This window comes from Pseudomonas sp. GW821-FHT01E05 (assembly GCF_059422425.1).
On sequence record NZ_JBWKWW010000014.1, the window covers coordinates 54,939 to 109,901 of the forward strand.

The 54,963-nt window shown below is 60.0% G+C and carries 58 protein-coding genes and 2 pseudogenes (1 of these 60 cut by a window edge); 34 read left to right on the forward strand and 26 right to left on the reverse strand.

Translation table 11 applies throughout. From position 1 onward, the window contains the following. Both AC07W5_RS25725 and AC07W5_RS25730 read right to left on the reverse strand, forming a co-directional pair. Nucleotides 1-157, reverse strand: partial view of an ABC transporter ATP-binding protein gene (locus tag AC07W5_RS25725; protein ID WP_495024542.1) — the 5' portion only. It extends 554 nt beyond the left edge of the window; 157 of the gene's 711 nt are visible here — the first part of the coding sequence; its start codon is at nucleotides 155-157; the stop codon falls past the left edge of the window. Nucleotides 158-289: 132 nt separating this feature from the next. After that, a complete protein-coding gene (locus tag AC07W5_RS25730; protein WP_494994986.1) occupies nucleotides 290-901 on the reverse strand; it encodes a DUF2796 domain-containing protein in 612 nt (203 codons plus the stop codon). 133 nt (nucleotides 902-1,034) lie between these two features. Here AC07W5_RS25730 and AC07W5_RS25735 point away from each other — a divergent pair, with 133 nt between their 5' ends. Further along, entirely contained in the window at nucleotides 1,035-1,382 is a 348-nt protein-coding gene (locus tag AC07W5_RS25735; RefSeq protein WP_495012474.1) for a hypothetical protein, read from the forward strand. Between the two features lie 61 nt (nucleotides 1,383-1,443). On the opposite strand, the gene trxA is transcribed toward AC07W5_RS25735, so the two are convergent. The 3 genes from trxA to AC07W5_RS25750 all read right to left on the reverse strand — a co-directional run bounded on the left by trxA (nucleotide 1,444) and on the right by AC07W5_RS25750 (nucleotide 3,533). Then, nucleotides 1,444-2,316 carry a thioredoxin gene (trxA, locus tag AC07W5_RS25740; protein ID WP_495012475.1) on the reverse strand — a complete coding sequence of 291 codons (873 nt, stop codon included), beginning with the start codon at nucleotides 2,314-2,316 and terminating at the stop codon, nucleotides 1,444-1,446. A gap of 102 nt (nucleotides 2,317-2,418) precedes the next feature. Continuing rightward, nucleotides 2,419-3,075, reverse strand: coding sequence for a class I SAM-dependent methyltransferase (locus AC07W5_RS25745; RefSeq protein WP_494994989.1), 657 nt, complete (start codon nucleotides 3,073-3,075; stop codon nucleotides 2,419-2,421). Next, the gene (locus AC07W5_RS25750) at nucleotides 3,072-3,533 is read right to left on the reverse strand and encodes a hypothetical protein (protein ID WP_494994990.1); all 462 of its coding nucleotides are present in this window, start codon (nucleotides 3,531-3,533) and stop codon (nucleotides 3,072-3,074) included. Before AC07W5_RS25750 ends, AC07W5_RS25745 begins: the two co-directional genes overlap by 4 nt. Before the next feature lie 128 nt (nucleotides 3,534-3,661). Here AC07W5_RS25750 and nrdR point away from each other — a divergent pair, with 128 nt between their 5' ends. From nrdR to AC07W5_RS25810, 12 genes are all read left to right on the forward strand, one after another. Next, entirely contained in the window at nucleotides 3,662-4,126 is a 465-nt protein-coding gene (gene nrdR, locus AC07W5_RS25755; protein WP_489375050.1) for a transcriptional regulator NrdR, read from the forward strand. Then, nucleotides 4,123-5,256 carry a bifunctional diaminohydroxyphosphoribosylaminopyrimidine deaminase/5-amino-6-(5-phosphoribosylamino)uracil reductase RibD gene (gene ribD / locus AC07W5_RS25760; protein WP_494994991.1) on the forward strand — a complete coding sequence of 378 codons (1,134 nt, stop codon included), beginning with the start codon at nucleotides 4,123-4,125 and terminating at the stop codon, nucleotides 5,254-5,256. The genes nrdR and ribD overlap by 4 nt, the downstream gene beginning before the upstream one ends. 46 nt (nucleotides 5,257-5,302) lie before the next feature. Further along, nucleotides 5,303-5,965: a riboflavin synthase gene (locus tag AC07W5_RS25765; protein WP_494994992.1), complete on the forward strand. Its 663-nt coding sequence runs from the start codon at nucleotides 5,303-5,305 to the stop codon at nucleotides 5,963-5,965. A gap of 16 nt (nucleotides 5,966-5,981) precedes the next feature. Beyond that, the gene (gene ribBA, locus AC07W5_RS25770) at nucleotides 5,982-7,073 is read left to right on the forward strand and encodes a bifunctional 3,4-dihydroxy-2-butanone-4-phosphate synthase/GTP cyclohydrolase II (protein WP_494994993.1); all 1,092 of its coding nucleotides are present in this window, start codon (nucleotides 5,982-5,984) and stop codon (nucleotides 7,071-7,073) included. 90 nt (nucleotides 7,074-7,163) lie between these two features. Beyond that, a complete protein-coding gene (ribH, locus tag AC07W5_RS25775) occupies nucleotides 7,164-7,640 on the forward strand; it encodes a 6,7-dimethyl-8-ribityllumazine synthase (protein ID WP_028944446.1) in 477 nt (158 codons plus the stop codon). Then, nucleotides 7,637-8,137: a transcription antitermination factor NusB gene (gene nusB / locus AC07W5_RS25780; protein WP_489073749.1), complete on the forward strand. Its 501-nt coding sequence runs from the start codon at nucleotides 7,637-7,639 to the stop codon at nucleotides 8,135-8,137. Before ribH ends, nusB begins: the two co-directional genes overlap by 4 nt. 175 nt (nucleotides 8,138-8,312) lie before the next feature. Further along, nucleotides 8,313-9,278 carry a thiamine-phosphate kinase gene (gene thiL / locus AC07W5_RS25785; RefSeq protein WP_495024543.1) on the forward strand — a complete coding sequence of 322 codons (966 nt, stop codon included), beginning with the start codon at nucleotides 8,313-8,315 and terminating at the stop codon, nucleotides 9,276-9,278. Next, nucleotides 9,275-9,778, forward strand: coding sequence for a phosphatidylglycerophosphatase A family protein (locus AC07W5_RS25790; protein ID WP_494994995.1), 504 nt, complete (start codon nucleotides 9,275-9,277; stop codon nucleotides 9,776-9,778). Before thiL ends, AC07W5_RS25790 begins: the two co-directional genes overlap by 4 nt. A gap of 10 nt (nucleotides 9,779-9,788) precedes the next feature. Continuing rightward, entirely contained in the window at nucleotides 9,789-10,526 is a 738-nt protein-coding gene (locus AC07W5_RS25795; protein WP_495024544.1) for a substrate-binding periplasmic protein, read from the forward strand. Between the two features lie 146 nt (nucleotides 10,527-10,672). Beyond that, on the forward strand, nucleotides 10,673-11,290 hold the full coding sequence (gene ribA / locus AC07W5_RS25800; RefSeq protein WP_494994997.1) for a GTP cyclohydrolase II: 618 nt from the start codon (nucleotides 10,673-10,675) through the stop codon (nucleotides 11,288-11,290). Beyond that, the gene (locus AC07W5_RS25805; protein WP_495024545.1) at nucleotides 11,287-11,706 is read left to right on the forward strand and encodes an MFS transporter; all 420 of its coding nucleotides are present in this window, start codon (nucleotides 11,287-11,289) and stop codon (nucleotides 11,704-11,706) included. Before ribA ends, AC07W5_RS25805 begins: the two co-directional genes overlap by 4 nt. Beyond that, nucleotides 11,706-12,503: a cobalamin-binding protein gene (locus AC07W5_RS25810; protein WP_495024546.1), complete on the forward strand. Its 798-nt coding sequence runs from the start codon at nucleotides 11,706-11,708 to the stop codon at nucleotides 12,501-12,503. Before AC07W5_RS25805 ends, AC07W5_RS25810 begins: the two co-directional genes overlap by 1 nt. Before the next feature lie 71 nt (nucleotides 12,504-12,574). On the opposite strand, the gene AC07W5_RS25815 is transcribed toward AC07W5_RS25810, so the two are convergent. The 5 genes and pseudogenes from AC07W5_RS25815 to AC07W5_RS25835 all read right to left on the reverse strand — a co-directional run. Continuing rightward, nucleotides 12,575-14,458, reverse strand: coding sequence for a TonB-dependent receptor domain-containing protein (locus AC07W5_RS25815; protein WP_495024547.1), 1,884 nt, complete (start codon nucleotides 14,456-14,458; stop codon nucleotides 12,575-12,577). A gap of 170 nt (nucleotides 14,459-14,628) precedes the next feature. Beyond that, nucleotides 14,629-16,527, reverse strand: coding sequence for a 1-deoxy-D-xylulose-5-phosphate synthase (gene dxs, locus AC07W5_RS25820; protein ID WP_495024548.1), 1,899 nt, complete (start codon nucleotides 16,525-16,527; stop codon nucleotides 14,629-14,631). Between the two features lie 111 nt (nucleotides 16,528-16,638). Next, the gene (ispA, locus tag AC07W5_RS25825; protein WP_494995002.1) at nucleotides 16,639-17,526 is read right to left on the reverse strand and encodes a (2E,6E)-farnesyl diphosphate synthase; all 888 of its coding nucleotides are present in this window, start codon (nucleotides 17,524-17,526) and stop codon (nucleotides 16,639-16,641) included. Next, nucleotides 17,523-17,765 carry an exodeoxyribonuclease VII small subunit gene (locus AC07W5_RS25830; protein WP_419116615.1) on the reverse strand — a complete coding sequence of 81 codons (243 nt, stop codon included), beginning with the start codon at nucleotides 17,763-17,765 and terminating at the stop codon, nucleotides 17,523-17,525. Before AC07W5_RS25830 ends, ispA begins: the two co-directional genes overlap by 4 nt. Nucleotides 17,766-17,850: 85 nt before the next feature. Beyond that, nucleotides 17,851-18,168 (reverse strand): annotated as a pseudogene (locus AC07W5_RS25835) (DUF4172 domain-containing protein); the annotation flags it as partial. A 230-nt stretch (nucleotides 18,169-18,398) separates the two neighbouring features. On the opposite strand from AC07W5_RS25835, the pseudogene AC07W5_RS25840 reads away from it, so the two are divergent. Further along, nucleotides 18,399-18,769: pseudogene (locus AC07W5_RS25840) on the forward strand (MFS transporter); the annotation flags it as partial. 56 nt (nucleotides 18,770-18,825) lie between these two features. Here AC07W5_RS25840 and AC07W5_RS25845 read toward each other — a convergent pair. From AC07W5_RS25845 to exaC, 10 genes are all read right to left on the reverse strand, one after another. After that, nucleotides 18,826-19,041: a hypothetical protein gene (locus tag AC07W5_RS25845; RefSeq protein WP_495024549.1), complete on the reverse strand. Its 216-nt coding sequence runs from the start codon at nucleotides 19,039-19,041 to the stop codon at nucleotides 18,826-18,828. Nucleotides 19,042-19,085: 44 nt separating this feature from the next. Next, nucleotides 19,086-19,832, reverse strand: coding sequence for a S24 family peptidase (locus AC07W5_RS25850; protein ID WP_494995082.1), 747 nt, complete (start codon nucleotides 19,830-19,832; stop codon nucleotides 19,086-19,088). Nucleotides 19,833-20,058: 226 nt separating this feature from the next. Beyond that, on the reverse strand, nucleotides 20,059-20,586 hold the full coding sequence (gene ppa / locus AC07W5_RS25855; protein WP_123423475.1) for an inorganic diphosphatase: 528 nt from the start codon (nucleotides 20,584-20,586) through the stop codon (nucleotides 20,059-20,061). Between the two features lie 111 nt (nucleotides 20,587-20,697). After that, nucleotides 20,698-21,510 (reverse strand): M90 family metallopeptidase, encoded by an 813-nt coding sequence (locus AC07W5_RS25860; RefSeq protein ID WP_495024550.1) that lies wholly within the window; start codon nucleotides 21,508-21,510, stop codon nucleotides 20,698-20,700. A 6-nt stretch (nucleotides 21,511-21,516) separates the two neighbouring features. Beyond that, entirely contained in the window at nucleotides 21,517-22,173 is a 657-nt protein-coding gene (locus AC07W5_RS25865; RefSeq protein WP_494995005.1) for a DedA family protein, read from the reverse strand. A 365-nt stretch (nucleotides 22,174-22,538) separates the two neighbouring features. After that, entirely contained in the window at nucleotides 22,539-22,997 is a 459-nt protein-coding gene (locus tag AC07W5_RS25870) for a GNAT family N-acetyltransferase (protein WP_494995006.1), read from the reverse strand. A gap of 107 nt (nucleotides 22,998-23,104) precedes the next feature. Then, nucleotides 23,105-23,926: an ethanolamine ammonia-lyase subunit EutC gene (gene eutC / locus AC07W5_RS25875; RefSeq protein ID WP_495024551.1), complete on the reverse strand. Its 822-nt coding sequence runs from the start codon at nucleotides 23,924-23,926 to the stop codon at nucleotides 23,105-23,107. Nucleotides 23,927-23,937: 11 nt separating this feature from the next. Further along, the gene (locus AC07W5_RS25880; protein WP_494995007.1) at nucleotides 23,938-25,332 is read right to left on the reverse strand and encodes an ethanolamine ammonia-lyase subunit EutB; all 1,395 of its coding nucleotides are present in this window, start codon (nucleotides 25,330-25,332) and stop codon (nucleotides 23,938-23,940) included. 164 nt (nucleotides 25,333-25,496) lie between these two features. After that, the gene (gene eat, locus AC07W5_RS25885; RefSeq protein WP_494995008.1) at nucleotides 25,497-26,867 is read right to left on the reverse strand and encodes an ethanolamine permease; all 1,371 of its coding nucleotides are present in this window, start codon (nucleotides 26,865-26,867) and stop codon (nucleotides 25,497-25,499) included. 247 nt (nucleotides 26,868-27,114) lie between these two features. Then, nucleotides 27,115-28,635, reverse strand: a complete 1,521-nt coding sequence (gene exaC, locus AC07W5_RS25890; RefSeq protein WP_494995009.1) for an acetaldehyde dehydrogenase ExaC — start codon at nucleotides 28,633-28,635, stop codon at nucleotides 27,115-27,117. A 346-nt stretch (nucleotides 28,636-28,981) separates the two neighbouring features. On the opposite strand from exaC, the gene AC07W5_RS25895 reads away from it, so the two are divergent. The 4 genes from AC07W5_RS25895 to AC07W5_RS25910 all read left to right on the forward strand — a co-directional run bounded on the left by AC07W5_RS25895 (nucleotide 28,982) and on the right by AC07W5_RS25910 (nucleotide 33,368). Continuing rightward, nucleotides 28,982-30,898: a sigma-54-dependent Fis family transcriptional regulator gene (locus AC07W5_RS25895; RefSeq protein WP_495012484.1), complete on the forward strand. Its 1,917-nt coding sequence runs from the start codon at nucleotides 28,982-28,984 to the stop codon at nucleotides 30,896-30,898. A gap of 214 nt (nucleotides 30,899-31,112) precedes the next feature. Further along, nucleotides 31,113-32,462, forward strand: coding sequence for a UDP-N-acetylmuramate:L-alanyl-gamma-D-glutamyl-meso-diaminopimelate ligase (gene mpl / locus AC07W5_RS25900; protein WP_494995011.1), 1,350 nt, complete (start codon nucleotides 31,113-31,115; stop codon nucleotides 32,460-32,462). Continuing rightward, a complete protein-coding gene (gene ubiX / locus AC07W5_RS25905; protein ID WP_494995012.1) occupies nucleotides 32,459-33,091 on the forward strand; it encodes a flavin prenyltransferase UbiX in 633 nt (210 codons plus the stop codon). Before mpl ends, ubiX begins: the two co-directional genes overlap by 4 nt. Then, nucleotides 33,084-33,368 carry a YceK/YidQ family lipoprotein gene (locus tag AC07W5_RS25910; protein WP_494995013.1) on the forward strand — a complete coding sequence of 95 codons (285 nt, stop codon included), beginning with the start codon at nucleotides 33,084-33,086 and terminating at the stop codon, nucleotides 33,366-33,368. Before ubiX ends, AC07W5_RS25910 begins: the two co-directional genes overlap by 8 nt. A gap of 166 nt (nucleotides 33,369-33,534) precedes the next feature. Here AC07W5_RS25910 and AC07W5_RS25915 read toward each other — a convergent pair whose 3' ends face one another. From AC07W5_RS25915 to AC07W5_RS25925, 3 genes are all read right to left on the reverse strand, one after another. Next, nucleotides 33,535-34,176: an oxidoreductase gene (locus AC07W5_RS25915; RefSeq protein WP_494995014.1), complete on the reverse strand. Its 642-nt coding sequence runs from the start codon at nucleotides 34,174-34,176 to the stop codon at nucleotides 33,535-33,537. Nucleotides 34,177-34,204: 28 nt separating this feature from the next. Continuing rightward, the gene (locus AC07W5_RS25920) at nucleotides 34,205-35,923 is read right to left on the reverse strand and encodes a C13 family peptidase (protein WP_495012486.1); all 1,719 of its coding nucleotides are present in this window, start codon (nucleotides 35,921-35,923) and stop codon (nucleotides 34,205-34,207) included. A gap of 103 nt (nucleotides 35,924-36,026) precedes the next feature. Next, entirely contained in the window at nucleotides 36,027-36,482 is a 456-nt protein-coding gene (locus AC07W5_RS25925) for a MaoC family dehydratase (RefSeq protein ID WP_495012487.1), read from the reverse strand. A gap of 182 nt (nucleotides 36,483-36,664) precedes the next feature. On the opposite strand from AC07W5_RS25925, the gene AC07W5_RS25930 reads away from it, so the two are divergent. Genes AC07W5_RS25930 through AC07W5_RS25940 form a run of 3 tightly spaced genes read left to right on the forward strand, consistent with a single transcriptional unit; the run spans nucleotide 36,665 to nucleotide 38,341 of the window. After that, nucleotides 36,665-37,027 (forward strand): CidA/LrgA family protein, encoded by a 363-nt coding sequence (locus AC07W5_RS25930; protein ID WP_494995017.1) that lies wholly within the window; start codon nucleotides 36,665-36,667, stop codon nucleotides 37,025-37,027. Then, entirely contained in the window at nucleotides 37,024-37,740 is a 717-nt protein-coding gene (locus AC07W5_RS25935) for an LrgB family protein (protein ID WP_494995018.1), read from the forward strand. Before AC07W5_RS25930 ends, AC07W5_RS25935 begins: the two co-directional genes overlap by 4 nt. A 10-nt stretch (nucleotides 37,741-37,750) precedes the next feature. Then, nucleotides 37,751-38,341, forward strand: coding sequence for an LON peptidase substrate-binding domain-containing protein (locus AC07W5_RS25940; protein ID WP_494995019.1), 591 nt, complete (start codon nucleotides 37,751-37,753; stop codon nucleotides 38,339-38,341). Between the two features lie 350 nt (nucleotides 38,342-38,691). On the opposite strand, the gene AC07W5_RS25945 is transcribed toward AC07W5_RS25940, so the two are convergent. Beyond that, nucleotides 38,692-40,008, reverse strand: coding sequence for a bifunctional DedA family/phosphatase PAP2 family protein (locus AC07W5_RS25945; protein WP_495024552.1), 1,317 nt, complete (start codon nucleotides 40,006-40,008; stop codon nucleotides 38,692-38,694). A 116-nt stretch (nucleotides 40,009-40,124) separates the two neighbouring features. Continuing rightward, entirely contained in the window at nucleotides 40,125-40,808 is a 684-nt protein-coding gene (locus tag AC07W5_RS25950) for a DNA-3-methyladenine glycosylase (RefSeq protein ID WP_494995021.1), read from the reverse strand. A 175-nt stretch (nucleotides 40,809-40,983) separates the two neighbouring features. Between AC07W5_RS25950 and AC07W5_RS25955 the strand changes: the two genes are divergently transcribed. From AC07W5_RS25955 to AC07W5_RS26015, 13 genes are all read left to right on the forward strand, one after another. After that, nucleotides 40,984-42,255, forward strand: coding sequence for a glutamate-5-semialdehyde dehydrogenase (locus AC07W5_RS25955; protein ID WP_494995022.1), 1,272 nt, complete (start codon nucleotides 40,984-40,986; stop codon nucleotides 42,253-42,255). Between the two features lie 46 nt (nucleotides 42,256-42,301). Then, nucleotides 42,302-42,946, forward strand: coding sequence for a nicotinate-nucleotide adenylyltransferase (gene nadD / locus AC07W5_RS25960; protein WP_494995084.1), 645 nt, complete (start codon nucleotides 42,302-42,304; stop codon nucleotides 42,944-42,946). 70 nt (nucleotides 42,947-43,016) lie between these two features. Next, on the forward strand, nucleotides 43,017-43,442 hold the full coding sequence (rsfS, locus tag AC07W5_RS25965) for a ribosome silencing factor (RefSeq protein WP_494995023.1): 426 nt from the start codon (nucleotides 43,017-43,019) through the stop codon (nucleotides 43,440-43,442). A gap of 9 nt (nucleotides 43,443-43,451) precedes the next feature. Further along, nucleotides 43,452-43,919 carry a 23S rRNA (pseudouridine(1915)-N(3))-methyltransferase RlmH gene (rlmH, locus tag AC07W5_RS25970; protein ID WP_007937439.1) on the forward strand — a complete coding sequence of 156 codons (468 nt, stop codon included), beginning with the start codon at nucleotides 43,452-43,454 and terminating at the stop codon, nucleotides 43,917-43,919. Nucleotides 43,920-43,931: 12 nt separating this feature from the next. Continuing rightward, on the forward strand, nucleotides 43,932-45,827 hold the full coding sequence (mrdA, locus tag AC07W5_RS25975) for a penicillin-binding protein 2 (protein WP_494995024.1): 1,896 nt from the start codon (nucleotides 43,932-43,934) through the stop codon (nucleotides 45,825-45,827). Nucleotides 45,828-45,858: 31 nt separating this feature from the next. Beyond that, nucleotides 45,859-46,962, forward strand: coding sequence for a rod shape-determining protein RodA (gene rodA / locus AC07W5_RS25980; RefSeq protein WP_494995085.1), 1,104 nt, complete (start codon nucleotides 45,859-45,861; stop codon nucleotides 46,960-46,962). Between the two features lie 17 nt (nucleotides 46,963-46,979). After that, entirely contained in the window at nucleotides 46,980-47,990 is a 1,011-nt protein-coding gene (mltB, locus tag AC07W5_RS25985; protein WP_495024553.1) for a lytic murein transglycosylase B, read from the forward strand. Then, a complete protein-coding gene (locus AC07W5_RS25990) occupies nucleotides 47,990-49,000 on the forward strand; it encodes a septal ring lytic transglycosylase RlpA family protein (protein ID WP_495024554.1) in 1,011 nt (336 codons plus the stop codon). Before mltB ends, AC07W5_RS25990 begins: the two co-directional genes overlap by 1 nt. Before the next feature lie 179 nt (nucleotides 49,001-49,179). Continuing rightward, nucleotides 49,180-50,337, forward strand: a complete 1,158-nt coding sequence (locus tag AC07W5_RS25995) for a D-alanyl-D-alanine carboxypeptidase family protein (protein WP_495012492.1) — start codon at nucleotides 49,180-49,182, stop codon at nucleotides 50,335-50,337. 79 nt (nucleotides 50,338-50,416) lie between these two features. Continuing rightward, on the forward strand, nucleotides 50,417-50,692 hold the full coding sequence (locus AC07W5_RS26000; protein ID WP_003215438.1) for a DUF493 domain-containing protein: 276 nt from the start codon (nucleotides 50,417-50,419) through the stop codon (nucleotides 50,690-50,692). Further along, nucleotides 50,692-51,339 carry a lipoyl(octanoyl) transferase LipB gene (gene lipB / locus AC07W5_RS26005; protein WP_054594204.1) on the forward strand — a complete coding sequence of 216 codons (648 nt, stop codon included), beginning with the start codon at nucleotides 50,692-50,694 and terminating at the stop codon, nucleotides 51,337-51,339. The genes AC07W5_RS26000 and lipB overlap by 1 nt, the downstream gene beginning before the upstream one ends. 31 nt (nucleotides 51,340-51,370) lie before the next feature. Beyond that, the gene (gene lipA, locus AC07W5_RS26010) at nucleotides 51,371-52,369 is read left to right on the forward strand and encodes a lipoyl synthase (protein WP_494995086.1); all 999 of its coding nucleotides are present in this window, start codon (nucleotides 51,371-51,373) and stop codon (nucleotides 52,367-52,369) included. Between the two features lie 173 nt (nucleotides 52,370-52,542). Then, nucleotides 52,543-53,493 carry a S66 peptidase family protein gene (locus AC07W5_RS26015; RefSeq protein WP_495012493.1) on the forward strand — a complete coding sequence of 317 codons (951 nt, stop codon included), beginning with the start codon at nucleotides 52,543-52,545 and terminating at the stop codon, nucleotides 53,491-53,493. A gap of 125 nt (nucleotides 53,494-53,618) precedes the next feature. On the opposite strand, the gene AC07W5_RS26020 is transcribed toward AC07W5_RS26015, so the two are convergent. After that, nucleotides 53,619-54,941 (reverse strand): lytic murein transglycosylase, encoded by a 1,323-nt coding sequence (locus tag AC07W5_RS26020; protein WP_495024555.1) that lies wholly within the window; start codon nucleotides 54,939-54,941, stop codon nucleotides 53,619-53,621. Nucleotides 54,942-54,963 lie beyond the last annotated feature (22 nt).

Sequence of the window (54,963 nt, forward strand, 5' to 3'; positions counted from 1 at the left end):
CGAGCAAGCCCAGCAGGGTGGTCTTGCCACTGCCGCTGGGGCCTTTGAGGAACAGCGTTTCGCCGGGCTCGAGGCGGAACGCCGGGATGTCCAGCAACTGCGGATGACCGGGCCAACTGAAGCCCAGGTCGGACAGTTCGATAAGTGCTTGGGTCATTGAGCCGATTTCATGTGTGTTGAGTACTTGTAGGAGCGAGGCTTGCCCGCGATTCAGGCGCTGCAGTCAATCAGACAAGCCGCGTCATCGTTCATCGCGGGCAAGCCTCGCTCCTACGAGGTCGGTGTGAATTCAAAACTTCAGGATTGCAGCCTTCGCTGTTGCTTCAACACCTTGCTGGCCACTTGGGCTGATGAGTTGTACCTGAATTTTCTGGGTGGCGGGGAAGGTCTTGAAGATTTGTGTCAGCTCCAGACTCTTCAGCGCGGTCGGCGTGGCGCAGGTGAATTGGTAGTGGGCGTGGATCTCGCTGTGTTCATGGTGATGCTCATGACCGTCGGCGTCTTTGGCGTCTGCATCATGGTCTTCATCTTCATCGTGATCATCGGCATCCGGCTTGTCGCCGAACAGCGGGCTTTCCAGTTCCTGCTTGGCAACCACGCAGCCGGCGGCTTTTGGCAGGCTGAACAGTACCAATGGTTTCTCAAGCTGGGCACGCACAGCGGTGACTTTGGCTTTGTCCTCATCAGTGCTGGCGACGTGTTCGAAACCCACTAGGTTCATCGCCGGACTTTCCAGTTCCAGCTCCAGACTCTGACCGTCCAGCGCCGCGTTCAAGCGCCCGACGCCATGTTCGTGGGCGCCGAGGCTGCCGTGTTCATGCTCATGATCATGGACCTCGGCGGCATGAGCGATGGCCAGCGGCAGCAGGGTAAACGGCAAGGCGAGAAGCAGACGGCGCATAGCAAGTCTCCGGGAAAGAAGATGAATGTTTTGTTATGTGATCTTATAACAATAGTGGCGGGAGTTTGACCGTCTGCTTGGCGTTGCGCAAGACGCGTGGGAGCATGTTCGTCAGAAACTTGAGGGAAAACCTATGGTGCGGATACGTGGAAGCATCGGCGACTGGCCGGTGGACTTGACCCTGGAGCTGGACGAGGGCGATTGGGCGCAGTTAGGGGCGCAGTTGCAGGTGACCAGGCCCGAGAGCAATACCCCGCAGGCCAAACCAGTGAATCAGGACGATGCACTGTGGCAGATCGCCAAGGATCTGCTGCGCAAGGCAGGGCAGATGAGCGGGCCGGATTTGCTGGAGCAACTGGAAGGACTGACAGGAAGCGCGGCGTCGGGCAAACGCCTGTTGGTGCGCTTGCGCCATTGCGCGGATGTGAAAGTGGTGAGCGGCGGGGATACGCCGCTCTATAGCTGGGTTGACCCCGCGTAGGAGCACAGCTTGCTCGCGATGGCGATCTCAAGAATACCATCGCCGGCAGCCGTGCTCCTGCTTAATACAACGCAGCAAACATCTTGCGGCGGTACGTGGTCACCAGCGGGTGATCGTTGCCCAGCAATTCGAACACCTGCAGCAAAGTCTTGTGCGGCAGGCCTTCGCTGTAGCTGCGGTTGCGGATGAACAACTTCAGCAACGAATCCAGCGCCGCGTCGTATTGCTGGCGAGCCAGTTGCTGAATCGCCAGTTGATAGACCGCTTCATCGTCCTGCGGGTTTTTCGCCAGGCGCGCCTTCAGGTCTGCCGCATCCGGCAAATCCTTGGCCTGGCCCAGGAACTGGATCTGCGCCTTGGCGCCGGCCAGGGCGGCCTTGTGCTCATCGGTCTTGACCGCGTCGAGCACGGTTTGCGCTTCACCCAGCTCGCCACGTTCGGTGAGGCAGCGGGCATAGAGGATCAGCGCTTTCGCATTGGTGTTGTCTTCGCCCAGCAGCACTTTGAGGATGGCTTCGGCGTCGGCAAAACGGCCTTCATCGAACAACGCCTGAGCCTGCTCGAACGGATCGGCAGCGGCCGGTGGTGGCATCTGTACATGGGGCTCAAGCAACGCGCGGACCGCAGATTCCGGTTGCGCACCGGCAAAACCGTCCACCGGTTGACCGTCCTTGAACAGCACCACGGTCGGCAGGCTGCGGATACCGAAGCGCGAAACGATGTCCGGTTCGGCGTCGCAATTGACCTTGGCCAGCAACAGCTCGCCCTGATAGCTCTCGGTAATCTGCTGGAGCATCGGCATCAGCGCCTTGCACGGCGCACACCATTCGGCCCAGAAATCCACCAGCACCGGTTTGTGGAAAGAGTTCTCGATCACCGACTGGTCGAAATCGACAGTGCTGGCGTCGAAGATATACGGCGTGTCCTGACTCATGGGGCATCTCTTGAAAGCGTGAATGGGCTAACTATAAGGGCTTGAAGGCGCTTTGCGTAGCCGTTGCCTAAGGCTGCGTCCGGCAACGGCTACAGGTGGCTTCTACCGTCTTTGCGCGTGGTACAGGCTCACATGACGAAACTCTTCAGGCTCGGCCAGATCCGGCAAAGTGAAGGCTTCCAGCATTTCCAGCCGTTGATACGCCGGATGCTGGAAATTGCGCACTCTGGAGTCCGCCACCAGGGCTTCCCGGCCACGACTCAAAAACTCATCGAGCAGCGGCAGGTTGCCGCGGTCGTACAGCACATCGGCCACCAGGATCAGATCAAAGCGATCGGCTTCGGCGAAAAAGTCCGTCGAGTAGCTGAGCTGTACATCATTGAGTTCAGCATTCGCCCGGCAGGCCGCAATCGCCAGCGGATCAAGATCGCAGGCCACCACTTCCAGCGCACCGGCCCTGGCCGCCGCAATACCGGCAACCCCGGAACCTGCTCCGAAATCCAGCACCCGTTTGCCTTCGACCCATTGCGGGCGTTCGGCGAGATAGCGCGCCAACGCCAGGCCGCTGGCCCAGCAGAAACTCCAGTAAGGCGGTTCATGCAGGATTCGCCGGGTTTCTTCCGGGGTGAAGGCGCGGTCCATGTTTTCGGCGTCGATCAACCAGAGCTTGAGCTCGGTCTCCGGCAATGTACAGGAGACAAGCTTTGCGTCACCGAGCAGCTCTCCCAGAGCCTCTTGCAAGTCGAGCGGTACGGTCATGGCGCTTTGAAAAACTGCAATTGACCCAGTGCCTGGGTGATCGGTTGATCAATGCGTCGCGAAGGCAAATGCAGAATCAGTTGTCCGGACTGGCTGGCGCGGCCGCGCAATTCGACGCGAGCCCCGACCGGAAAGGCTTCCGGATTGAAGCGCAGACGGAACGGCAGCACCTGGTTGTTGCCGATCAGGCTAGAGCTGGCCAGCAATTGTTGCGGCCGGCCGCGCTCGTCGATCACCAGCAGTGCCAGTTCGACTTCAGCGCCGGCCGGCACGCCTAGCAGACTACCGCTCAATTCGCGCTGAAAGGCCGGCAGCGGGCCGAGGTTGGCGGACTCCTGAGCTTTCTTCTGTGCCTGCTGTGGCGCAGGCCCTGGCACCGGTGGCGCGGGTTTGGGCGCACTGCTGCAAGCGACCAGCAAGCTGACGAGGCTGAGCAATACGAGCGGTCGTAGCGACATGTGAAGCTCCAGCAAGACTAAATTCGGTGTGTATAAATAGTAGCCGGTCTATATACCGTAAAGCCTATGGCTTGTCTTGCCAGTGGGATGCGCTACCATGGCCCTCCCTTTTTTTGTTGCCTGCCACCATGCACTGTCCCTTCTGCGGTGCCAACGACACCAAGGTCATCGACTCGCGTCTGGTCGCCGAGGGCGAGCAGGTGCGCCGCCGGCGTGAATGCCTGGCCTGCGGTGAGCGTTTCACCACCTTCGAAACCGCCGAACTGGTGTTGCCGCGCCTGATCAAAACCGACGGCAGCCGTCAGCCGTTCGACGAAGAAAAACTTCGTGCCGGTATGCAGCGCGCCCTGGAAAAACGTCCGGTGAGCGTCGAGCGCCTGGAAGCTGCGCTGGCGCACATCAAGCACAAACTGCGGGCGACCGGTGAACGAGAGGTCAAGTCACTGGTGGTCGGTGAGTTGGTGATGGCCGAGCTGCAAAAGCTCGATGAAGTCGCCTACATTCGTTTCGCCTCGGTGTATCGACGTTTTCAGGATCTCAACGAGTTCCGCGAAGAAATCGATCGCCTGGCCCGTGAGCCAGCCAAAGAATGACTATGTCCTCTGAACAAGCCGTCCTCGACGCCCACTACATGGCTCGGGCCCTGGAGCTGGCGCGCAAAGGCCTTTACACCACCCATCCCAATCCTCGAGTCGGTTGTGTGATTGTGCGTGACGGGCAGATTGTCGGTGAAGGCTGGCATGTGCGCGCCGGCGAGCCCCATGCCGAAGTCCATGCGTTGCGTGCCGCCGGTGAGAGCGCCCGGGGCGCTACCGCCTACGTGACCCTCGAACCGTGCAGTCATCATGGGCGCACGCCGCCGTGCGCCGATGCGTTGGTGAGTGCCGGTGTGGCGCGGGTCGTTGCCGCCATGCAGGACCCGAATCCAGAGGTCGCTGGCCGTGGCATGCAGCGTCTGGCGCAGGCGGGCATCGCAATCCATAGCGGCGTGCTTGAAGGTGAAGCGCGAGCCATCAATCAAGGCTTCCTCAAACGCATGGAACAGGGTCTGCCGTTCGTGCGGGTCAAACTGGCCATGAGTCTGGACGGTCGCACCGCCATGGCCAGTGGCGAAAGCCAATGGATCACCGGCCCGGACGCACGTTGCGCGGTGCAGCGCCTGCGCGCCCAGGCCAGCGTGGTGCTGACCGGCGCCGACACGGTATTGGCTGACGGCGCCCGGCTGACAGTGCGCGCTGACGAACTGGGGCTGGATGCCGAGCAGACTGCGCTGGCGCTTTCCCGACCACCCTTGCGCGTGCTGATCGATGGTCGTCTGCGGGTGCCTCTCGACGCACCGTTCTTCAAGGCCGGCCCGGCGCTGGTCGCCACCTGTGTCGCGGTGGAAGAACAGTATGCCAGTGGCCCGGAATGCCTGATCGTGCCCGGCTCCGATGGTCAGGTTGATCTGCGCAAGCTGCTGATCGAACTGGCTGCCCGTGGTGTCAACGAGGTGCTGGTGGAAGCCGGTCCGCGTCTGGCGGGGGCTTTCGCTCAGCAAGGCCTGGTGGACGAATATCAAATCTTCGTCGCGGGCAAGTTTCTCGGCTCGTCGGCGCGGCCATTGCTGGACTGGCCGCTGGAGCTGATGAGTGAGGCGCCGTTGCTGAAAATCATTGAAATGCGCGCCGTGGGCGATGACTGGCGAGTCACTGCCATTCCTCTGCCACCAGCGAGCGTATAATTCTCGGCTTTCGCTAAGCGTCGGCCCTGTTCTCGAGGAGGACTCCATGTTTACCGGCATCATCGAATCTATCGGCAGTATCCGCGCGTTGACCCCAAAAGGCGGCGACGTGCGGGTTTATGTAGAGACTGGCAAGCTTGATCTGGCTGACGTCAAACTCGGCGACAGCATCGCGGTCAACGGCGTTTGCCTGACTGCGGTGGAGCTTCCGGGCGACGGTTTCTGGGCGGACGTCAGCCGCGAAACCCTCGACTGCACGGCGTTCAACGAGCTGAAAAGCGGCAGCCGGGTCAACCTGGAAAAGGCCCTGACTCCGACCACTCGTTTGGGCGGGCATCTGGTCAGCGGTCACGTCGACGGTGTCGGCGAAGTGATTGCCCGGGAAGAAAATGCCCGGGCCATCCAGTTCCGCATCCGTGCGCCAAAAGATCTGGCCAGGTACATCGCCCACAAAGGCTCGATCACCGTCGACGGCACCAGCCTGACGGTGAACGCGGTCAATGGTGCCGAATTCGAACTGACCATTGTCCCGCACACGCTGGCTGAAACCATCATGGCCGACTACCGGCCGGGTCGGCAGGTCAACCTTGAAGTCGACTTGCTGGCACGTTATCTGGAACGCCTGTTGCTCGGCGACAAGGCTGCAGAGCCTAGCGCTGGCAACATTACCGAAAGCTTTCTGGCCGCCAACGGCTATCTCAAATCCTGACTCAAGGGGGTGCCGCGTGGCGCTCAATAGCATCGAAGAACTGGTCGAAGACATCCGCCTAGGCAAGATGGTCATCCTGATGGATGACGAAGATCGCGAGAATGAAGGCGACCTGATCATGGCCGCCGAGTGCTGCCTGCCTGAGCACATCAACTTCATGGCCAAGCATGCCCGCGGCCTGATCTGCATGCCGATGAGCCGCGAGCGCTGCGAACTGCTCAAACTGCCGTTGATGGCGCCGCGCAACGGTTCCGGTTTTGGCACCAAGTTCACCGTCTCGATTGAAGCTGCTGAAGGCGTCACCACCGGTATTTCCGCTGCTGACCGTGCGCGCACCGTTCAAGCCGCCGCCGCCAAAGACGCCAAGGCCGAAGATATCGTCAGTCCGGGTCACATCTTCCCGCTGATGGCCCAGGCTGGCGGTACGCTGGCACGCGCCGGCCACACCGAAGCCGCCTGCGATCTGGCACGGATGGCCGGTTTTGAGCCGAGCGGAGTGATCTGCGAAGTGATGAACGACGACGGCACCATGTCCCGTCGTGCCGAGCTGGAAGCTTTTGCTGTCGAACACAACATCAAGATCGGTACCATCGCCGACCTGATTCACTACCGGATGATCCACGAACGTACCGTTCAGCGGATTGCCGAGCAGCCATTGGACAGCGAACTGGGCCAGTTCAATCTGGTGACCTATCGTGATTCGGTGGAGGGCGATGTGCACATGGCGCTGACCCTGGGCACCATTTGCGCAGAAGAACCGACCCTGGTTCGCGTCCATAACATGGACCCGCTGCGCGACCTGCTGATGGTCAAGCAACCTGGCCGCTGGAGCCTGCGCGCGGCCATGGCCGCGGTGGCCGAGGCGGGCAGCGGTGTGGTGCTGTTGCTCGGTCACCCGCTCGATGGTGATGTATTGCTGGCGCACATCCGCGAAACCGCCGACCACACTGCGGTGAAGAAACCGACCACCTACAGTATCGTCGGTGCCGGTTCGCAGATCCTGCGTGACCTCGGTGTGCGCAAAATGCGCCTGATGAGTGCGCCGATGAAATTTAATGCGATATCCGGTTTCGATCTGGAAGTTGTAGAATACGTGCCCTCCGAATAAAGACCGGCTGTTCCGGCCTTTGATTCGCGGTTCAAATATCACTAAAGAGCGCGTACCGAACGCGCTCTGGCTCTTTAAGAGATTTGTCGAATGACCCTGAAGACCATCGAAGGTACCTTCATCGCCCCCAAAGGCCGCTATGCCCTGGTGGTCGGCCGCTTCAACAGCTTCGTCGTCGAAAGCCTGGTGAGCGGTGCTGTTGATGCCCTGGTTCGCCATGGCGTGAGCGAAAGCGACATCACCATCATCCGTGCTCCTGGCGCATTCGAAATTCCGCTGGTTGCGCAGAAAGTCGCTCAACAAAGCGAGTACGCGGCGATCATCGCCCTGGGCGCGGTCATTCGTGGCGGCACTCCGCACTTCGAATACGTGGCTGGCGAATGCACCAAGGGCCTGGCCCAGGTGTCCATGGAGTTCGGCGTGCCGGTTGCCTTTGGCGTGCTGACCGTCGACTCGATCGAGCAAGCCATTGAGCGTTCCGGCACCAAAGCCGGCAACAAAGGTGCCGAAGCTGCCTTGTCCGCTCTGGAAATGGTCAGCCTGCTGGCGCAGTTGGAGGCCAAGTGATTAGCGACGAAAGCGATCGTTTCAACCCGCGCGATCCGAAACCTGCGGACGCTGGCAAGCCATCCAAGAGCGTCAAGCGTCGCGAAGCCCGTCAGCTCGCGACTCAGGCGCTATACCAATGGCACATGGCCAAAACTTCGCTGAACGAGATCGAAGCGCAGTTCCGGGTCGATAACGATTTCAGTGATGTCGATGCCGCCTACTTCCACGACATCCTGCATGGCGTGCCGGCGCACAAGACCGAGATCGATTCTGCCCTCGCTCCGTGCCTGGACATCACTATCGATGAGCTCGATCCGGTTGAACTGGCGGTCCTGCGCCTGTCCACCTGGGAGCTGCTCAAGCGCGTCGACGTTCCGTACCGCGTTGTGATCAACGAAGGGATCGAACTGGCCAAGGTCTACGGTTCCACCGACGGTCACAAGTTCGTCAACGGCGTACTCGACAAGCTGGCCCCGCGTCTGCGTGAAGCTGAAGTGAAGGCGTTCAAGCGCTGATTCGCGCTTGCAGTGTCCTGTCTTGCCAATACGTTCCTTTTTGGCGCGTGGCTGTTGTTGCCAGACAAGGCGCCGCGACAAGTCATAGCCCGCTATGGCGAGGAGCGACAACGCAGTATGGCGACAGCAGACGCCGCCCAAAAGGAACAGTATTGGTGAGACAGGACACAACGCCATGGGCGAGTTTGAGCTGATCCGTCATTACTTCGCTGCCGCGCCTTGTGCGCAGGGCGGCGTTGGCGTTGCTTTGGGGATCGGCGATGATTGCGCCTTGCTGACTGTTCCCGCTGGGGAACAGTTGGCTATCTCCACCGACACCCTGGTTGCCGGTGTCCATTTCGCAGACCCCTGCGACCCTTTTCTGCTCGGTCAGCGTTCGCTGGCGGTGGCGGTCAGTGACCTGGCAGCCATGGGCGCAACACCCCTCGCATTTACCCTTGCCCTGACCTTGCCGACGGATGCTGCCGATTGGCTGCAAGCCTTTGCCCGTGGTTTGAACGCCATGGCGCAAAGCTGCGGTGTGCGTCTGGTGGGCGGCGACACAACGCGCGGTCCGCTGTGCCTGACCATGACCGTGTTCGGCCGTGTGCCAACGGGTTTGGCCCTGACCCGCAGTGGTGCGCAACCGGGTGATCTGCTGTGTGTTGGCGGCGAACTGGGTAACGCGGCGGGCGCTTTACCGCTGGTGCTGGGCCAGCGCACTGCGGAACCTGCGATCGCCGAGCCGTTGCTGGCGCACTACTGGTCGCCACAACCGCAGTTGGCGTTGGGTCAGGCATTGCGTGGCAAGGCGACTTCGGCGCTGGATATCTCGGACGGTCTGTTGGCCGATTGCGGGCATATTGCCGCTGCTTCAGCTGTCAGTTTGCTGATCGAAAGCGAAAAGCTGCCGCTGTCCAAGGCGCTGCTGGCGTTTCTCGGCGAGAATGACGCCCGGGCGGCAGCCCTCAGCGGTGGCGACGATTACGTGCTGGCCTTTACCTTGCCGCCCGCCGAGCTGTCGCAGTTGTTGGCGGACGGCTGGCCGGTGCATGTGGTCGGTCGCGTCGTGGTCGGGCAGGGCGTCACGCTTTTGACTGCAGACGGACAAGACATCACCCCGGACACCCGGGGTTATCAACATTTTCGGGAGACCCCGTGACAGATCATCCCAAGCAGGTCCCGGCAGAGTCTGTGCCGCCTTCGGTCTGGCGTAATCCCTGGCATTTCCTGGCGTTCGGCTTCGGTTCGGGCACCCTGCCAAAAGCGCCCGGCACCTGGGGCTCGTTGGTTGCGCTACCCTTTATCCCGCTGTGGCAGATGTTGCCCGGCTGGGGTTACTGGCTGATGCTCGGCATCACCACGCTGTTTGGCTTTTGGCTGTGCGGCAAGGTGGCGGACGATCTGCGGGTACACGACCACGAAGGCATCGTCTGGGACGAAATGGTCGGGATGTGGATAACCCTGTGGCTGGTGCCGCAAGGTTGGTACTGGTTGTTGGCGGGCTTCCTGATATTCCGCTTCTTCGACATTCTCAAGCCATGGCCGATCAGCTGGATCGACCGGCATGTGCACGGGGGCGTCGGGATCATGCTCGACGACGTTCTGGCGGGTGTGTTTGCCTGGTTGGCCATGCGAGGGCTGGTATGGTATTTCGCCTGAGGGACCAAGGATGAGTGGTCGCTGGCTGTTGATACTGCTTTGCGTATTGTCGTGCGCTGCGGTACGGGCGAGTGAATTGCCCACGACACCCGCCCAGATTCGTCTGGCCAGTGAAGAATGGAGCGACTACACCGCCGCCGACGGCCATGGTCTGGCCTGGGATGTGCTGCGGGCAGTCTTCGAGCCGGCTGCCGTTACGCTGCAGATCCGCACGGTGCCTTACACACGCTCGGTCGGACTGGTGCAGCGCGGTGAGGTGGATGCCTGGGTCGGCTCTTACCGAGATGAAGTCGGTGGCGTGCTCTATCCCCGTTGGCACTACGACTATGACCATATTTACGCACTGGGTCTGGCCAGCAGCCCGGCGCCAACCGTGGCCACGCTGGGGAACTCTCGCCTGCTCTGGGTACGGGGTTACCAGTATCAAAAATACTTTCCCAACATCCATAACTTCAATGAAGTCCAGCGTCGTAACGGGGTTTTGCCGATGCTGTTGCACGACCGTGCCGATTACTACATCGATGCGTTGACCGAGGTTGATTTCGTGCTCGGTGGGGCGCAGAACCCAGCGCAGTTCCGGCGAACGCATCTGGCCGAACTACCGGTTTTTCTGGGATTCGCCAACAACCCTCGGGGGCGGGCGCTGCTGGCGCTGTTCGATCAGCGCATGGGGTCGTTGGTGAAAAGTGGTCAGTTGCGACCGATCTTCGAACGCTGGAAACAACCTTACCCGTTCGAAAAAATGTAGCAGCTGGTGTTTGCTTGGCTTTACGGGGTAGAGATCAAACTTCTTGATCTTTATGGCCGATAATTCAGCCTAAGCGTCGGCAGGAACCTGCTGTTACAATGCCGCCTCTGCGAATCTCCAGTCCTCATACAGATCAGGAGCACACGGTGCCCGTCGTTTTCGTCGCTGCTTCCAAGCTGCCAACCCCTTTTGCGCAATTCACCATGCATGGCTTTCTCGATGAGGCCACTGGTCGCGAGCACGTTGTGCTCAGTCTGGGTGAGGTCGCCGATGGCTCACCGGTACTCGGCCGGTTGCACTCCGAATGCCTGACCGGCGATGCCTTGTTCAGCCAGCGTTGCGACTGCGGCTCGCAACTCGAGGCCGCCTTGCAGGCGATCGCCCGTGAAGGCCGCGGTGTGTTGCTGTATTTGCGTCAGGAAGGTCGTGGCATTGGCTTGCTGAACAAGATCCGCGCTTATGAGTTGCAGGACGGCGGCGCCGACACTGTTGAAGCCAACGAGCGTCTGGGCTTTGCTGCAGACCAGCGCGACTATGCCATCTGCCTGCCAATGCTTGAGCATCTGGGTGTGAAATCCTTGCGCCTGATGACCAACAACCCGCGCAAGGTCAAAGCACTGACCGAGATGGGCATCGTGGTCGCCGAGCGCGTCCCGCTGCACACTGGCCACAACCCGCACAACAAACTCTACCTGGCCACCAAAGCCAGCAAGCTCGATCATATGATGGGCAACGAGCACCAGGGCGAGGCTGATCGGGCGTGACCCGCGGTCAAGTACGGCGGCGATTGGCCGTCAACTGGTGGCAGTATCTGGCGCTGGCCTTGCTGCCGCTGTTGGTGATCAATGCGGTGTTCGGTCAGACCGAGGCCGTGTTACCGGTTCTGGCGATGCCGTTCTTTATCGCGGGCATGGCGTCGATGTTCGTCAGTCTGCGTTTCTTCGGTGGCTATAAACACGCCTTGATCGCCACCCAGAAAGCGCTCGATACGCCTGAAGAGCCTGCTGCCTGGGTTGCTTTGGCTGCCAAACGCCGTGCAGCGTTCCTGGCCGCCGGGCTACCGGCCTGGGTCGGTGCGCTGGCGGTGTTTGTCGGCCTCGAAGCCGTGCCGTTGATTCTGCTGGCGCTGTCCACGACGGTGCTGTTCTACCTCTACCGTATTCCGCGTCAGCTCGGTTGATGCGTGGGTGGCTGGCGGTTCTGCTGCTGGCCATCGGTGGCTCGGCGGCGGCCGTGGAGCGGGTGGTCAGCCTCGCACCGTCTCTCTCTGAAATTGTCGTTGAGCTGGGTTCTGCCGATCTGCTGGTCGGCGTGCTCGATGCCGGTGAGCGTCCGTCTGAGTTGAACGCCGTGCCCTCGGTCGGGCGTTATGGTCAATTGGACATGGAGCGCCTGCTCAGTCTCAAGCCTGATTTGCTGTTGCTCTGGCCCGGCAGTGTCGGCCCGACGCAGCGTGAGCAACTCAAGCGCTTGAATATCCCCACCTATGTTGCCGACCCCCACAACCTTGAACAGCTCATCACACAGATAGACGCGATTGCCGGGCAACTCGGTCGGCCAGAGAGTGGCCGAACGCTGGCCGCAGACTTGCGCAGACAACTGGCGAATCTGCGCCAGCGCTATCGACGGGACGAGCCGTTGCAGGTGTTCTATCAGGTCTGGGATCAGCCGCTGTACACCGTTGGCGGCGGGCAGATCATCAGCGATGCGCTGGGAGTCTGCGGTGCACACAATGTGTTTTCCAACCTGAATTTACCGGCGCCGCAGGTCAATCTGGAGTCAGTATTGCAGCGCAATCCCGAGGTTATCCTGGCCGGTAGCCAGGCGCAGCTCGATGCCTGGAAAGCCTGGCCGCAGGTGAGGGCGGTGGCGCATGGGCAATTGCTGCTGGTGACGGATAAAGGGCTGGAACGGCCGAGTGGGCAGATGATTGCGGCTACGGCCAGGTTGTGTGAATTGATAGCGCCAGATCGCTGAGACCGAGGTGTATTCATCGCGGGCAAGTCGGATCGCCGCGATGGCGTCAGAGCTGGCAACAAAACTTTTGGCTAGATCTGCGGTGTCCAGGTCACGCCAAACATCCATGCCCGACCTTCTTCCCGATAACCATAGTTATTCCCGTCAAAGCTGTAGAGCGCACGGCTGTATGCCTCGTCCAGCAGGTTGTCGACCTTGAGCTCCAGCTGGATCTGGCGATTCAGAGCCCAACTGCTGCGCAAACCGAATAAGGCATAACCGCCTAACGGATCCTGGTTGTCCTCGTCGTCGTAGCTGCTGCTCACTGCTTGCCAGCTTGCTCCAAGGCTGAACCGATCGAATTGCCGATCCAGGTCCAGGCTCAAGGTGCGTCGGGCGCGGCGGCTCAGGGTGTGGCCGCTGTCGCGGTCTCGCGGGTCGATGATCGCCAGCCCGAGGTTGCTCTGCCAGCCGAACAGCTCTTGTTTGAGCGCGGCTTCGAAGCCATTGATCCGTGCCGAAGCGACGTTTTCCGGGCGAGAGTTTTTGCCGAAGATGATCGCGTCTTCAAGATCGGTTCGGTAGAGCGAGGCTTCCAGGCGGCTGGTCTCGCTCAACTGGCTGCGCCATTGCAGCTCGTAGCTTTTCGAGGTCTCGGGTTTGAGGTTCGGGTTGCTGAAATCGGGGTAGTACAGGTCGTTGAACGTCGGCGCGCGGAAGCCTTCGCTGTAGGTCAGCAGCACATCGTTGTCCGGGTTCAGCGGTAGGGTGAAGGTGCCGCTCCAGCTGTTCTGGCCGCCAAACTGCTGGTTCTGGTCGCGGCGCAGGCCCAGTTCAGTGGAGAAGCTTTTAGCCTGGAAACGGTGCTGAATAAAGGCTGCACGGTTCCAGCGGCTGTCTTCGTCGAATGCGGTGCTGCTGTTGATCCGGTCTTCGTACCAGTCGGCGCCGAGGATCAGGCTGTTGCTGTCGTCGAGCGTCAGGTCATTCTGCCAGTTGAGAGAATCGCGATAGGTGTTGAACACGCTGCGCTCGTCACTGAGTTTGTCAAAGGTCCTCTCGCGGTTTTCGCTGTGGCCCAGTTCCAGCCGAGACTCCCACAGATCATTGATGCGCGCATCAACATAACTGCTGACGCTGTTCACTGTGAAATCGCTGTAAGGCTGTTGGCTGACGGTCTGGAGTGTATTCGTGTCGAAGCGGCCAAACGGGCTGTCGAACTCGCTTTTGCCACGGTTATCCAGCAGGTTCAGGCCCACGTCGAGGTCATCGCTTAAGGAATGGCCAAGGCTCAAACTCAGGGAGTTGTTGCGATACTCGTCGTGGTTGCTGTCGCTGGGGAAGGACTTATGGGTGCGATTGATCCCGGCGGTTTCATCGAGGCTGGCACCGAGGTTGAAGCGGGTTTGTTCATCGCCGCCGGACAACCCCAGGCTGCGCTCCCAGGTCCGGTTGCTGCCAAATCCCAGGTGCAGACGCGGCTGCAGGCCCTGTTCGGCGCCGCGCCGGGTGAAAATATGAATCACCCCGCCAATGGCGTCGCTGCCGTAGATCACCGAGCGTGAACCGCGCAGGACTTCCACGCGCTCGATCTGATCGATATTCAGGTGTTGCAGATTGCTGTCACAGGAGGTCGAGCTGCCGATGCGCTGGCCGTCCACCAGCACCAGACTCTGCGCCGACTTGGCGCCGCGGATGTATATCCCCGGCAGGCTGCCACGCCCGCCTGCTTGCGCGACCTGCACGCCCGGCACACGGCTGAGCAGGTCAGTGACGCTGCTCGGTTGCAAACGGTCGATGTCTTCGCGGGTAAATACGGTATTGGCGGCGCTGCTGTCGTTGCGGGCTTCGACCTGGCGATTGGCGCTGATCAGCACGTCCGGCAGTTTCAGGGCTTGTTCACGTTCGAAGGTCTCAGCCAAAAGCTGTCCGGCAGGCCAAAGGGTCAACGTCAAGGCGAGGCGGGGGAGGTTCATGGGCAATCCATTGGCGTTTTGAAACGGATACAAATTCGAGGGGGGACGAAAAACCAATGTGGGAGCGAGCTTGCTCGCGATAGCGTTGTGTCAGTCGACGTTTATGTTGACTGTCAGTCCGCTATCGCGAGCAAGCTCGCTCCCACAGGGTTCTGCATGATTCCAGAGGTTTAGAGGCCCAGCAGCTGCAAGCGCTGACGTACGGACTCTTCGATACCCGCTTCGTCCAGGCCACACTCGGCGAGCATTTGCGCAGGTTTTGCATGCTCGACATAAGCGTCCGGCAAGCCCAGATGCAGCATGGACTTGAGGATATTCTCTTGGGCGAGAAATTCGCTGACCGCACCACCGGCGCCGCCCATGATCGCGTTTTCTTCGATGGTCACCAGCAGCTTGTGAGTGTTGGCAATTTCCCGAACCAAGGCTTCGTCCAATGGCTTGACGAAACGCATGTCGACTACCGTCGCATCGAGTTTGTCCGCGACTTTCAGTGCTGCGGCCAGTTGCACACCGAACACCAGCAGAGCGACGTTGCTGCCCTGACGGCGAATCACGCCTTTGCCAATCTCAATCGGTTCGAGGTTTTTCTCGATGGGCGCATTCGGGCCGGTGCCGCGCGGGTAACGCACAGCGGCCGGGCCGTTGTAGAGGTGTCCGGTGCTGAGCATTTTGCGCAGTTCGTTCTCGTCGCTCGGGGTCATCACCAGCATGCCGGGGATGCAGCGCAGGAACGACAGGTCGAAACTGCCGGCGTGGGTCGGACCGTCTTCGCCCACCAGGCCAGCGCGGTCGATGGCGAACAGCACGTCGAGGTTCTGTACCGCAACATCATGCACAAGCTGGTCGTAACCGCGTTGCAGGAAGGTCGAATAGATCGCCACCACCGGTTTTGCGCCTTCGCAGGCCATACCGGCGGCGAAGGTCACGGCGTGCTGCTCGGCAATCGCCACGTCGAAATAGCGCAGCGGGAAACGCTCGCTGAAGGCCACCAGGTCGGAGCCTTCCTTCATCGCCGGCGTGATCCCGACCAGGCGCGGATCGGCGGCGGCCATGTCACACAGCCACTCACCGAACACGCTGGAATACTTCGGCCCGCCGGCTTTCTTCGGCGCAGCGGCCGGGGCATCCAGGGGGTCGAGTTTGGTGATGGCGTGATAGCCGATCGGGTCGACTTCCGCCGGGGCGAAGCCTTTACCTTTCTTGGTGACTACGTGCAGGAACTGCGGGCCCTTGAGGTCACGCATGTTGCGCAGGGTAGCGATCAGCGTCGGCAGGTCGTGTCCGTCGATCGGGCCGATGTAGTTCCAGCCCAGCTCTTCGAAGAGTGTGCCGGGAACCAACATGCCTTTTGCGTATTCTTCGGTACGACGGGCAATCTCCCAGGCGCCGGGCAGACGCGAGAGCACTTTCTTGCTGCCTTCACGCATGCTTGCGTAAGTACGGCTGGAAAGGATCTTCGCCAGATAATTCGACAGCCCGCCGACGTTGCGCGAGATCGACATGTCGTTGTCGTTGAGGATCACCAGCATGTTGGCGTCAACTTCCGGCGCGTGGTTCAGCGCCTCGAAAGCCATGCCCGCGGTCAATGCGCCGTCGCCGATGACTGCGATAGCCTTGCGATCGCTGTTTTGCAAGCGGGCGGCAATCGCCATGCCCAGCGCTGCACTGATCGAGGTGCTGGAGTGACCGACGCCAAAGGTGTCGTACTCGCTCTCGGAACGGCGCGGGAAGGCCGCGATGCCGTCCTTCTGGCGCAGGGTGCTCATGCGCTCACGACGGCCGGTGAGGATCTTGTGCGGATAAGCCTGATGGCCCACGTCCCACACCAGCCGGTCGTCCGGGGTGTCGAAGACATAGTGCAGCGCAACGGTCAGCTCGATGACGCCAAGGCCGGCACCGAAATGTCCGCCCGTCTGGCCGACCGTATAGAGCAGCTCCTGGCGCAACTCATCGGCCAGGGTTTCGAGCTCGGCTTCACCTAACCGGCGCAGGCCGGCCGGCGTATCGGCACGGTCGAGCAGGGGCGTGGTTGGGCGTTTGCGGGGAATCTCATGAAACGTCGTGGGCATCAGGCGAATCGTTATAGGTATAGAAAGAGGCGGCAGTTTACCTTATGCATCGCAAGCTGCCCACGCAGAGCTTGGAAGTTGGCCGATATGCAGTCAAACAACGCGGCCGATTCAGCTGCGCCGCTCGACTATATAGCGCGCCAGGTCCCGCAACGGCTCGGCCGCCGCGTCAAACGGTCGCAGGGCGTGCAAGGCTTGATCGCGAAGTTCCAGGGCATAGGCTTTGGCCGCTTCAAGGCCGAGCAGGGCCGGATAAGTCGGTTTGTCCCGGGCGATATCGGCGCCCTGGCGTTTGCCAAGTGTCGCGGTATCGCTTTCGACGTCGAGGATGTCGTCCTGCACCTGAAACGCCAAACCGATGGCCTGTGCGTACGTCTGCAAGGATTTCAGTTCGGCTTTTTCGGCACGGCCACTGGCCAATGCGCCCAGCTTGACGCTGGCTTCGATCAGCGCGCCGGTCTTGTGCCGATGCATGTATTCCAGCGCCGCTTGATCGAGCTTGAGGCCGACCGAACCGAGGTCGATGGCCTGGCCGCCGACCATGCCCGCCGGGCCTGCCGCCAATGCCAGGGTGCTGACCATGCTCAAACGGGTTTCGGCATCCGAGGCGCTCAGGCGTGGGTCGAGCAAGGCACTGAACGCCAGGCTTTGCAGGCCGTCACCGGCAAGAATCGCACAGGCTTCATCGAACGCTTTGTGAGTAGTAGGCTGGCCGCGACGCAGATCGTCATCGTCCATTGCCGGCAAATCGTCATGCACCAGCGAGTACGCGTGTATCAATTCCACCGCACAGGCCGCGCCGTTGGCTTGCTCGGGCGCACCGCCAAGGGCTTCGCAGGCTGCGTAAGCAAGCAGCGGGCGTACACGTTTGCCGCCGTTCATCACGCTGTAGCGCATGGCTGCGTAAAGACGCGACAGCTCAGGGCCTGGAGCGACGAACAGGATTTCCAGCGCAGCATTGACGCGGGCCTGGCTGCTGGCCTGATACGCGGCAATCATTCTGGCTGTTCCGCGTCGAAGGGTTCCTCGGTCAGCTCCCCGTCGCGTTCGAGCAACACCTGAACCTTCTGCTCGGCCTGGGCCAGAGCAGCCTGGCAATCGCGGGTCAGGCCGATGCCTTGTTCGAAGGCAGTCAACGAGTCTTCCAGCGACAGCTCGCCGTTCTCCAGACGCTCGACCAGTGTTTGCAGGTCAGCGAGGGATTGTTCGAAATCTAAGGCAGCTTTTTTGCGGGCCATGGCGGCTATCCCGGTTGACGTTAAACCGGCGCGACACTAGCAGACATAGGGGGTTGGGGCAAATCTGAGGGGTGACCCCGCCGGGTCAGGTTTCAGTGTCTCCCGAGTAATTGACCTGATATCGGGTGCTGCGACCACCGCCGGGCAGACGAACCAGGCAGCCTTTGTCCAAAAGATCGGTCAGATGACGGGTGGCAGTGGCTTTGGAGACCTTTGCTACCGCTTGGTACTGGGCCGCGCTGATGCCTTCCTCAAAACCGTTCTCACCACCATCGAGCAGGCGATTGAGTACTTTGACTCGTTCTGAAGACAGGATCTGCTGTCGATGCAGCTGCCAGAAACGAGCCTTGCCAAGCACCCGACCGATACGAGCCATCGCCTGTTGAAGGCTTTTCAATAGTGAGCCGAATAGAGGGCTTATTCGGCTCATTTTGTGAGCCGTTTGTGTGGGGGTTTAGCTCAGGGTCTAGTGTTTTGCTGCAACGCTACTCATTGAATTCCGAGGGGCGCGAACCAAAGTGCCTCGTCGGCCAACTTGGGCAGCAGGCTGCGTAATCGATGGCATTGGAGAAATTGCCAGGCAACGGCTGTTCAGATGAGTTATTCACAAATAAATCCCCTTTTCCCCTGCTTGGCGATGCGGCGTTCCAGATCCCCTTGGGCTGGCTCTCGGACAAATCTGGCGTGCGGCGTACTTTCGCTGATCATCGGGGTGTGCCTGCCGTGGCTGATGAACTACCCACTTCTGCTCTGGCCTGGTGGTTCTCGGGGCGATCGCCGGTGGGGTCTATACCCTGGCGATCATCCTGATTGGACAAGGTTTCAAGGGCGCGGACCTGGTGACGGCCAATGCCAGCGCAGGTTTTTTGTGGGGCGTGGGCAGCTTGCTCGGGCCTTTGATCAGCGGCGCGGCGATGTCTACCAGTACTCATGGTCTGCCGTTGGCGCTATCGGCTGCGGCGGCGCTGTTCAGGAGGGAGGTTCAGGTCAAAGTGCTTGACTGACAGAATGCTGCTTTTGGAATTGGGGGGCACGCCTGGGTGGCGAAAAACGTAAGACATTAAAAAGCCGGCTTGTGGCCGGCTTCTCGGGGACTGGCTTGGCTTATTTTTGGTAAGCCGCGCCAGCCTTCAAAACGTACATCCAGATCTGGCGTCTGGCTGTGGGACTTGGCGAGAAAATTATCTGCCGCGTCGGGCAATCTGGCCGTTGGAAACGGTCGATGCGCAAATGTGGGGCGCAGCATACTGATTTTTTTGAAGAATTCCCAGCCCAAAGGGCGATCCAGGGTGATCGCGTACTCGGTTACCGGGCCAGGAGCTATTTGAAAGGTACCGGTGGGCGGCGTTTGTGGAGTGTCGACCACCAGAATACCCAGCCCAGTATCTGAATGTTTTGCGCCTCAATTTGCTCGGCGCTGAACACTTCGTCCGGGTATTCGGCGCTGTTGTGGCTGCGCAGGCGCAAGGCCCCGGCGGGGAGGCGGTGGACGTATCTCAGCCGGAGCATGCCGTCGTGTTCGAGGGCGTAGATCTCGCCATCCACTATGTGGGTCAGGCCTCGGTCGATGGCGAGGATGGAGCCGTCCTGGATCTTTTCCGCCATGCTGTTGCCGATCATCGGTGCGCAGATGGCTTGGGCGGGATCAACGTCCAGGATTTCCAGGTGACGTCGCGGCAAGCGCACGCTCTGCCCGGGTATTTCAATGACCTGTGTTTCGCTGGAACCTGGAGCGGTGGACGCTTCTTTATAAAACGGGATTTCTACGTCTGCCAACTGCGCATTCACACTATAGGTGCAGTGAGTTTCCGCTGATTCAAAAGTGTTGCTTGAGGTATCGGCAAGTTGCAGGCGATTGGGGTATTTCGGACCTTCGCCGGTTCGCAGCCATTTGCTGTTGACGGATAACAACGCCGCAATCTCATCCATTCGGTAAGACGGTACTCCGCGGTTGTACCAGTTGTTCACGTGCTGCGGCTCTACGTTGCAGAACGCAGCAAATTCCGAGGATTTGATGTTCACCTCTTTAAGGAGCGCTTTAAAGCGAGAGCCGCATGTCGTTTTCATGGGTACGGAGTTTACGGATGAGCGCCACGTGTTCAAATAAACAAGTAGTTCAATTTGTGAGGGTAAAAATTGCTGAATGCAGGATGTTTTTAGCGTTGTTTAAACCTTATTAAACAGGTCTGTCTATTTGTTAAGCCGTTCGCTTGATTTGTGTTTGTCCAGACATGAAAAACCCCGGATAACCGGGGTTTTTTGAAACCGTCAGTGGCGATCAGCCAATGCCGTCTCAGCCTTTATAGGCAGCAACCGACTTCATGATCGCGGCGCGGGCGGCGTCTGCGCCGTCCCAGCCTTCGATCTTCACCCATTTGCCTTTTTCGAGGTCCTTGTAGTTCGCGAAGAAGTGCTCGATCTGCTGAATCAGCAGCGGTGGCAGGTCGGTGTATTCCTTCACGTCCACGTACAGCTGGGACAGCTTGTCGTGTGGAACGGCGATGACTTTGGCATCACCGCCGCCGTCGTCGGTCATGTTCAGGATGCCGACTGGACGTGCACGGATCACCGAGCCTGGAGCAACCGGGTAAGGGGTTACCACCAGCACGTCGAGGGGATCACCGTCGTCCGCCAGGGTGTTCGGGATGTAACCGTAGTTGGCCGGGTAGAACATTGGGGTGGCCATGAAACGGTCAACGAACAGGCAATCGCTGTCTTTGTCGATTTCGTATTTGATCGGCGCGTGGTTGGCCGGAATCTCGATCGCGACGTAGATGTCGTTCGGCAGGTCTTTGCCAGCCGGAATCTTGCTGTAGCTCATTGGGCGGTGCCCCCGTAAGTGGCCAAATGACTTGGCCGGATTGACCAAAAAGTGGCGGCGATTATAGGCATATTCCGCCATCAACGCCACGTACCAGAGGTCGCGTAGACCTTAGTCGTATGTCTGGTAAGCCGGATGTGTGGCTTGCAGTTGCTTGAGCCTGGCCAGCGGGTCCTGACGGTAAAACAACTGTAGTTGCTGATAGACCTGTGGGTAAGCCTGGTGCAGCAAATCCGGGGCGCTGAAGAAGTATTCGCTGGTGACGGCGAAAAATTCGGCCGGATTTTCCGCTGCATATGGGTCGATGACGGAGTCTACGTGCGGGTGGCGATCCAGTTGGCGATTGAGGTCGTCGTAGGCGTGTTGCATCACCTTCGCCCAGTCACTGACGCGCATGTCGCTGTGCAGCGGCGGCAGGCCGTTGGCGTCGCCGTTGAGCATGTCGAGTTTGTGCGCCAGTTCGTGGATCACCAGGTTGTAGCCTTCCCAGCCACCACTGGCCATCACGCCCGGCCAGGCCAGAATGATCGGCCCCTGTTGCCAGGCTTCACCGCTGTGCTCGCCGTCCCACTCATGGACGACGCCACTGGCATCGCGATGACGCTGCGGGCTGAGGAAGTCGTCGGGGTAAAGCACGATTTCGTGAAAACCCTGATACCAATTCAGATCGCCCAGATGCAGCAGCGGTAATTGCGCCTGTGCGGCGAGCAGCAGGCGTTGCTCTTGGTGAAGTTCAACACCCGACAACGTGGTCAGGTGCTTGTCTTGCAGGAACAACACGCTGGACTCGCGCAGCCATTGGTCTTCGGCGCCGCTCAAACCATCGAGAAAGCTCAGGTGCTGACGCACCCGCTGCCACATTTCAGGGGCAACGGGATGTTTGGCCAATGTGCGCCGCCGGCGCCAGGCGCTGAGCGACCACATGGACGTTCAGCGTGATTCGGCTTTTGAGGTCGAACGGTTGAGGCGGTTGCGTACGACACTGATGATCATCGGCAGCAGTGACAGCAAGATAATTGCGACGACCAGCAGCGAAAGGTTCTTCTTGATGAATGGCACGTTGCCGAAGAAATAGCCCAGGGTGACCAGCCCGCCGACCCAAAGAATGGTGCCGGCAACGCTGAAAGAGACGAATCGCGAGTAAGGCATTTTGGCGACGCCGGCGACGAACGGAGCGAAGGTCCGAATGATCGGCAGGAAGCGCGCCAGAGTCACGGTCTTGCCGCCGTGCTTATCGTAGAAGTCGTGGGTTTGCTGCAGATAGTCGCGGCGGAAGATTTTCGAGTTCGGGTTGCTGAACAAGCGTTCGCCGGCTGTTCGACCAATCACGTAATTGGTGCTGTCACCGAGGATCGCCGCCAGCATTAGCAGTCCGCCCAGCAGCACCGGGTCCATACCGCCACCAGCGGCTACGGCGCCGGCGATGAACAGCAGCGAATCGCCCGGCAGAAACGGTGTGACCACCAGACCGGTTTCGCAGAAGATCACCATAAACAGGATGGCGTATATCCATGACCCGTAGTTGGTTACCAGCAAATCGAGATAGACATCGAGATGCAGAATCAGGTCGAGCGGGTTGAAATCCATGGATGGCACCTGTGGTGATGGCCCGACTCAGCAGGCCTGTGCGAGGCTTTGGGCAATGAGACTACAGGAAGGTGTAGTTTTTCTTACGGCCCGGGAAGGTCGGCATTATACGATTTCAGATGTGAATTGCGTGTTGAGTTTGTAGCGGGGAATGTCGAGGATGCAACGCGGACTTCCGGGCATTTGACTATTTACCGTGGCGAGGGGCCTGCCGCCGCCAGTCGGTCCGCGCTCGGGCAAAACAATCGTAAAACCGGAACACGGGTTCTGACCGAGCGAATTCATTGTCTGACTTCAGGACCGCTTCGCGGACGAGCGCGCCCCGGTCCAGCGGGAGCAAGCTCCCTCGCCACAGGGCTTGCGTTTCAATCTTCGCTGATGGGCAGTATGTAGTTCTTGAACTCGGTGTCTTCGCGAAAACCGATGGATTCGTAGGTTTTCTGCGCCACTTCGTTGTTGCTGCTGGTGGAGACCCGCATGCGTACGGCATGGGTTTCCTTGGCCATTTTTTTTGCGGTGCGGATCAGGTTATCGGCCACCAGTTGTCGGCGGGCGTCTTCGGCGACATAAATGTCGTTGAGGATCCACACACGTTTTAGCGAGAGGGAAGAGAAGCTCGGATACAACTGACAGAAACCCAGCAACTTGCTGTTGTCTTCATCGGACAGGGCCAGGTAGATCACCGATTCCTTGCGCCGCAGACGTTTTTCAAGAAAGGCACGGGAGGAGTCGGGAAACGGTAGCGAGCCATAGAACTCGCGATATTTGACGAACAGTGGGGTCAGCAGGTCCAGATGTTCCAGGGTCGCTTGAGTAATCCGCATGATAAGCCTCAACTTCAAGTGGGTAGACGGCAAACAGGGCATTACTCGGGCAGCCGTGGTTCGATGCTGCCTAAGGCCTGTAAAAAGCGCAATCAGGATGCCGTCAATTACACCTGTTTTGGAAGTAGGAAGTTGCCATTTGAGTGTACGGCTGCGTCCGAATCCAATGTATGAACTTGTGCTTCGTCCTTTAAATTAACCCCCGACAGCTGCCGGCGACAGGCCTCACGCATCAAATACAGCAAGCGATGGGCGGCCATTCCATAACTTAACCCTTCCAGCCGGACATTGGAGATGCAATTTCGGTAGGCGTCAGTCAGGCCGATCTTGGGATTATAGGTGAAGTACAGACCGAGACTGTCCGGCGAGCTGAGGCCCGGGCGTTCACCGATCAGAATGACCACCATTTTTGCACCCAGCAGTTCACCGATTTCATCGGCCACCGCGACCCGGCCCTGTTCCACCAGCATCACGGGAGACAACGACCAACCTTCGGCCACGGCCTGCTCCTCCAAGCGCGCCAGAAACGGCAGGGTATGCCGATGCACGGCCAGCGCCGAGAGGCCATCAGCCACTACCACGGCCAGATCCACGCCACCGGGGTGTTCCACCGCATAATCTTGCAGCTTTTGTGCCGACTCGTTGCTCAGTCGTCGGCCGAGGTCGGGACGTTGCAGATAGCTGTTGCGATCGGTGGCGGCACTGTGGAGCAACAAGCTGTCGCGCCCGCGTTCGGCCAGTTGCGTGCTGAGCCCGGCATGATCGAAGGGCAGATGCACCGCATCGCGGGCCTGGGCGTGGGCGTATTGGAAGTCCAGTTGCGCACCGGTCGGCAGGCTGGTGCCGGTGCGGCCGAGGGCGATCCGTGCCGGGGTCAGGCGACGCAGTTCCAGCCACGGATTCTGGCTATCGGTAGGCGGTTTATCCATCACTCGATCACTCATCCCAGTTGCGCCATAGCCTGGCGGAAGGCTGGCGGCAGGCTGTTGCCGAAATGCACCTTGCCATCAGCCTGAGTAAAGATGCCCATGTGCGCCAGCCATCGCTCGAATTCCGGTGCCGGCTTCAGGCCCAGGGTCTGCCGGGCATAGAGCGCGTCGTGGAACGAGGTGGTCTGGTAGTTGAGCATGATGTCGTCGGAGCCGGGGATACCCATGATGAAGTTGATCCCGGCCACGCCGAGCAAGGTCAGCAGGGTGTCCATGTCGTCCTGGTCGGCTTCGGCATGGTTGGTGTAGCAGATGTCGCAACCCATTGGCACGCCCAGCAGCTTGCCGCAGAAGTGATCTTCCAGCCCGGCGCGGATGATCTGCTTACCGTTATAGAGGTATTCCGGGCCGATGAAGCCGACCACGGTGTTCACCAGAAACGGTTTAAAATGCCGTGCCACGGCATAGGCGCGGGTTTCGCAGGTTTGCTGGTCGATACCATGGTGGGCGTTGGCTGACAGGGCGCTGCCCTGGCCGGTCTCGAAATACATCAGGTTCTGTCCCAGCGTCCCGCGGTTCAGGCTCAAACCGGCGTCGTAGCCTTCCTGCAAGACATTCAGATTGATCCCGAAACTGGCGTTGGCCGCTTCGGTGCCGGCAATCGACTGGAACACCAGATCCAGCGGCACGCCACGGTTGATCGCCTCGATGGAGGTGGTGACGTGGGTCAGCACGCAGGCCTGGGTGGGGATTTCGTAACGCTGAATGATCGCGTCGAGCATTTCCAGCATGGTGCAGATCGAGGCGATGCTGTCGGTGGCCGGGTTGATGCCGATCATTGCGTCACCGTTACCGTAGAGCAGGCCGTCGAGGATGCTTGCGGCGATCCCGGCCGGCGCGTCGGTCGGGTGGTTGGGTTGCAGGCGGGTGGACAGGCGCCCGCGCAGGCCCATGGTGCCGCGAAACTGGGTCACGACGCGGATCTTCTGCGCCACCAGCACCAGATCCTGCACGCGCATGATCTTCGATACGGCGGCGGCCATTTCCGGGGTCAGGCCCGGCGCCAGGGCGCGCAGGCTGTGTTCGTCGGCCGCGTCGCTGAGCAGCCAATCGCGAAAGCCGCCGACGGTGAGGTGGCTGACCACGGCAAAAGCTGCGCTATTGTGGCTGTCGATGATCAGTCGGGTGACTTCATCGCTTTCATAAGGGATCAGCACTTCTTCGAGAAAATGCTTGAGCGGGATGTCAGCAAGGGCCATCTGCGCAGCGACCCGTTCGCCATCGTTGAGGGCGGCGACGCCGGCCAGAAAGTCCCCGGAGCGCGCCGGGCTGGCCTTGGCCATGACTTCTTTGAGGCTGTCGAAGCGGTAGGTCTGGGCGCCGACGGTATGGGCAAATGCGGCCATGGGCGGTGTCCTCCTGATTTCTGTGAAGTGTTCTCTGTAGGAGCGAGCTTGCTCGCGATTGCGGCCTGTCAGTCAACATTGATGTTGAATGTGACGGCCTCATCGCGAGCAAGCTCGCTCCTACATAGGGCATGCGCCGGGGATCCGCCCGGCGCAGGTGCATCTTAGATTCCTGTCAGCATGGCGTCAGCCGGGGCGTCGGAACGTTGTTTGGCGGTCAGCTGGAAGTAAATGAAGCCTGCCGCCATGAAACCCAGGAAGATCAAACCGATCAGCGTGTTGAACCAGGCCATCGCCACCAGACACACCACCGCCAGGAACAGCGCGATCGCCGGGACCACCGGATAGCCCGGCGCACGGAAAGTACGCTCCAGCAGCGGCTCGGTTTTACGCAGTTTGAACAGGCTGAGCATACTGATGATGTACATCACGATGGCGCCGAACACCGACATGGTGATCATCGCCGCAGTCAGGGTCATGCCTTGCAGGTTGACCAGGCCATCACTGTAGATCGCCGCGATGCCGATCACGCCGCCAGCCAGAATCGCCCGGTGGGGGGTTTGGAAGCGGTTGAGCTTAGCCAGCCCTGCGGGCAAGTAACCGGCACGGGCCAGGGCGAAGAATTGCCGCGAGTAGCCGAGGATGATGCCATGGAAACTCGCCACCAGACCGAACAGACCGATCCACACCAACATGTGCATCCAGCTGGAGTTGTTGCCGACCACGGCTTTCATCGCCTGAGGCAGCGGATCGTTGATGTTCGACAGTTGGCGCCAATCGCCCACGCCGCCGGCCATCACCATTACGCCAATCGCCAGGAACACCAGGGTCAGAATGCCGCTGACGTAGGCCCGTGGAATGGTGCGTTTCGGGTCCTTGGCTTCTTCGGCAGCCATGGCCGCGCCTTCGATGGCCAGGAAGAACCAGATGGCGAAGGGGATCGCGGCAAAGATGCCGGGGATCGAGGCAGCACTGAATTCGCTGGAACCGGACCAGCCATTAAGCACGAAGTTGCTGAAGCTGAAGCCCGGCGCGACTACGCCCATGAACACCAGTAGCTCGGCCACCGCCAGAACGGTCACCACCAGTTCGAAGGTCGCGGCAATGCTGACGCCAAGGATGTTCAGGCCCATGAACACGAAGTAGGCGCCGACCGCGGCTACTTTCGGGTCCAGATCCGGGTATTGCACGTTCAAGTAGGCGCCGATGGCCATGGCGATAGCCGGTGGCGCAAAGACGAACTCGATCAGCGTGGCGATCCCGGCGATCAATCCGCCTTTTTCGCCAAACGCCCGACGGCTATAGGCAAACGGTCCGCCAGCATGGGGAATGGCGGTGGTCAATTCGGTGAAGCTGAAGATGAAGCAGGTGTACATCGTCGCCACCATTAACGCGGTGACGAGAAAGCCCAGTGTGCCGGCCGTACCCCAGCCGTAGCTCCAGCCGAAGTACTCGCCGGAAATCACCAGACCAACGGCAATGCCCCATAAATGCAGGGTGCCGAGTGTGGGTTTGAGCTGTGTGGTAGAAGTCATAAGTCCTCTCTGTATTTTTATTGTTGATCTGTTGGACTTTCAGTAGCGGTTGTTTGAGTCAGGGGACGCTGTTCACGCAGCGGCTTATCTGTAGAACAGGCACGCAATGCCCGTGCCAGAGCGGCAGGGCGATGTTCGTTGTGTCAATGGAGGCGCCATCGCTGGCAAGCCAGGCTCCTACTGATACGACCTGATCCTGTAGGAGCGAGGCTTGCCCGCGATAGCCGTTACGCGAAGTCGCGCCGGGTTAGAAGAAGCCCAGCGGATTGATGTCGTAGCTCACCAACAGGTTTTTGGTCTGTTGGTAGTGGTCGAGCATCATTTTGTGGGTTTCACGACCGACACCGGATTTTTTGTAGCCGCCGAACGCGGCGTGAGCCGGGTACAGGTGGTAGCAGTTGGTCCAGACGCGGCCGGCTTTGATCGCCCGGCCCATGCGGTACGCGCGGTTGATGTCGCGAGTCCAGAGGCCGGCGCCAAGGCCGAACTCGGTGTCATTGGCAATCGCCAGGGCTTCGGCTTCGTCCTTGAAGGTGGTGATGCTCACCACCGGGCCAAAGATTTCTTCCTGGAACACGCGCATTTTGTTGGTGCCCTTGAGCAGGGTCGGCTGGATGTAGTAACCGCTGGCCAGATTGCCTTCGAGTTTTTCCACCTTGCCGCCGGTCAGCAGCTGGGCGCCTTCGCCCTTGGCGATTTCCAGGTAGGACAGGATCTTGTCGAATTGCTGTTCGGACGCCTGAGCGCCGACCATGGTGTCGGTGTCCAGTGGGTCGCCGCGCTTGATCTGTTCGACTTTTTTCATCACTACTTTCATGAAGTCGTCGTAGATCGACTCTTGCACCAGTGCCCGAGATGGGCAGGTGCAGACTTCGCCCTGGTTGAAGAACGCCAGCACCAGGCCTTCGGCCGCTTTCTCGATGAAGGTCGGTTCGGCTTGCATGATGTCGGCGAAGAAGATGTTCGGCGACTTGCCGCCCAGTTCAACAGTCGACGGAATGATGTTTTCGGCCGCGCATTTCATGATGTGCGAGCCGACCGGGGTGGAGCCTGTGAAGGCGATCTTGGCGATGCGTTTGCTGGTGGCCAGCGCTTCGCCCGCTTCTTTGCCGAAACCTTGCACCACGTTGAGCACGCCCGGTGGTAGCAAATCGCCGATCAGCTCCATCAGCACGGTAATGCCCAGCGGGGTTTGCTCGGCAGGTTTGAGCACCACGCAGTTACCGGCAGCCAGGGCCGGGGCGAGTTTCCAGGCGGCCATCAGGATCGGGAAGTTCCACGGGATGATCTGCCCGACCACGCCCAGTGGTTCATGAATGTGATATGCCACGGTGTTGCCATCGATCTCCGCGGCGCTGCCTTCCTGAGCCCGCAGGCAACCGGCGAAGTAACGGAAGTGGTCAGCGGCCAGCGGGATGTCGGCGTTCAGGGTTTCGCGCACGGCTTTGCCGTTGTCCCAGGTTTCGGTGACGGCCAGCAGTTCGAGGTTCTGTTCGATACGGTCGGCAATTTTCAGCAGGACCAGCGAACGGGCCTGAGCCGAAGTACTGCCCCAGGCCGCAGCGGCAGCGTGGGCGGCGTCCAGCGCTTTGTCGATATCTTCGGCGGTGGAGCGCGGGAATTCTGCGATAGGTTGGCCGTTTACCGGCGAGGTATTGGTGAAGTATTGACCTTTGACAGGCGCGACGAATTCGCCACCGATGTAATTACCGTATTTGCTTTTGAACGAAACGATAGCGCCTTCAGTACCGGGGTGAGCGTAACGCATGATGGGTATCTCCTTGGCTTTTGTGCTTATAAGGGAGGACGCGCTGTTGCGCTGCATAAGCGTAGAGCAAAGGTCGGGCCAGTGCTTTGCAGGCCAGGTAAATCAAGGGGGGACGGGTTTTTCAGGGGCTGGCGGAACAAAGCTTGTGACAGAGGCGGTACAGGTCTTGTGACAGTTTGTACCGCTTGTGGCACAACCTGAGACTTGCCCGTCAGGCCGGCATTGCAATACTCGCGGCGCTGGAGGATGCTCGGCCTCACGCGATTGCCTTGCTTCGCCTTTGTAGCCGCAGCCTACGGCAGCTACTACGGGAACGAACCAGGCCCTACGGGGAGAATAATAAGAAATGCAGAACAATCATCTGAGTCGGCACGCCCAACAGGTGCTGACCGTGACTCAGGGCAAAGCCCACTTGCAGGGGCCGGGTAGCGATCCGTCCATTGCCCGTTCATGGCTGCGTTGCCTTGAGGACTATCACCTCGATCCGGCCCTGAGTATTGCGCCGACGGTGCTTGAACATGGTCGCGTTCTGGAAAGCCGCGAGCGTTTGCAGCAAGTGCTGCAGATCGCCGGCAACGAAATGACCAGCCTCCATCAGCAACTCTCCGGTGCCGGTCATGCGGTGCTGCTCACCGATTCGCGTGGGGTGATCCTCAACTGCGTCACCGCGCCCGCCGAGCGCAAGATTTTCGAGCGCGCCGGCCTATGGCTCGGTGCGGACTGGAGCGAAGCCTGCGAAGGCACCAACGGCATCGGCACCTGCCTGGTGGAGCGCCAGTCGCTGACCATCCATCAGGACGAACATTTCCGCGGTCGCCACACAGGGCTTACCTGCTCGGCGAGCCCGGTGTTCGACCCCCATGGTGAGCTGCTGGCGGTGCTCGATGTGTCGTCGGCGCGCCATGACGTTTCGCGTCAGAGCCAGTTCCACACCATGGCGCTGGTCAATCTCTCGGCAAAGATGATCGAGAGCTGTTATTTCCTGCGTTACTTCGACAACCAGTGGTTGCTGCGCTTTCACTTGCAGGCCGAGTCCGTTGGCCTGTTCAGCGAAGGGCTGCTGGCATTCGATGGGGAAGGGCGGATCAGCGCGGTCAACCAAAGTGCCTTGAATCTGCTGGGGCATGTGCGCGGCGGGCTGCTTGGCAAGCCGGTAGAAGCCTTTTTCGATTGCTCTCTGGATGAACTGCTCGGTCGTGCCAGTGTGAACGCCAACGCCAGTTGGCCGCTGCGCACCCGTGACGGGCGCGGCTTGTTCGCGGTGTTGCGTGGCCAGCCGCGTAGTGTGCCGAGCCCGGTGATACAGACTCCGCCGGTGGCCGAGCGTGCGCGACTGTCTGGTATCTGCCTGGGCGATGCAGCGTTGCAAAACGATTTCCGCAAAGCCTTGCGGGTGTTCGAACGCGATGTACCGCTGCTGATCAACGGCGAAACCGGTTCCGGTAAAGAAGCCTTCGCCAAGGCTGTGCATCACGCCAGTCAACGGGCGGATAAAGCCTTTGTCGCGCTCAATTGCGCGGCGATCCCTGAAAGTCTGATTGAGAGCGAACTGTTCGGCTATCGCGGCGGCAGTTTCACCGGAGCGCGCAAAGAAGGTATGCGCGGCAAGTTGCAACAGGCCGATGGCGGCACCTTATTCCTCGATGAAATCGGCGACATGCCGCTGGCTTTGCAGACCCGTCTGTTAAGGGTGTTGGAGGACCGGCTGGTGGTGCCCATCGGCGGCGAGCCGCAGGCGGTGAACGTTCGGGTTATCAGCGCGACCCACCGTGACTTGCTCGAGCGGGTGCAGGACGGCAGTTTTCGCGAGGACTTGTATTACCGGCTCAACGGCCTGGAGATCGGCTTGCCGGCGTTGCGCGAGCGTAGCGACAAATCGCAGTTGCTGGACTTCCTGCTGGCCGAGGAGGCCGGCGAGCACAACGTATTGCTTGACGGGCCGGCGCGACAGGCGTTGCTGGACTTCGCCTGGCCGGGCAATGTGCGGCAATTGCGTAATGTGCTGCGCACCCTGGCGGCGCTGTGCGACGACGGGCGGATTGGTCTGCAGGATTTGCCGGTGATGATCAGGCAGAGTCGGCCAGTTCTGGCGCTAACGACCGTCGAAGAGTCCTCCGGGCATCCCCTTGATGACGCCGAGCGTCTGGCATTGCTCGACGTCCTGGAACAGCAGCGTTGGCACATGACCCATACTGCCGAACAGTTGGGGGTCAGCCGCAATACCCTTTATAGAAAGCTGCGCAAGCATGGAATAGCGCGCTAGCGAAAAGATGATCGTTCCCACGCTCTGCGTGGGAATGCAGCCCGTGACGCTCCGCGTCACATTCACGAGCGGACGCAGAGCGTCCATTGAGGCATTCCCACGCGGAGCGTGGGAACGATCAAGCTCCCTCGCCACAGGGGAACGATCACTCAAACACAAGGTGCGATTTGCGGTCCTCTACGCTAACCTGCCTCGATGTTTTACGAGGTTGACTATGCACATTCATATTCTTGGTATTTGCGGCACATTCATGGGCTCGTTGGCGGTACTGGCCAAAGAGCTGGGTCATCGCGTGACCGGCTCCGATGCCAACGTTTATCCGCCGATGAGCACTCAATTGCAGGCTCAGGGCATTGAGCTGACACAGGGCTACGATCCCGCCCAACTCGATCCGGCGCCGGATCTGGTGGTGATCGGCAACGCGCTCTCGCGTGGTAACCCTGCGGTTGAGTACGTGCTGAACAAAGGCCTGCCGTATGTTTCCGGTCCGCAATGGCTGGCCGATCATGTGCTGCAAGGTCGCTGGGTGCTGGCGGTTGCAGGAACTCACGGCAAAACCACCACCAGCAGCATGCTGGCCTGGGTGTTGGAGCACGCCGGGATGAGCCCGGGCTTCCTGATCGGCGGTGTACCGCAGAACTTTGCCGTGTCGGCACGCTTGGGCGGTACGCCGTTCTTCGTGGTCGAGGCGGATGAATATGACAGTGCGTTCTTCGACAAGCGCTCCAAGTTCGTTCACTACCGCCCGCGCACGGTGATCCTGAACAACCTCGAGTTCGATCACGCTGACATCTTTCCCGATCTGCCCGCCATCGAACGTCAGTTCCACCACTTGGTGCGGACCATCCCGAGCGAAGGTCTGGTGATCTATCCGACCACTGAACCTGCGTTGCAGCGAGTGATCGAAATGGGTTGCTGGACTCCGGTGCAAACCACCGGTGTTGGTGGCCAATGGCAGGTCAAGCTGCTCAGCGAAGATGGCTCGAAGTTCGAGGTCATGTTCGACGGTGTCGCCCAAGGTGTGGTCGACTGGGGCATGACCGGCCAGCATAACGTCGCCAACGCCTTGGCCACTTTGGCGGCTGCGCGACACGTCGGTGTAGTGCCATCCATGGGCATCGCCGCGTTGAGCGCATTCAAAAGCGTCAAGCGACGAATGGAAAAAGTCGCTGAAGTCCATGGCGTCACCATCTACGACGACTTCGCCCACCACCCGACGGCGATTGCTACCACCCTCGATGGCTTGCGCAAACGCATCGGTGACGCGCCGTTGATTGCGATCATCGAGCCGCGCTCCAACTCCATGAAACTCGGCGCGCACCGTGATGGTTTGCCGGAAAGCGTGGTCGATGCCGATCAGGTGATCTGGTACTCGCCGGCCAACCTCGGTTGGGATCTGGGCGCTACCGCAGCGTTGTGCACAGTGCCGTCGATTGTCAGCCATTCATTGGAAGGCATCATCGAACGGGTGAAAAGTCAGGCCAAACCCGGTACCCACGTGGTGATCATGAGCAACGGCGGCTTCGGTGGCCTGCACGGCAAACTGGCCGAGGCACTGCAATGAGCAACAGCCCTGAACGCATCACACTGGCGATGACCGGTGCCTCCGGCGCGCAGTACGGCTTGCGCCTGCTCGACTGCCTGGTGCGTGAAGATCGCGAGGTGCATTTCCTGATCTCAAAGGCCGCGCAACTGGTGATGGCCACCGAGACCGATGTTTCGCTGCCGTCGAAAACCCAGATGATGCAGGCCTTCCTTACCGAATACACCGGCGCTGCCGCCGGGCAAATTCGTGTGTATGGCAAGGAAGACTGGATGTCACCTGTGGCCTCCGGTTCCGGTTCGCCGAGTGCAATGGTGGTGGTGCCGTGTTCTACCGGGACCTTGTCGGCAATCGCCACGGGCGCATGCAACAACCTGATCGAGCGCGCCGCGGACGTCACCTTGAAGGAGCGTCGTCAGCTGATTCTGGTGCCCCGTGAAGCGCCGTATTCCAGTATCCATCTGGAGAACATGCTCAAGCTGTCGAACATGGGCGTGACCATCCTGCCTGCATCACCGGGTTTCTATCACCAGCCACAGACCATTGATGACCTCATCGATTTCGTCGTGGCGCGGATTCTCAACCTGCTGAACATCCCACAAGACATGCTGCCGCGTTGGGGCGAACACCATTTGAGCAGCGATGAATAAGCTATTGAGCATTATCCTCGCCCTGCAATTGGGTGGCTGCGCCACGGCGCGAACCCTGGATGCTGCCAAGCCGGGCGCGCCAGTGGTGTATTCGGGAACACGCCTGGATGTGTATGCGATGCAGGGCGGTTGCTGCGCCATGGACCGTTTCGGCGCCGAGGCCCCGAGCTACCCGGGCGTCGATCTGCCGGCCAGCGCCTTGCTCGACACCTTGTTGTTGCCGCTGTCGGTGTTGACGGTGATGGGGGTAGGGTTTCAGGCGACAGGTGGGTTGTAGGGGGGAGCACCGAACCCGCTTTCGTAGCAGCTGCCGCCAGGCTGCGTTCGGCCGCGAAGCGGTCGCAATCCAGGCTATTGGATCTCTACCCAGAAATGCGATATGGCATTCACGACCGCTCCGCGGCCGAACGCAGGCTTCGCCAGCTGCTACGGGATCTGTGTTGTTACTTACCCAGTTTGCGCAACTCATCCGACTCGACGATTCGAACCCCATCCTGCTCTTCCAGCGCCAGGCGCCACATGGCTCGGGCCAGTTGGCAGGCTTCGATACCGTGGTATTTACCGGGGAGCAACTTGGAAAACGGTGCTGCCAGTTGTTCCACCAGGCGCGGTTCCAGGCGATCGCCGATCAACAGGGAAGGGCGCACGATGGTCAACTGCGGCCAGTTCTGGGCCTTCAAGGCATACTCCATTTCGCCTTTGACTCTGTTGTAGAGCACCGAGGACCTCCGATCGGCGCCGATGGCGCTGATCACGATCAGATGCCGCGCACCCATCTCCCGGGCGCGTTTGGCGAAGGCCACGACCAGATCGAAGTCCACCGCCCGAAAGGCTTGCTCGGAGCCGGCCTTTTTGATGGTGGTGCCCAGGCAGCAGTAAGCGATATCGACGCGCCCACTGAGCTGTGGAAGAAAGACTTCCGGGTCACCCACCGGATTTTCCAGGTGGGGATGCTCGGCCAACGGCCGGCGTGAGGGCGCTAATACACGGTTGACTGTCGGCTCGTTGAGCAGCCGGTCGAGTAGATGTTCACCGGTCAGGCCGGTGGCTCCGGCAAGCAAGACATGCTGAGGCGTCAAGTACATAGTGTTTCCCCCTTGATACTGTTTCAGCTTAGTTGCTCTTTGTTACCTTGTTGTTCAAGGAGGCGCTTTCGAGAGCCTTTCGTGCTTGCTGTTTACGCAACAACTGCCAGCGCGCGAGGACGCCCTTGGGCGCCCAGATTTGTGGCTCCGACGCTTCGAAGCTGTCTGCCTGCTCGCGTGCGGCGACAGTCGCCTTGGCCAGGGCGAAGGCTTGCTGCAGGTCGTCGGTCTGGTTCAATGCCTGGGCGAACAGTGCGTCGCCGAAGTAGGTGAAGTCAGCTTCTTCCGAGCAGCCAAAGGACACCCTGTCAGCCCGTGAGGCCGTCATGATCAAGGTTCTCTCATCTTTGAGCGCCGGGATAAAACCGCCGGAGTAACAGGCCGAGATCACAATGATCTTGTCGCGATTCTTCAGCGGTGCGAGCACTGCGGCCAACTCGTCGGCCGGCAGGTCGGCCAGCTCCAGACGCGGCTGGTCCAGCACCAGCTCGTGTTCTTGGGTGCCGTGACTGGTCAGGTAAATGAACAGCAAATCTTCCGGACCGCTGCGCTCGGCCAGAGTCAGGACCGCACGCCGCAGACTCTCTCGGGTGGCCATGGGCCGATCACCAAGGTGGTCGCGGTGGTTGACCAGGCGGATCTGGCCATAGGCGCCAAAGCGGCTGGCGAGCATGTTGCTGACGTAGTCGGCCTCACGCAGGAACACACTTTGTTTGCCGTCACCGGCCAGCGTCAGGCTGTACAACTCGACCGCCGGGGTGGACGCGGGCACGTTGGCCAAGGCTTGTTCGAGCAGGCGACCTTGAGCCAGCAAGCCGAGTTCCAGCGTGTCCGGCAATAGTTTGCCGTCGGCATCACGCACCCGTTGGCCATTGACCCAATAACCGCTTTGCACGGTGCCATCGCGCAGCACCAGCGTGCCGTTGCCCTGATAGCTGTCGCTATCGAACTGGCCAATATAGAAACTGCCATCGCTGAGGTTCAAGCGGCCCAGGCCGGTGAAGCGCCAGTCACTGAACTGCCCGATGTAATGGCTGCCGTCGACGCCGATCAGTTCCCCTTTGCCATTGAGTGCACCTTCTTTGAACTGGCCGATCCAGACATCGCCATCGGCGTTTTCGTAGCGGCCCTTGCCGTGCAACTGGTTCTGCTTGAAGCCACCGATGTACATGTCACCTTCGGCGCTACTGAAGGTGCCGTTGCCTTCCAGTTGACCATCGACGAAATGGCCAGTGAACTGGTTGCCGCTGGCATCGCCGCGCTGGCCTTCGCCATTGGGTTTGCCATGGGCGAACTGGCCCTGGTATTGACTACCGTCTTCGAGCTCCAGACGACCGAGCCCTGAATACTGGTCGGCCTTGAACTCGCCGCGGTAGGTCATGCCGTCTTCTTTGAGCGTGCCTTCACCGTCGCGACGACCCAGCTTGAAACCGCCGGTGTAACTGCTGCCACTGGTGGTCAGGGTGCCCTGGCCATCGAACAGGCCTTGCTGGAACTGCCCGCTGTAAACCTCGCCATTGCTGCCGTGCCATTCACCCTTGCCATGCCACTGACCCTTGTCGAACTGACCGGCGTACCAGCTGCCATTCGGGTAATCGACGCGGCCCTGCCCCTGCAATAAGCCGTTGACCACATCGCCGTGATAGCGCCCGCCATCTGGCAAGCGGGCATCGGGCGGCAACAGCGATTCGCCGTCGCCGCACGCGGTGAGCAACAGGGTTAAAACGAGGGGTGCAAGTGAGCGCATAGCAGGATCCGGGCAATTAGGCGACCGAGTATGCCGCAGCTATGTGTCTGATATATAGAGACGCGGTGCGAAACAGCAGGAACTGCTTCGCATCCGGGAGGGGTTAAACGAACGCCAGCGACAGCGGTTCAGCAATGTACGCCGGTTTTTCCGATCCTTCTATTTCCAGGGTGGCTGTGGCCTTGAGCAGCCATTGGCCGGGTTTCTTTTCGATGACTTCCGTCAGGTCGACCTTGAGCCGGACTTTGGAGTTGACCTTGACTGGCTGGATGAAACGCACGCTGTCCAGTCCATAGTTGACGACCATTTTCAGACCTTCAGGCAATACCAGAAGGTCCTCCATCAATTTCGGGATCAGCGACAGCGACAAAAAGCCGTGGGCGATTGTGCTGCCAAACGGCGTTTGCGCCGCCTTCACCGGATCAACGTGGATGAACTGATAATCGCCAGTGGCTTCGGCGAACAGGTTGATGCGGTCTTGATCGATCGTGAGCCATTCGGAACGTCCGAGTTCCTTGCCGACATAATCTTTGAGCTCTGCAACTGGAACATAGGGCATTGAGACTCTCCTTGGGTTCATCGGTTTTATAGTTTTTTAAATGATGGGGTTGGCCCCCTGGCAACCACTTTAGATCATCATGGCCACTTGCTCCGGTCAACCATTTATGGTTTTTGCGAATGCCGGTTCATAGTACGCGGCATGCTTATAATGCCCGGCGCGTTTTTTGCGGGAGACGATGAATGTTGTTACGCGGCCTGACCTGGCTGGTGCTGTTTCAATTGCTCGGCACGGCCATCAATCACCTGTTTTTGCCGGTTCTACCTGGGCCGATTGTGGGGCTGCTGCTGTTGCTGGCGTTTCTGATTTCGCGTGGCGAGGTCGCTGAACCGTTGAGCCTGGCGGCCAGCAGTTTGTTACGTTATTTGCCATTGCTGCTGGTACCGCCTGCGGTAGGGGTGATGGTTTATGCCGCCGACATTGCCGCGGACTTCTGGGCGATCGTCGGCGCGCTGGTGTTGTCGCTGGTGATCTCCATGGCTTTCGTCGGAGTGCTGATGAACAAGTTGGTCAAGCGCCAGGCGCGTCGGGAGGATACCCAATGACCTTCAATTGGCAGGGGGCCCTGGCGGCGGTCATTCATCACCCGTTGTTTGGCATAGGCATTACCTTGGGCGCCTACCAACTGGTGTTGGCGGCGTTCGAGAAAACCCGATGGATATTTTTGCAACCGGTGCTGGTGTCGATGCTGTTGGTGATCGGCGTACTGGTCGGTTGCGGCCTGACCTACACCGAATATCGCAAAAGTACCGAGATCCTCAGCATTCTGCTGGGGCCGGCAACGGTTGCCCTGGCGGTACCGCTCTATCTCAATCTGCGGCGGATTCGGCAGCTGTTCTGGCCGATATTTACTACGCTGGTGATAGGTGGTGTGGTGGCGACAGGCCTCGGTGTGTTTCTGGGCTGGTGGTTCGGCACCGGACACATGGTTCTGATGACCATGGCACCCAAGTCGGTGACCTCGCCAATCGCCATGTTGGTGGCTGAACAGATTGGGGGTGTCGCGGCATTGGCGGCGGTATTCGTGTTGATCACCGGGGTGATCGGGGCGATTTTCGGTCCGGGTCTTTTGACTCGTTTAGGTGTCCATAGCCCTGAAGCCCGCGGTATGGCGCTGGGCATGACGGCGCATGCGGTCGGCACCTCGGTGGCGTTGCAGGAAAGTGAAGAATGTGGCGCTTTCGCCGCGTTGGCGATGAGTTTGATGGGTGTAGCCACGGCGGTGTTCCTGCCGTTGGCAGTGTCGATGGTGGTTTAAGGAAACCTTTATGAGTCTGGCGCTATTCCCTCTGAACACAGTGTTGTTTCCAGGGTGCATCCTCGACTTGCAGATCTTCGAGGCGCGTTATCTGGACATGATCGGTCGCTGCATGAAACAGGGCGGTGGCTTTGGCGTAGTGTGCATTGTCGAAGGCGATGAAGTCGGTGTCGCCCCCGAGGGCTATGCCCGGGTCGGGTGCGAGGCGGTGATCACCGACTTCAAGCAGCAGGACAACGGCCTGCTGGGGATTCGTGTGGAAGGCCGGCGTCGGTTTCGCGTGCTGAGCGCCGAGGTCCAGCGCGATCAGCTGACCGTGGCCGAGATCGAGTGGCTGGGCGAACTGCCCGAGAAGCCCTTGCAGAATGAAGATGCCGACTTGATCGCTTTGCTCAAGGCATTGGCCGAGCACCCGATGGTCGAAGCCTTGAACATGGGCACCGAGGCAACGGGCCAGCAATCATTGGCCAATCAGCTGGCTTATCTGTTGCCCTTTTCCGAACTGGACAAGATCGACCTGCTGCAACTGGACGATCCGCAACAACGCCTGGACGCGATCCAGGCGTTGCTTGATGAGTTGCAGGGGGAGTTGTTTGCCTAGCCTTTGACCCTTCGTTCCCACGCTCCTGCGTGGGAATGCCTTACTGGACGCTCGGCGTCCGCTCTTGAATGTGACGCAGAGCGTCACAGGCTGCATTCCCACGCAGAGCGTGGGAACGATCGAACTCCACAACCAAGCGTATGGCTTCCGCTTTTTCCTCAGAGGTAACAACCCGATATCCCATGACGCTTCCTTAGGTCGACACTCCTACATCATGGTCCAAAAACATTGAGCCACAACAGCCTCGCTCCTACGGGTATTGCGCGGTCCTTGTAGGAGCGAGGCTTGCCCGCGAAGACGTCCTCATGGCTCGCATGGATTTCGGTTGGAGCCCAATCCGCAAGCTCGTCTCAATACGCATACCGCGCCATCGCATAAGGCAAATGCCACAGCGCGAAGAAACCAAACAACGCCACCAGCGCCGGCAGTACCAGCCACCAGACTTTGCGCGGCATTACGCCCAAGGCGCGCTGGCGTTGGCTCAGGGCCAGGCTGGCCGCGCAGAAGCAGGCGGCGAGCATGGCGCCTGCCAGGATATCTGTCGGCCAATGGGCTCCGAGATACACCCGCGACAGTGCGATCGACGCCGCAGGCAAACAACCCAGCAGCAGCCAGGTCAGGCGCATCCGCGGTGGCTGGCCGCGTCCGGCGAGTACCGCCAGAGTCAGGAACAGGGCGAACGAACCGGAGCTGTGGCCGCTGGGCATGCTGTAGCTGGTCAGCGGATCAGTCAGCACTTCCGGGCGCATGCGGGCGAAAAACCACTTGGTCGCGGTATTGGCCAGGGCGGTGCACAGTAGCGTGGCGCCGGCGAAGGTAGCGTGTCGCCATTGCCGGGTGGCCAGCAGCAGGATCGTCACCAGAGTGCTGGCCAGCAGCATCGTGCGAAATTCGCCGAGCTGCGTCAGGGCCACCATCACCTCATCCATCGACGGGCTGCGGTGTTCTTGTACCAGCGTCATCACGCCATGATCGAGCTGAGCCAAGTACGGATAGCCGATAAACAGTCCTGCCAGAATCATCAGGCTCAGGCCTGTTATCAGCAGCGTGACCTTGCGGTGGCGGCGCAGGGTACTGTTGATACTCAGACCCACCAGCACCGCGATGCTGCCCGCGACGATCCCGGCTTGTGGCCAGAACCCTTCGGGCAACGGCAGGCGAATCGCTGCGCCAGTGGCCCAGCCCGGCAGCAAATAGGCAACCGTCCAGCCTGCTGCAGCCAGCACGCTGACGGCAATAAAACGTGGAAATGGCATGTCGAACATCCCGGCAACCATCGGCAGCATCGGTCGCAACGGGCCAATAAAGCGCCCGACCAGCAGGCTGGCGATGCCATAGCGCTGGAAATACGCCTCGGCGCCGCTGATCCACTCGGGGTGATGGCGCAGCCCCGGCAGGCGACGAATGTTCTGGTGGAAGCGTCTGCCGAGCAAATAAGACGCCGCGTCGCCAAGCAAGCCACCGAGAAAACCCATTAGCAGGGTCTCGCCCAGGGACAGCGCGCCACTGCCGGCCAGCACGGTGATGGCAAATAACAATACCGTGCCCGGCACGATCAGCCCGGCAATCGCCAGGCACTCCACGCACGTCACTATGAAGACCGCCGCGGCCAGCCATTGCGGGTTTGCCGTCAACCAGCCGGTCAGGCTATCGAGCCATGGGCCCATCGATTCAACTCCATTGGATTGGTGTCATATTGGCACTGCCTACGGCTGCGATCTTTTGATCTGGCTTTTGTACGTGCCAGAGAGAAGATCGCAGGCGTCGCCAGCCCCTACAGGTTTCAGATCAGAAAATAGTCGCAACCTTCGACCTGGCCACGGCGTAGCGGGTTTCGGGTGCAATAAGGCGCGTAGGCGGCATCGACGAAGCGGTACATCAAGTGTTCGTCGCGCCCGTGCGGAATGCCTAGACGAGTGGTTTGAATGACGTGCGCCGGTGGCGTGCCGACATCTTCGACAAACAGCAACTCATGATCGAAGCGTTTGGCATCCCAGGCGGGTACTTTCAGGCCGAGTGCCTTGCATAGCAGAGTCTGGCCGGCGCAGAGCTTCTGCGACGGGCGCGGTCGACCATTGGCGTCGGGGTTGTTCAAGAGCATTTGTGCCAGGCTCGCGGGGCCGGACAACTCGTCGACCCACGGATAGGCCGATTTGATCAGGACGGCATTACCCGGCCCGTGCGCACTGAAGTTCAGCGAATCGCCGCCACGGGCGTAGTACATATAGATGTGGCCGCCATCCAGAAACAAAGCCTTACGTTTTTCCGTGTAGCCAAGGGAGGCATGGCTGCCTTTCTCGGCACAGTAATAGGCTTCGGTCTCAATGATTCGCGCCGAAAGCCACAGATTACCGACCCGATGGCGGATGACTTTACCCAGTAAATCGCGAGCAAGTATCTGAGCGTCTCGGTTGAAAAACTGGTCAGGCAGGGCGTTGGGCGGGTTCTCGGTGATCAGATTGGACATGATGGCCAAGGGCAATTCGGCTAAATGTGACCGAATGATAACAACTTAAGCCTTAATCGAGGCTGAACAGTGGGTATTTGCACCCCATTTCGACCATCCGCCCGTCACCGCTGTTAGTAGGAGAGCGCGACAGCTATAATCTGCCGCTTTCCTCTTTGCCAAGACCATAGAGACCATGACTGAGTCCGTTCTTGACTACATGACCCGTTTGGGTCGCGCTGCCCGCGAAGCCTCCCGCGTGATCGGCCGTGCCAGCACCGCGCAGAAAAACCGCGCGCTGCACGCTGCCGCCGCGGCTTTGGATGCCGCTCGCGCCGAGTTGACCACCGCTAATGAACTGGACCTGGCCGCTGGTCGGGCCAACGGTCTTGAGCCGGCCATGCTTGAGCGTCTGGCGCTGACTCCGGCACGGATCGACAGCATGATTGTCGGTTTGCGTCAGGTGGCCAGCCTGCCGGACCCGATTGGCGCGATCCGCGACATGAGCTATCGGCCATCGGGTATTCAAGTCGGCAAGATGCGCGTGCCGCTGGGCGTCGTGGGAATTATCTATGAGTCGCGTCCGAACGTGACCATCGACGCCGCGAGCCTGTGCCTGAAGTCGGGCAACGCAACCATCTTGCGTGGTGGCTCGGAAGCCATTCATTCCAACCGCGCAATCGCCGCGTGCATTCAGCGTGGCCTGGCCGAAGCCGGGTTGCCGGCTGCCGTGGTGCAAGTGGTTGAAGTCACTGATCGCGCAGCCGTTGGCGCGCTGATCACCATGCCCGAATACGTCGACGTGATCGTGCCCCGTGGCGGCAAGGGTCTGATCGAGCGCGTCAGCCGTGACGCCCGCGTGCCGGTGATCAAGCACCTGGACGGCATCTGCCACATTTATGTCAGTGCCCACGCCGAATTGCCCAAGGCCCAGCGCATCGCGTTCAACGCCAAGACTTATCGTTATGGTATCTGCGGCGCCATGGAAACCTTGCTGGTCGATCAGGCGGTGGCCACCGATTTCTTGCCGGCGATGGCCGAACAGTTCCGCGCCAAGGGTGTCGAGCTTCGGGGTTGCGAGCGAACTCGCGCAGTCATCGACGTGGTCGCGGCAACCGAAGAAGACTGGAACACCGAATACCTGGCACCGATCCTGTCGATCCGCGTGGTCGACGGGCTGGATGAGGCCATCGAACATATCAACCATTACGGCTCCCATCACACCGACTCGATCGTTACCGAGCATCAGGGCGAGGCCCGGCGTTTTGTTGCTGAGGTCGACTCCAGTTCCGTGATGATCAACACCCCGACCTGCTTCGCCGATGGCTTCGAGTATGGATTGGGTGCGGAGATTGGCATTTCTACTGATAAGCTGCACGCCCGCGGTCCGGTGGGGCTCGAAGGTTTGACGTGCGAGAAGTACATCGTGGTCGGTGATGGCCAGTTGCGCGGTCAGGAGTCGGTCTGACTTGGCCGATAAACGCCAGTCAGCTACCGTGACCCCAAGCGAACCCCTGCCTCGACGCATTGGCGTGCTGGGCGGGACCTTCGACCCGGTACACATCGGCCATTTGCGCGGTGCACTGGAGGTTGCCGAATCGCTGGCGCTCGATGAGCTGCGTCTGACACCCAGTGCCAGGCCGCCGCATCGGGATACGCCACAGGTTTCGGCCCCCGACCGTCTGGCGATGGTCGAATGTGCGGTAGCGGGCGTTGCACCGTTGGTGGTGGACGCTCGTGAGCTGCAACGGGACAAACCGTCCTACACTATCGACACCCTGGAACTGATGCGGGCCGAGTTGGCCGCTGATGACCAGTTATTTCTACTTTTGGGCTGGGACGCATTTTGCGGCCTGCCCACTTGGCATCGCTGGGAAGAGTTGCTCCAGTATTGCCACATCCTGGTGCTGCAACGCCCGGATGCCGACAGCGAACCGCCGGATGCCCTGCGCAACCTGCTGGCAGCGCGCTCGGTGAGCGACCCGCTGGCCCTCAAGGGGCCGAGCGGACACATTGCATTCGTCTGGCAGACGCCGCTCGCGGTATCCGCCACCCAGATCCGTCAACTGCTGGCCAGCGGTAAGTCGGTACGTTTCCTGGTGCCTGACGCGGTCCTGGCCTACATCGATGCGCACGGACTTTACCGTGCGTCGAACTGAAAAGGAGCGCTTCAAGGCACGAATAAACGTGTATTGAAGCGCCCGAACATACGAGCTGAACGAGTTTTATATGACGAACAAAGTACAAATTAGCGGCGAAGAAGTAGTCAAGCTGACAGTAGCGGCTCTGGAAGACGTCAAAGCGGTAGATATCCACGTAATCGATGTGCGCGAAAAGCACAGCATCACCGATTACATGATCATCGCGACCGGTACCTCTTCTCGCCAGATCAACGCGATGCTCGACAAGGTTCGCGAAGAAGTGAAAAAGCATGGCCTCAAGCCGTTGGGCGAAGAAGGCAAAGGCAACAGCGACTGGGTTCTGCTGGACCTGGACATCGTCATCGTGCACATGATGACCGCCTCTGCACGTCAGTTCTATGACCTTGAGCGTCTGTGGTCTGGCGCTGAACAGAGCCGTGCTCTGAATGCTGCTCACCACAGCCCGGAAAACTCCCACGAGCACTTCATCAAGCTCAACCGCGACCAGGAATAAGGGGCCGCTGTGCGACTGCGTCTGATCGCCGTCGGTTCCCGCATGCCCAAATGGGTGGAAGAAGGCTGGCATGAGTATGCCAAGCGTCTGCCATCCGAGCTGGCGCTGGAGCTGGTGGAAATACCGCTCAACACCCGTGGCAAGAACGCTGACGTGGCGCGCTTCATTCGCCAGGAGGGCGAAGCCATGCTGGCCAAGGTCGGCCCGAACGAGCGCGTCGTTACCCTTGAAGTGCACGGCAAGCCCTGGAGCACCGAGCAACTGGCGGTCGAGCTCGATCGCTGGCGGCTGGATTCGCGTACGGTGAATTTCATGGTTGGCGGCCCCGAGGGGTTGGCGCCTGAAGTCTGCGCGCGGGCCGATCAGCGCTGGTCGCTGTCGCCGCTGACCTTGCCGCATCCGCTGGTGCGGATTCTGATCGGTGAACAGCTGTATCGCGCCTGGACAGTGCTGTCCGGGCACCCTTACCACAAGTAGTTCAGCGCCCTCATGTCTCAGCCGATCCGCATCAAGGACCACGAGAAAGACGCCCGTCTGGTGCGTGGCCGGGTCGTGTTCGGTGCAATTGCGGTGGTAACGCTGATCGGCGTGCTGATCGCGCGGCTGTATTTCCTTCAGGTGATCCAGTACGAGTATCACTCCACGCTGTCGGAGAACAATCGCGTTCATGTGCAGCCGATTCCGCCGTCCCGCGGGATGATCTTCGACCGCAATGGCGTTGTGGTGGCCGATAATCGGCCCAGCTTCAGCCTGAGCATGACCCGCGAGCGTTCGGGTGACTGGAAGCAAGTGCTCGATGTGATCGTTGAAGTGCTGCAACTGACGCCCGAAGACCGGGTGGTCTTCGAAAAACGCATGAAGCAGGGGCGCCGACCGTTTGAGCCGGTGCCGATCCTGTTCGAGCTGACGGAAGAGCAGATCGCCCGGATTGCGGTGAATCAGTTCCGCCTGCCGGGCGTTGAAGTGGTTGCGCAGCTGGTGCGCCACTATCCGCAGGGCGCGCATTTTGCACACTCGGTCGGGTACATGGGGCGGATCAACGAGAAAGAGCTCAAGACTCTGGATCCGGTGGGTTACAGCGGCACCCATCAAATTGGTAAAACCGGCATCGAGCGCTTTTACGAGCCCGAATTGCACGGTCAGGTCGGTTACGAAGAAGTCGAGACCAATGCCCGTGGTCGCGTGTTGCGGGTACTCAAGCGTACCGATCCGATTCCCGGCAAGGACATTGTCCTGAGCCTGGACATCAAATTGCAGGAGGCCGCCGAACTCGCCCTGGGCGGTCGACGTGGCGCGGTGGTGGCTCTGGACCCGAATACCGGCGAGGTTCTGGCGATGGTCAGCCAGCCGAGTTTCGATCCGAACCTGTTTGTCACCGGCATCAGCTTCAAGGCTTACGCCGAGTTGCGCGACTCCATCGATCGCCCACTGTTCAACCGGGTCCTGCGTGGTCTGTATCCGCCGGGGTCGACGATCAAACCGGCGGTGGCGATTGCCGGGCTGGACTCTGGCGTGGTCACCGCCTCGACCCGGGTCTTCGACCCGGGTTACTACATGTTGCCCAACTACGACCACAAGTACCGGAACTGGAACCGCACCGGTGACGGCTATGTGGATCTGGATACGGCGATCATGCGTTCCAACGACACCTACTTTTATGACCTGGCGCACAAGCTGGGGATCGATCGACTGTCCTCTTACCTGGGCAAATTCGGCATCGGTCAGAAAGTTTCCCTGGACATGTTCGAAGAGTCGCCAGGGCTGATGCCAACGCGTGAATGGAAGCGGATTACCCGTCGTCAGGCCTGGTTCCCGGGCGAGACGCTGATTCTGGGTATCGGTCAGGGCTACATGCAGTCGACGCCGTTGCAATTGGCTCAGGCCACGGCGTTGGTGGCCAACAAGGGCAAGTGGAATCGCCCGCATCTGGCGAAAACCATCGAAGGAGAGAAACCGGTCGATGCGAACCCGATGGCGGACATCGTCCTGCGCGATCCGTCCGACTGGATGAAGGTCAATCACGGCATGCAGCAGGTGATGCACGGTGCCCGCGGTACCGCGCGCAAGGCTGCCATCGGCTCGCCATACCGGATTGCCGGCAAAAGCGGTACGGCCCAGGTGGTGGCGATCAAACAGGGCGAGAAGTACGACCGTTCCAAGGTTCAGGAGCGTCACCGCGACCACGCCTTGTTCGTCGGTTTTGCTCCGGCCGATAACCCGAAAATCACAGTGGCGGTCATGGTCGAGAACGGCGAGTCCGGCTCCGGCGTCGCCGCACCGGTAGTGCGTCAGGTGATGGATGCCTGGCTACTGGGCCAGAACGGCCAGCTCAAGCCTGAGTTTGCCAGCCCTACAAGCGCGGAGGCTACGGCCCGTGAAGAGTAATTTTGATCGCATCCTCTCCAGTGAGGATGTGATGCGTCGCCGCGCGACGCTATTGCAACGCATGCACATTGATGGCCCCTTGCTGATCCTGCTGCTGACGCTCGCGGCGGGCAGTCTGTTCGTGCTGTATTCGGCCAGTGGCAAGAGCTGGGATCTGCTGATCAAACAGGCCACCTCGTTTGGCATCGGTCTGGTGTCGATGGTCATCATTGCTCAGCTGGAGCCCAGGTTCATGGCGCGTTGGGTGCCATTGGCCTATGTGCTGGGTGTCGTGTTGTTGGTGGTGGTGGACGTCATGGGCCACAACGCCATGGGCGCCACACGCTGGATCAACATTCCCGGGGTGATCCGCTTCCAGCCCTCGGAATTCATGAAGATCATCATGCCGGCGACCATCGCCTGGTACCTGGCCAAGCGCACCTTGCCTCCGCAACTCAAGCATGTGGGCATCAGCCTGATGCTGATCGGGGTTCCGTTCATTCTGATCGTGCGCCAGCCCGACCTTGGCACCTCGTTGCTGATTCTGGCGGGCGGCGCGTTCGTGCTGTTCATGGGCGGCCTGCGCTGGCGCTGGATCCTCAGCGTGATCGCCGCAACCGTTCCCGTGGCGATCGCCATGTGGTTCTTCATCATGCATGACTACCAGAAGCAGCGGATCCTGACCTTCCTCGATCCGGAGAGTGACCCGCTCGGCACCGGCTGGAACATCATTCAGTCCAAAGCCGCCATCGGTTCAGGTGGCGTATTCGGTAAAGGCTGGCTGCTCGGCACCCAGTCCCATCTGGACTTTTTGCCGGAAAGCCACACCGACTTCATCATCGCGGTCATGGGCGAGGAGTTCGGTCTGGTGGGCATCTGTGCGTTGTTGCTGATCTATTTGCTGTTGATCGGTCGTGGGCTGGTGATTACCGCTCAGGCGCAGACATTGTTCGGCAAATTGCTCGCCGGCAGCCTGACCATGACGTTTTTTGTTTACGTTTTCGTCAACATCGGTATGGTCAGCGGCCTGTTGCCGGTAGTGGGGGTGCCATTGCCATTCATTAGCTATGGAGGAACTTCGCTGGTGACGCTGCTGTCAGCGTTTGGGGTTTTGATGTCGATCCATACCCATCGTAAGTGGATCGCGCAGGTTTGAATAAGGTGAAGATTTCAATGCAGGTAATGCGTCGCTGGGCTGCTCGATACGCTCCGTGGGTCGGCCTGGTAGGCATTCTTGGTGCGGCGCAGGAAGCGTTGGCCGGCGATTATGAAGGTTCGCCGCAAGTGGCCGAATTCGTCGGTGAAATGACCCGCGACTATGGTTTCGCCGGGGAACAGCTGATGGGCGTGTTCCGTGAAGCCGAGCGCAAACAATCGATTCTCGACGCGATTTCCCGGCCTGCCGAGCGGGTCAAGCAGTGGAAGGAATACCGCCCGATGTTCATCACCGACGCGCGCATCGCCCGCGGTGTGGATTTCTGGCGTCAACACGAAGCTGTGCTGGCCCGTGCCGAGCAGGAATATGGGGTTCCGGCTCAGGTGATCGTGTCGATCATCGGCGTTGAAACCTTCTTCGGCCGCAATACCGGCAACTATCGGGTGATCGACGCCTTGTCGACCCTGAGCTTTGACTACCCGCCACGCGCCGAATTCTTCCGCAAAGAGTTGCGTGAGTTCCTGCTGCTGGCCCGTGAAGAACAGCTCGACCCGTTGACCCTCAAGGGCTCTTACGCCGGTGCCATGGGCTTGCCGCAATTCATGCCGAGCAGCTTTCGCGCCTATGCTGTGGATTTCGACGGTGATGGCCACATTAATATCTGGACCAACCCTGACGATGCCATCGGCAGCGTTGCCAGTTACTTCAAGCGTCACGGCTGGGTCGCCGGCGAGACAGTGGTCAGCCAGGCCACAGTGCGTGGCGATCAGGTCGACGATGGGTTGAGCCCGGGAATCGAGCCGGTCAAAACGGTCAGGGAGTTGCGGGCGCTGGGCTGGTCAAGTCATGATGCGCTGCGCGATGATATGCCGGTCACGGCTTTTCGCCTGGAAGGCGACAATGGTCCAGAATACTGGATGGGTCTGAATAATTTTTACGCAATCACGCGCTATAACCGCAGCGTGATGTACGCCATGGCCGTGCATCAGCTGTCTGAACTGCTGGTCCAAGCACGGGGCGTCAAGTAATGCGGGCAATGCCGATTCGTAAACCCCTGAAGCTGATGGCTTTCGCCGCACTATCGTTGCTGGTGGTCAGTTGTTCGACCAGTCGCTCACCGCAGCAGAAATCATCGTCCGGCATTCGCGCAATGCCCGGTCTGGATATCAATCGCGCCCATAAAGACGGCGCGCCGTGGTGGGATGTCGATATTTCGCGCATTCCGGACGCCACGCCTACCTTGCACCAAGGGCCCTACAAGGCCAACCCGTACACGGTGCTGGGCAAAAACTACTTTCCGATGAACGAGTCGAAGAACTATGTCGCCTCGGGCACGGCGTCCTGGTACGGCACCAAGTTTCACGGCCAGAACACCGCCAACGGCGAAGTCTATGACTTGTACGGCATGAGTGCCGCGCACAAGACCCTGCCGTTGCCGAGTTATGTCCGGGTGACCAACCTGGACAACAACAAGAGCGTGATTCTGCGAGTCAACGATCGTGGGCCGTTCTACTCGGACCGGATCATCGACTTGTCTTACGCTGCTGCCAAGAAGCTCGGCTATGCCGAAATCGGCACTGCGCGGGTCAAGGTCGAGGGCATTGACCCGCAAGAGTGGTGGGCCCAGCGCGGCCGGCCGGCACCGTTGATGCTGAACGAACCGCAAGTGGCGCAATCTGCCGCGCCCGTGCTGACGGCTTCGGCCGGCACGGTCGAGCAATGGACGCCGCCACCACAGCAACATGCCGCGGCCGTTGTGCCCGCGCAGCTGGATGCGAAAAAAAGCGCTTCTGCACAAGCCTCTGGCCAGTATCTTCAGGTGGGCGCCTTCGCCAACCCGGACGCTGCAGAACTGCTGAGGTCGAAGCTGAGCGGGATGGTGCAGGCCCCGGTCTTCATCAGCTCGATCGTACGCAATCAACAGACGCTACATCGGGTACGCCTGGGGCCAATCGGTACTCAGGGTGAAATCCAGCAAGTGCAAAACAGCGTTCGACTGGCCAATCTCGGCCAGCCTAGCGTCGTAACAGCAGAATAAGTGACATCGGATTGAGGGCCTGGCCTTTGCAGGGTCGGGTTCCGGTTGTTGGCTCGTCGAACAACAAAAGCTCGTGAAGGGCCATAGAGTGAGCAACTGAACACGCGACAACCGGGTAACGGTTGTCAGATTAGTTTTGCCCGTGCGGGCAAGTTTCCATTAGCAATTTCGAGAGACGGATGAACATCACCACCTTTGCCAAACGCCTGTGCCTGCTTGTCCCGCTGATCATCACACCTGCTGCGTGGGCGGCAGAGATGATGCCGTCGCCACCGCAACTGGCTGCCAAGGCCTATGTGCTCATGGACGCCAGCAGCGGTAACGTGCTGGTCGAGAACAATGGTGACCAGCGCCTGCCACCGGCCAGCCTGACCAAACTGATGACGGCCTACATCGCGACCCTGGAAATCCGTCGCGGCCAGATCGGCGAAAACGATCCGGTGACCGTCAGCGAGAACGCCTGGCGTACCGGTGGTTCGCGGATGTTCATCAAGGTCGGCTCTCAGGTAACGGTCAGCGACCTGCTGCACGGCATCATCATTCAGTCGGGTAACGACGCCAGTGTTGCGCTCTCCGAGCACATCGCCGGTAGCGAAGACGCGTTCGCCGACATGATGAACAAAACCGTCGCCGATCTGGGCATGAGCAACAGTCACTTCATGAACCCGACCGGCCTGCCGAACCCGGAGCACTACTCGTCGGCCCACGACATGGCGCTGCTGGCCCGCGCGATCATCCACGAAGATCCGGCTCACTACGCGATCTACTCGCAGAAAGAGTTCTTCTGGAACGGCATCAAGCAACCGAACCGCAACCTGCTGCTGTGGCGTGACAAGACCGTCGATGGTCTGAAAACCGGTCACACCGATGAAGCCGGCTACTGCATGGTGTCGTCGGCTGTACGTGAAGGCATGCGTTTGATCGCTGTGGTGTTCGGCACCAACAGCGAAACGGCTCGTGCTGCTGAAACCCAGAAGCTGCTGACTTACGGTTTCCGTTTCTTCGAAACCCAGACCTTCTACCAGAAGGGCGCCGAGCTGGCTCAGGCTCCAGTCTGGAAAGGCACCACCAATCAGGTTAAAGCCGGTTTGGCTGAAGACCTGACCATGACCATGCCTAAAGGTCAGTTGAAGAAACTGGCTGCGAGCATGAGCATGAACCCGCACCTGGTTGCGCCGATCGCCAAGGGTGACGTGATTGGTAAAGTCGAAGTGAAACTGGACGATAAAGTCGTGCACAGTGCCGACCTGATCGCACTGGACGCTGTTGACGAAGGTGGTATCTTCCGCCGCATGTGGGATAGCATCCGTCTATTCTTCTACGGCTTGTTCAACTGATTAGTGTGGACCTGCATGGCTGCGTTCCAATCTGGAGCGGGGCCATGTCCGTTGCCACGGCTTACGAGGCCGTTACGCCATGACAGACACCGAAGTAAAGGCGCCAAAGATCGAATTTCCCAACGTTGATTATCCGGTTAAGGTAATCAGCGATACGGGTGTAGGCAACAAAGACAAGATCATCGAGATCGTCAAGAAACACGCGACGATCAACCATGACCGTGTGGATGAGCGCCAAAGCACCAACGGCAAGTACACCACGATCCAGTTGCACATCGTCGCCACCGACCAGGACCAGCTGTACAACATCAACAGCGAGTTGCGTGCGACCGGTTTCGTGCACATGGTGTTGTGATGTCCGAGCCGCTGGGCTTTCGCGAGCTCGGCCAGCTGGCTTACGAGCCGGTCTGGCATGCCATGCAACGGTTCACCAACGAGCGCGGCAGCGACCGAGCCGATGAAATCTGGCTGGTCGAGCACCCGCCGGTTTTCACCCAGGGCCAGGCCGGCAAGGCTGAGCATCTGCTGCTCCCCGGCGATATTCCGGTGGTGCAGGTTGACCGTGGTGGTCAAGTGACTTACCACGGCCCGGGTCAGTTGGTGGCTTATCTGCTGCTGGACGTACGCAAGCTGGGTTTCGGCGTGCGCGACCTGGTCAGCCGGATGGAGCAGTGCCTGATCGAGCTGCTGGCCAGCTACGGCGTAACCGCTGTAGCCAAGGCCGATGCACCGGGCGTCTACGTCAACGGTGCAAAAATCGCTTCTCTGGGTCTGCGGATCCGCCACGGTTGCTCCTTTCATGGCCTGGCCCTGAACGTGGATATGGACCTGGAACCGTTTCGACGGATTAACCCCTGTGGATACGCCGGGCTGGCCATGACCCAGCTGCGCGATCACACCGGGCCGATTGAATTTGCCGAGGTTAGTGCCCGGCTGCGTGCGCAGCTTGTCAAACACCTCGACTATGCTGAGCAGACGACCCTAACGGGCGGAATCGACTGATATGACTACTGCGCAAGACGCTGTGCAAACCATGATCCCGACGCTGGATGTTACCGAGCGCCCGGCCCCGCGTGCCAAAGTGGAAGCTGGCGTAAAGCTGCGCGGTGCCGAAAAGGTTGCGCGCATTCCGGTGAAGATCATTCCGACCACCGAGTTGCCGAAAAAGCCTGACTGGATTCGCGTACGCATCCCGGTTTCCCCGGAAGTCGACCGCATCAAGGCCCTGCTGCGTAAACACAAGCTGCACAGCGTCTGCGAAGAAGCATCCTGCCCGAACCTGGGTGAGTGTTTCTCCGGTGGCACCGCGACCTTCATGATCATGGGCGACATCTGTACCCGTCGTTGCCCGTTCTGCGATGTTGGCCACGGTCGTCCGAAGCCACTGGACGTCAACGAGCCGCAAAGCCTGGCCATCGCCATCGCCGACCTGCGTCTGAAGTACGTGGTGATCACCTCGGTAGACCGCGACGACCTGCGTGACGGCGGTGCCCAGCACTTCGCCGACTGCATCCGCGAAATCCGCAAGTTGTCGCCGGATGTACAGCTCGAAACCCTGGTCCCGGACTACCGTGGCCGGATGGACGTGGCGCTGGAAATCACCGCCGCCGAGCCGCCGGATGTGTTCAACCACAACCTGGAAACCGTACCGCGCCTGTACAAGGCTGCACGTCCGGGTTCCGATTACCAGTGGTCGCTGACCTTGCTGCAGAAGTTCAAGCAAATGATGCCCCATATTCCGACCAAGTCTGGCTTGATGCTGGGGCTGGGCGAAACCGATGAAGAAGTCATCGAAGTCATGAAGCGCATGCGCGAACACGACATCGACATGCTGACTCTCGGCCAGTACCTGCAACCCTCGCGCAACCACTTGCCGGTCCAGCGCTTCGTGCACCCGGATGTGTTCGCCTGGTTTGCCGAAGAAGGCTACAAAATGGGCTTCAAGAACGTTGCGTCGGGCCCGCTGGTGCGTTCCTCGTACCACGCCGACGAACAGGCGAAACTGGTTAAGGCCGAGTTGATGTCGTCCTGATCGACAATGCCCGCAAGGCTTACGCGTTGCGGGCTTTTTTGTTCCCGGGCACTGACCACGGTGATACGTCACATTCAGTCATTTCCCGCCTCTTGCGGGGCGGCTGACCCTCTTCTGTTTGTTCCCGTTCCTGACTACTGTGTGTTGAAACATTCACGCAGGGAGAATCACGGATGACCACTCGCTCGACCCCTATCGTTTGTGAGCACGCTCCGGTCCCGGCATTGCCTGCCGAAGGGTTGATCGGCGTTATTGCACCGGCAGGGCCGGCGGCACTGGATACCGAAAAGGCCCTTCAATGGATGCATGCACGGGGGTATTCGCTACGGATTTTCCCGGGCGTCCTGGAGACAGACGGCTACCTGGCGGGCAGCGACGACGTTCGCCTGAAGGATCTGCATGATGCTTTTGCCGACACGGCCATCGATGCCATTCTCTGTCTGCGCGGTGGTTATGGCAGCCCCCGGTTGCTGGACCGAATCGATTTCGAGCTGCTGCGATGCAATGCAAAGCCGTTTGTCGGCTACAGCGACATCACTGCGCTGCACCTGGCCATCAGTCGCTACGCAGGTTTCGTGACCTTCCATGGGGCGATGCTCAATGCCGATCTGCTGGGGGATAAACAGCAGCCCACTGAGTCATCGCTGTTCAACCTGCTCAGCGGGCAGCTGAAGGCCGGAAGCCTGTTGGCACACCCAGTGGCCTACCCCTTGACGACGATCGAGCCAGGTGTCGCTCATGGACGTTTGCTGGGCGGCAACCTGTCGATGATCGCTGCGTCCATGGGCACGCCCTATGAGATTGATGCCGAAGGCGTGATTCTGTTCATCGAGGACGTCAACGAGCCGCTGTACCGCATCGACCGGTTGCTGACCCAGCTGCGCCTGGCCGGAACCCTTGGCAAGTTGCGTGGGGTGCTGGTGGGAGATGTGGCGGGGGTGGATGGCGAGGCGTTGGCGCGGTTGCTCAAGCAAACCTTTGAACCGTTGCGTATTCCGGTGTTGGCTGGCTGGTGCAGCGGCCATTGCGATCCCAACCTGACGCTGCCCATGGGCGCACTGGTCCGGCTGGATGCAGGGCGCAGGGAGCTGGTGCTGGAGCAGGATGTGGTAATCAAACCTTAAATTTTCGCTGTCTGGCAGGCCGCTATCGCGAGCAGGCCCGCACTCTTCAGCGAACACAGCGTTTGTGTGCGACCTGAATCCCGTGTGGGGGCTTGCTCGCGATGCGGTTGTAGCCATAAGGCTGACTAGCGGTTACGCAAACTTTCCAACAGCTTATGCGTCGGATAGCCATCAGCCGGCAATCCAAAAGATTGCTGTGCGGTGCGAATCGCCTTGCGGGTATTGGCGCCGATGATGCCGTCGGCATTGCCTGCATCGTAGCTGTTGGCGCTCAGCAGGTTTTGCAGCTCGATCCGCTCGGAGCGGCTCAATGGCAGGTCATCTTTCGGCCATTCGCCGCTGATCAGGCCGGCACCGTTAAAACGCTCGGACAGCAGGCTTACAGCCAAGGCATAAGACGACGAATTGTTGTACTTGAGAACGGCGCGGAAGTTGTCGAGGATCAGGAACGCCGGACCGCGATAACCCGCTGGCAGCAACAGGGCCGCGGACAGTTGTTCGGAACCGAGCGGTACCTTCACACCGCTGGGGAGTTTAAGCCCCAATTGCAGCCACTCGGCGACTGTCTTGCGGATCGAGCCATCGGCCAGTGCATAGTCGAAACCGGTCGCCATTTGTACTTCGAACCCCCACGGCTGACCTTTCTGCCAGCCGGAGCTTTGCAGGTAGTGAGCGGTCGAGGCCAGGGCGTCGGTCGGGCTGCCCCAGATATCGCGTCGACCATCACCGTCGAAGTCCACCGCGTGGGTGTTGTAGGTGGTCGGCATGAACTGGGTTTGCCCCATGGCGCCCGCCCAGGAGCCGAGCATCTTCTCGGGCTCGATATCACCCTGCTGGAGAATCTGCAGAGCTGCCAGCAATTGGCTGTGGGCAAACTCTGGCCGCCGGCCTTCGTAGGCCAGGGTCGCCAGTGAACGGATCACCGACTTGTCACCCTGGAAGCTGCCGAAGTTACTTTCCATACCCCAGACCGCTACCAGTGCCTGGCGATCAACGCCATAACGTTGCTCGATGCTTTGCAGGATCCCGGCATATTGGTTGAGCAGTGCCTGGCCCTTACGTACTCGCGAGGCAGACAGTGCGCCGTCGAGGTATTCCCAGACCGGACGAGCGAATTCCGGTTGGCTGCGGTCGGCGCGGATTACGCTCATGTCCGGCGTGATACCCGCGAAGGCCCGGTCGAAAAGGTCGGGGTTGATGCCAGCGGCCAGGGCGTCTTTGCGAAAGGCTGCCAGCCATTCGGCGAAAGTCTGTGCTGGCTGAATGTCCAGGTCCTCGCCAGTCTGGGCGATTGGAGGAGTAACGGCGGGAGCGGGGGCAGCAGGAGCGGTCTGAAGCGGTTGGGCGTCGGCGGCGGTCGGTTTTTCCGCGCAGGCGACTAACAGAACAAGGCTGGAGGCAGCAATCAATTGGCGTAAGTGCCAACGACGGGAAATACAAAAGGGCATGCACAGGTCCAGAGAATACGAA

Bases quoted from the DNA above. Each gene is read 5' to 3' on its own strand.
- AC07W5_RS25730 (WP_494994986.1), bottom strand. From the start codon at position 901: ATGCGCCGTCTGCTTCTCGCCTTGCCGTTTACCCTGCTGCCGCTGGCC.
- AC07W5_RS25735 (WP_495012474.1), top strand. From the start codon at position 1,035: ATGGTGCGGATACGTGGAAGCATCGGCGACTGGCCGGTGGACTTGACC.
- trxA (WP_495012475.1), bottom strand. From the start codon at position 2,316: ATGAGTCAGGACACGCCGTATATCTTCGACGCCAGCACTGTCGATTTC.
- AC07W5_RS25745 (WP_494994989.1), bottom strand. From the start codon at position 3,075: ATGACCGTACCGCTCGACTTGCAAGAGGCTCTGGGAGAGCTGCTCGGT.
- AC07W5_RS25750 (WP_494994990.1), bottom strand. From the start codon at position 3,533: ATGTCGCTACGACCGCTCGTATTGCTCAGCCTCGTCAGCTTGCTGGTC.
- nrdR (WP_489375050.1), top strand. From the start codon at position 3,662: ATGCACTGTCCCTTCTGCGGTGCCAACGACACCAAGGTCATCGACTCG.
- ribD (WP_494994991.1), top strand. From the start codon at position 4,123: ATGACTATGTCCTCTGAACAAGCCGTCCTCGACGCCCACTACATGGCT.
- AC07W5_RS25765 (WP_494994992.1), top strand. From the start codon at position 5,303: ATGTTTACCGGCATCATCGAATCTATCGGCAGTATCCGCGCGTTGACC.
- ribH (WP_028944446.1), top strand. From the start codon at position 7,164: ATGACCCTGAAGACCATCGAAGGTACCTTCATCGCCCCCAAAGGCCGC.
- thiL (WP_495024543.1), top strand. From the start codon at position 8,313: ATGGGCGAGTTTGAGCTGATCCGTCATTACTTCGCTGCCGCGCCTTGT.
- AC07W5_RS25795 (WP_495024544.1), top strand. From the start codon at position 9,789: ATGAGTGGTCGCTGGCTGTTGATACTGCTTTGCGTATTGTCGTGCGCT.
- AC07W5_RS25810 (WP_495024546.1), top strand. From the start codon at position 11,706: ATGCGTGGGTGGCTGGCGGTTCTGCTGCTGGCCATCGGTGGCTCGGCG.
- AC07W5_RS25815 (WP_495024547.1), bottom strand. From the start codon at position 14,458: ATGAACCTCCCCCGCCTCGCCTTGACGTTGACCCTTTGGCCTGCCGGA.
- dxs (WP_495024548.1), bottom strand. From the start codon at position 16,527: ATGCCCACGACGTTTCATGAGATTCCCCGCAAACGCCCAACCACGCCC.
- ispA (WP_494995002.1), bottom strand. From the start codon at position 17,526: ATGATTGCCGCGTATCAGGCCAGCAGCCAGGCCCGCGTCAATGCTGCG.
- AC07W5_RS25830 (WP_419116615.1), bottom strand. From the start codon at position 17,765: ATGGCCCGCAAAAAAGCTGCCTTAGATTTCGAACAATCCCTCGCTGAC.
- AC07W5_RS25850 (WP_494995082.1), bottom strand. From the start codon at position 19,832: ATGAAAACGACATGCGGCTCTCGCTTTAAAGCGCTCCTTAAAGAGGTG.
- ppa (WP_123423475.1), bottom strand. From the start codon at position 20,586: ATGAGCTACAGCAAGATTCCGGCTGGCAAAGACCTGCCGAACGACATC.
- AC07W5_RS25860 (WP_495024550.1), bottom strand. From the start codon at position 21,510: ATGTGGTCGCTCAGCGCCTGGCGCCGGCGGCGCACATTGGCCAAACAT.
- AC07W5_RS25865 (WP_494995005.1), bottom strand. From the start codon at position 22,173: ATGGATTTCAACCCGCTCGACCTGATTCTGCATCTCGATGTCTATCTC.
- AC07W5_RS25870 (WP_494995006.1), bottom strand. From the start codon at position 22,997: ATGCGGATTACTCAAGCGACCCTGGAACATCTGGACCTGCTGACCCCA.
- eutC (WP_495024551.1), bottom strand. From the start codon at position 23,926: ATGGATAAACCGCCTACCGATAGCCAGAATCCGTGGCTGGAACTGCGT.
- AC07W5_RS25880 (WP_494995007.1), bottom strand. From the start codon at position 25,332: ATGGCCGCATTTGCCCATACCGTCGGCGCCCAGACCTACCGCTTCGAC.
- eat (WP_494995008.1), bottom strand. From the start codon at position 26,867: ATGACTTCTACCACACAGCTCAAACCCACACTCGGCACCCTGCATTTA.
- exaC (WP_494995009.1), bottom strand. From the start codon at position 28,635: ATGCGTTACGCTCACCCCGGTACTGAAGGCGCTATCGTTTCGTTCAAA.
- AC07W5_RS25895 (WP_495012484.1), top strand. From the start codon at position 28,982: ATGCAGAACAATCATCTGAGTCGGCACGCCCAACAGGTGCTGACCGTG.
- mpl (WP_494995011.1), top strand. From the start codon at position 31,113: ATGCACATTCATATTCTTGGTATTTGCGGCACATTCATGGGCTCGTTG.
- ubiX (WP_494995012.1), top strand. From the start codon at position 32,459: ATGAGCAACAGCCCTGAACGCATCACACTGGCGATGACCGGTGCCTCC.
- AC07W5_RS25910 (WP_494995013.1), top strand. From the start codon at position 33,084: ATGAATAAGCTATTGAGCATTATCCTCGCCCTGCAATTGGGTGGCTGC.
- AC07W5_RS25915 (WP_494995014.1), bottom strand. From the start codon at position 34,176: ATGTACTTGACGCCTCAGCATGTCTTGCTTGCCGGAGCCACCGGCCTG.
- AC07W5_RS25920 (WP_495012486.1), bottom strand. From the start codon at position 35,923: ATGCGCTCACTTGCACCCCTCGTTTTAACCCTGTTGCTCACCGCGTGC.
- AC07W5_RS25925 (WP_495012487.1), bottom strand. From the start codon at position 36,482: ATGCCCTATGTTCCAGTTGCAGAGCTCAAAGATTATGTCGGCAAGGAA.
- AC07W5_RS25930 (WP_494995017.1), top strand. From the start codon at position 36,665: ATGTTGTTACGCGGCCTGACCTGGCTGGTGCTGTTTCAATTGCTCGGC.
- AC07W5_RS25935 (WP_494995018.1), top strand. From the start codon at position 37,024: ATGACCTTCAATTGGCAGGGGGCCCTGGCGGCGGTCATTCATCACCCG.
- AC07W5_RS25940 (WP_494995019.1), top strand. From the start codon at position 37,751: ATGAGTCTGGCGCTATTCCCTCTGAACACAGTGTTGTTTCCAGGGTGC.
- AC07W5_RS25945 (WP_495024552.1), bottom strand. From the start codon at position 40,008: ATGGGCCCATGGCTCGATAGCCTGACCGGCTGGTTGACGGCAAACCCG.
- AC07W5_RS25950 (WP_494995021.1), bottom strand. From the start codon at position 40,808: ATGTCCAATCTGATCACCGAGAACCCGCCCAACGCCCTGCCTGACCAG.
- AC07W5_RS25955 (WP_494995022.1), top strand. From the start codon at position 40,984: ATGACTGAGTCCGTTCTTGACTACATGACCCGTTTGGGTCGCGCTGCC.
- rsfS (WP_494995023.1), top strand. From the start codon at position 43,017: ATGACGAACAAAGTACAAATTAGCGGCGAAGAAGTAGTCAAGCTGACA.
- mrdA (WP_494995024.1), top strand. From the start codon at position 43,932: ATGTCTCAGCCGATCCGCATCAAGGACCACGAGAAAGACGCCCGTCTG.
- rodA (WP_494995085.1), top strand. From the start codon at position 45,859: ATGCGTCGCCGCGCGACGCTATTGCAACGCATGCACATTGATGGCCCC.
- mltB (WP_495024553.1), top strand. From the start codon at position 46,980: ATGCAGGTAATGCGTCGCTGGGCTGCTCGATACGCTCCGTGGGTCGGC.
- AC07W5_RS25990 (WP_495024554.1), top strand. From the start codon at position 47,990: ATGCGGGCAATGCCGATTCGTAAACCCCTGAAGCTGATGGCTTTCGCC.
- AC07W5_RS25995 (WP_495012492.1), top strand. From the start codon at position 49,180: ATGAACATCACCACCTTTGCCAAACGCCTGTGCCTGCTTGTCCCGCTG.
- AC07W5_RS26000 (WP_003215438.1), top strand. From the start codon at position 50,417: ATGACAGACACCGAAGTAAAGGCGCCAAAGATCGAATTTCCCAACGTT.
- lipB (WP_054594204.1), top strand. From the start codon at position 50,692: ATGTCCGAGCCGCTGGGCTTTCGCGAGCTCGGCCAGCTGGCTTACGAG.
- lipA (WP_494995086.1), top strand. From the start codon at position 51,371: ATGATCCCGACGCTGGATGTTACCGAGCGCCCGGCCCCGCGTGCCAAA.
- AC07W5_RS26015 (WP_495012493.1), top strand. From the start codon at position 52,543: ATGACCACTCGCTCGACCCCTATCGTTTGTGAGCACGCTCCGGTCCCG.
- AC07W5_RS26020 (WP_495024555.1), bottom strand. From the start codon at position 54,941: ATGCCCTTTTGTATTTCCCGTCGTTGGCACTTACGCCAATTGATTGCT.